This is a genomic window from Streptomyces sp. UG1 (assembly GCF_049974585.1).
In the GTDB taxonomy this organism is placed as follows: domain Bacteria; phylum Actinomycetota; class Actinomycetes; order Streptomycetales; family Streptomycetaceae; genus Streptomyces.
Genome location: NZ_JBNGGG010000009.1, coordinates 57062 through 113567, shown reverse-complemented (window position 1 = coordinate 113567; position 56506 = coordinate 57062). Strand labels below are relative to the sequence as shown.

General features: G+C 70.5%; 51 protein-coding genes, 1 tRNA gene and 1 pseudogene (1 of these 53 only partly in view). 28 read left to right on the top strand and 25 right to left on the bottom strand.

The window, feature by feature from the left end:
• Window positions 1-89: 89 nt before the first annotated feature.
• Together ACP4J3_RS12450 and ACP4J3_RS12445 are read right to left on the bottom strand one after the other, a co-directional pair.
• Entirely contained in the window at window positions 90-761 is a 672-nt protein-coding gene (locus ACP4J3_RS12450; protein WP_426533431.1) for an HAD family hydrolase, read from the bottom strand.
• Between the two features lie 204 nt (window positions 762-965).
• Window positions 966-1547: a TMEM165/GDT1 family protein gene (locus ACP4J3_RS12445; RefSeq protein ID WP_426533429.1), complete on the bottom strand. Its 582-nt coding sequence runs from the start codon at window positions 1545-1547 to the stop codon at window positions 966-968.
• A gap of 353 nt (window positions 1548-1900) precedes the next feature.
• Between ACP4J3_RS12445 and ACP4J3_RS12440 the strand changes: the two genes are divergently transcribed.
• From ACP4J3_RS12440 to ACP4J3_RS12420, 5 genes are all read left to right on the top strand, one after another.
• Window positions 1901-2554 (top strand): HNH endonuclease family protein, encoded by a 654-nt coding sequence (locus ACP4J3_RS12440; RefSeq protein ID WP_426533427.1) that lies wholly within the window; start codon window positions 1901-1903, stop codon window positions 2552-2554.
• A gap of 88 nt (window positions 2555-2642) precedes the next feature.
• Window positions 2643-4271, top strand: coding sequence for an alkaline phosphatase D family protein (locus ACP4J3_RS12435; protein WP_426533425.1), 1629 nt, complete (start codon window positions 2643-2645; stop codon window positions 4269-4271).
• 384 nt (window positions 4272-4655) lie between these two features.
• Window positions 4656-6566: an FAD/NAD(P)-binding protein gene (locus ACP4J3_RS12430; RefSeq protein WP_426533423.1), complete on the top strand. Its 1911-nt coding sequence runs from the start codon at window positions 4656-4658 to the stop codon at window positions 6564-6566.
• Window positions 6567-6658: 92 nt separating this feature from the next.
• Window positions 6659-7096: a DoxX family protein gene (locus ACP4J3_RS12425; protein ID WP_426533421.1), complete on the top strand. Its 438-nt coding sequence runs from the start codon at window positions 6659-6661 to the stop codon at window positions 7094-7096.
• Window positions 7097-7312: 216 nt separating this feature from the next.
• Entirely contained in the window at window positions 7313-7939 is a 627-nt protein-coding gene (locus ACP4J3_RS12420; protein WP_426533419.1) for a DedA family protein, read from the top strand.
• A 446-nt stretch (window positions 7940-8385) separates the two neighbouring features.
• On the opposite strand, the gene ACP4J3_RS12415 is transcribed toward ACP4J3_RS12420, so the two are convergent.
• Window positions 8386-8619, bottom strand: coding sequence for a DUF2277 domain-containing protein (locus tag ACP4J3_RS12415; RefSeq protein WP_426533417.1), 234 nt, complete (start codon window positions 8617-8619; stop codon window positions 8386-8388).
• 96 nt (window positions 8620-8715) lie between these two features.
• On the opposite strand from ACP4J3_RS12415, the gene ACP4J3_RS12410 reads away from it, so the two are divergent.
• The gene (locus ACP4J3_RS12410) at window positions 8716-9621 is read left to right on the top strand and encodes a ketopantoate reductase family protein (protein ID WP_426533639.1); all 906 of its coding nucleotides are present in this window, start codon (window positions 8716-8718) and stop codon (window positions 9619-9621) included.
• A gap of 214 nt (window positions 9622-9835) precedes the next feature.
• Here the strand turns inward: ACP4J3_RS12410 and ACP4J3_RS12405 are convergent, their stop codons facing one another.
• Both ACP4J3_RS12405 and ACP4J3_RS12400 read right to left on the bottom strand, forming a co-directional pair.
• Window positions 9836-10921, bottom strand: coding sequence for a barstar family protein (locus ACP4J3_RS12405; RefSeq protein WP_426533415.1), 1086 nt, complete (start codon window positions 10919-10921; stop codon window positions 9836-9838).
• A 9-nt stretch (window positions 10922-10930) separates the two neighbouring features.
• Complete coding sequence (locus tag ACP4J3_RS12400; RefSeq protein ID WP_426533413.1) at window positions 10931-11524, bottom strand: TetR family transcriptional regulator; 594 nt, start codon at window positions 11522-11524, stop codon at window positions 10931-10933.
• 132 nt (window positions 11525-11656) lie between these two features.
• Here ACP4J3_RS12400 and ACP4J3_RS12395 point away from each other — a divergent pair, with 132 nt between their 5' ends.
• On the top strand, window positions 11657-12730 hold the full coding sequence (locus ACP4J3_RS12395; RefSeq protein WP_426533411.1) for an NAD(P)-dependent alcohol dehydrogenase: 1074 nt from the start codon (window positions 11657-11659) through the stop codon (window positions 12728-12730).
• Between the two features lie 24 nt (window positions 12731-12754).
• Here the strand turns inward: ACP4J3_RS12395 and ACP4J3_RS12390 are convergent, their stop codons facing one another.
• Window positions 12755-13297 (bottom strand): MOSC domain-containing protein, encoded by a 543-nt coding sequence (locus ACP4J3_RS12390; RefSeq protein ID WP_426533410.1) that lies wholly within the window; start codon window positions 13295-13297, stop codon window positions 12755-12757.
• A gap of 332 nt (window positions 13298-13629) precedes the next feature.
• Between ACP4J3_RS12390 and ACP4J3_RS12385 the strand changes: the two genes are divergently transcribed.
• Together ACP4J3_RS12385 and ACP4J3_RS12380 are read left to right on the top strand one after the other, a co-directional pair.
• Window positions 13630-14526 carry an alpha/beta hydrolase gene (locus ACP4J3_RS12385; protein WP_426533408.1) on the top strand — a complete coding sequence of 299 codons (897 nt, stop codon included), beginning with the start codon at window positions 13630-13632 and terminating at the stop codon, window positions 14524-14526.
• Window positions 14527-14616: 90 nt separating this feature from the next.
• Complete coding sequence (locus ACP4J3_RS12380; RefSeq protein WP_426533406.1) at window positions 14617-14955, top strand: hypothetical protein; 339 nt, start codon at window positions 14617-14619, stop codon at window positions 14953-14955.
• A 46-nt stretch (window positions 14956-15001) separates the two neighbouring features.
• On the opposite strand, the gene ACP4J3_RS12375 is transcribed toward ACP4J3_RS12380, so the two are convergent.
• Window positions 15002-15073 (bottom strand) — tRNA-Val (locus tag ACP4J3_RS12375).
• A gap of 205 nt (window positions 15074-15278) precedes the next feature.
• Between ACP4J3_RS12375 and ACP4J3_RS12370 the strand changes: the two genes are divergently transcribed.
• Together ACP4J3_RS12370 and ACP4J3_RS12365 are read left to right on the top strand one after the other, a co-directional pair.
• A complete protein-coding gene (locus ACP4J3_RS12370; RefSeq protein ID WP_426533405.1) occupies window positions 15279-16058 on the top strand; it encodes a DUF4097 family beta strand repeat-containing protein in 780 nt (259 codons plus the stop codon).
• Window positions 16059-16132: 74 nt separating this feature from the next.
• A complete protein-coding gene (locus tag ACP4J3_RS12365; RefSeq protein WP_426533403.1) occupies window positions 16133-17572 on the top strand; it encodes a hypothetical protein in 1440 nt (479 codons plus the stop codon).
• 27 nt (window positions 17573-17599) lie between these two features.
• Here ACP4J3_RS12365 and ACP4J3_RS12360 read toward each other — a convergent pair whose 3' ends face one another.
• From ACP4J3_RS12360 to ACP4J3_RS12350, 3 genes are read right to left on the bottom strand one after another with little or no spacing between them, the layout of a single operon-like run.
• A complete protein-coding gene (locus ACP4J3_RS12360; RefSeq protein ID WP_426533401.1) occupies window positions 17600-18778 on the bottom strand; it encodes an amidase domain-containing protein in 1179 nt (392 codons plus the stop codon).
• 42 nt (window positions 18779-18820) lie between these two features.
• On the bottom strand, window positions 18821-20134 hold the full coding sequence (locus ACP4J3_RS12355; protein WP_426533399.1) for a hypothetical protein: 1314 nt from the start codon (window positions 20132-20134) through the stop codon (window positions 18821-18823).
• 53 nt (window positions 20135-20187) lie between these two features.
• The gene (locus ACP4J3_RS12350; protein WP_426533637.1) at window positions 20188-22278 is read right to left on the bottom strand and encodes a transglycosylase domain-containing protein; all 2091 of its coding nucleotides are present in this window, start codon (window positions 22276-22278) and stop codon (window positions 20188-20190) included.
• Between the two features lie 252 nt (window positions 22279-22530).
• On the opposite strand from ACP4J3_RS12350, the gene ACP4J3_RS12345 reads away from it, so the two are divergent.
• The gene (locus tag ACP4J3_RS12345) at window positions 22531-22746 is read left to right on the top strand and encodes an FmdB family zinc ribbon protein (protein ID WP_426533397.1); all 216 of its coding nucleotides are present in this window, start codon (window positions 22531-22533) and stop codon (window positions 22744-22746) included.
• A gap of 14 nt (window positions 22747-22760) precedes the next feature.
• On the opposite strand, the gene ACP4J3_RS12340 is transcribed toward ACP4J3_RS12345, so the two are convergent.
• The 3 genes from ACP4J3_RS12340 to ACP4J3_RS12330 are packed head-to-tail and all read right to left on the bottom strand — an operon-like array spanning window position 22761 to window position 27352.
• Entirely contained in the window at window positions 22761-23576 is an 816-nt protein-coding gene (locus tag ACP4J3_RS12340) for an HAD family hydrolase (protein ID WP_426533395.1), read from the bottom strand.
• On the bottom strand, window positions 23576-26143 hold the full coding sequence (locus ACP4J3_RS12335) for a phosphoribosyltransferase (protein WP_426533393.1): 2568 nt from the start codon (window positions 26141-26143) through the stop codon (window positions 23576-23578). The genes ACP4J3_RS12340 and ACP4J3_RS12335 overlap by 1 nt, the downstream gene beginning before the upstream one ends.
• Window positions 26144-26185: 42 nt before the next feature.
• Entirely contained in the window at window positions 26186-27352 is a 1167-nt protein-coding gene (locus tag ACP4J3_RS12330; RefSeq protein ID WP_426533391.1) for an HpcH/HpaI aldolase/citrate lyase family protein, read from the bottom strand.
• 186 nt (window positions 27353-27538) lie between these two features.
• Here ACP4J3_RS12330 and ACP4J3_RS12325 point away from each other — a divergent pair, with 186 nt between their 5' ends.
• Window positions 27539-28345, top strand: a complete 807-nt coding sequence (locus ACP4J3_RS12325) for a TerD family protein (RefSeq protein WP_426533389.1) — start codon at window positions 27539-27541, stop codon at window positions 28343-28345.
• Window positions 28346-28464: 119 nt separating this feature from the next.
• Here the strand turns inward: ACP4J3_RS12325 and ACP4J3_RS12320 are convergent, their stop codons facing one another.
• From ACP4J3_RS12320 to ACP4J3_RS12295, 6 genes are all read right to left on the bottom strand, one after another.
• Window positions 28465-29202 carry a TerD family protein gene (locus tag ACP4J3_RS12320; protein WP_426533387.1) on the bottom strand — a complete coding sequence of 246 codons (738 nt, stop codon included), beginning with the start codon at window positions 29200-29202 and terminating at the stop codon, window positions 28465-28467.
• Between the two features lie 102 nt (window positions 29203-29304).
• Complete coding sequence (locus ACP4J3_RS12315) at window positions 29305-30453, bottom strand: DUF475 domain-containing protein (protein ID WP_426533385.1); 1149 nt, start codon at window positions 30451-30453, stop codon at window positions 29305-29307.
• A gap of 127 nt (window positions 30454-30580) precedes the next feature.
• Window positions 30581-31156: a TerD family protein gene (locus ACP4J3_RS12310; RefSeq protein WP_426533383.1), complete on the bottom strand. Its 576-nt coding sequence runs from the start codon at window positions 31154-31156 to the stop codon at window positions 30581-30583.
• A 123-nt stretch (window positions 31157-31279) separates the two neighbouring features.
• The gene (locus ACP4J3_RS12305; protein WP_426533381.1) at window positions 31280-31855 is read right to left on the bottom strand and encodes a TerD family protein; all 576 of its coding nucleotides are present in this window, start codon (window positions 31853-31855) and stop codon (window positions 31280-31282) included.
• A 138-nt stretch (window positions 31856-31993) separates the two neighbouring features.
• Window positions 31994-32452, bottom strand: coding sequence for a peroxiredoxin (locus ACP4J3_RS12300; RefSeq protein ID WP_110627941.1), 459 nt, complete (start codon window positions 32450-32452; stop codon window positions 31994-31996).
• A 118-nt stretch (window positions 32453-32570) separates the two neighbouring features.
• Window positions 32571-33008, bottom strand: a complete 438-nt coding sequence (locus tag ACP4J3_RS12295; RefSeq protein ID WP_194046586.1) for a DUF3052 domain-containing protein — start codon at window positions 33006-33008, stop codon at window positions 32571-32573.
• Window positions 33009-33362: 354 nt separating this feature from the next.
• Here ACP4J3_RS12295 and aceE point away from each other — a divergent pair, with 354 nt between their 5' ends.
• Together aceE and ACP4J3_RS12285 are read left to right on the top strand one after the other, a co-directional pair.
• The gene (gene aceE / locus ACP4J3_RS12290) at window positions 33363-36110 is read left to right on the top strand and encodes a pyruvate dehydrogenase (acetyl-transferring), homodimeric type (protein WP_426533378.1); all 2748 of its coding nucleotides are present in this window, start codon (window positions 33363-33365) and stop codon (window positions 36108-36110) included.
• A gap of 81 nt (window positions 36111-36191) precedes the next feature.
• Window positions 36192-36959, top strand: coding sequence for a potassium channel family protein (locus ACP4J3_RS12285; RefSeq protein ID WP_426533635.1), 768 nt, complete (start codon window positions 36192-36194; stop codon window positions 36957-36959).
• Between the two features lie 216 nt (window positions 36960-37175).
• Here ACP4J3_RS12285 and ACP4J3_RS12280 read toward each other — a convergent pair whose 3' ends face one another.
• Window positions 37176-38795, bottom strand: coding sequence for an MFS transporter (locus ACP4J3_RS12280; protein ID WP_426533376.1), 1620 nt, complete (start codon window positions 38793-38795; stop codon window positions 37176-37178).
• 66 nt (window positions 38796-38861) lie between these two features.
• On the opposite strand from ACP4J3_RS12280, the gene ACP4J3_RS12275 reads away from it, so the two are divergent.
• The 3 genes from ACP4J3_RS12275 to ACP4J3_RS12265 all read left to right on the top strand — a co-directional run bounded on the left by ACP4J3_RS12275 (window position 38862) and on the right by ACP4J3_RS12265 (window position 41724).
• Window positions 38862-39488: a TetR family transcriptional regulator gene (locus tag ACP4J3_RS12275; RefSeq protein WP_426533374.1), complete on the top strand. Its 627-nt coding sequence runs from the start codon at window positions 38862-38864 to the stop codon at window positions 39486-39488.
• A gap of 93 nt (window positions 39489-39581) precedes the next feature.
• Window positions 39582-40799 carry an alpha/beta hydrolase gene (locus ACP4J3_RS12270; RefSeq protein ID WP_426533372.1) on the top strand — a complete coding sequence of 406 codons (1218 nt, stop codon included), beginning with the start codon at window positions 39582-39584 and terminating at the stop codon, window positions 40797-40799.
• 58 nt (window positions 40800-40857) lie between these two features.
• Window positions 40858-41724, top strand: coding sequence for a DUF4429 domain-containing protein (locus tag ACP4J3_RS12265; protein ID WP_426533370.1), 867 nt, complete (start codon window positions 40858-40860; stop codon window positions 41722-41724).
• A gap of 78 nt (window positions 41725-41802) precedes the next feature.
• On the opposite strand, the gene ACP4J3_RS12260 is transcribed toward ACP4J3_RS12265, so the two are convergent.
• Both ACP4J3_RS12260 and ACP4J3_RS12255 read right to left on the bottom strand, forming a co-directional pair.
• A complete protein-coding gene (locus tag ACP4J3_RS12260) occupies window positions 41803-42819 on the bottom strand; it encodes an aldo/keto reductase (protein ID WP_426533369.1) in 1017 nt (338 codons plus the stop codon).
• Entirely contained in the window at window positions 42816-43289 is a 474-nt protein-coding gene (locus tag ACP4J3_RS12255; RefSeq protein WP_426533368.1) for a MerR family transcriptional regulator, read from the bottom strand. Before ACP4J3_RS12255 ends, ACP4J3_RS12260 begins: the two co-directional genes overlap by 4 nt.
• Before the next feature lie 97 nt (window positions 43290-43386).
• On the opposite strand from ACP4J3_RS12255, the gene ACP4J3_RS12250 reads away from it, so the two are divergent.
• Entirely contained in the window at window positions 43387-43770 is a 384-nt protein-coding gene (locus ACP4J3_RS12250) for a GNAT family N-acetyltransferase (RefSeq protein WP_426533366.1), read from the top strand.
• Between the two features lie 19 nt (window positions 43771-43789).
• On the top strand, window positions 43790-44605 hold the full coding sequence (locus ACP4J3_RS12245) for a serine hydrolase domain-containing protein (RefSeq protein WP_426533364.1): 816 nt from the start codon (window positions 43790-43792) through the stop codon (window positions 44603-44605).
• A 13-nt stretch (window positions 44606-44618) separates the two neighbouring features.
• Here ACP4J3_RS12245 and ACP4J3_RS12240 read toward each other — a convergent pair whose 3' ends face one another.
• Window positions 44619-45281 carry a pirin family protein gene (locus ACP4J3_RS12240; RefSeq protein WP_426533633.1) on the bottom strand — a complete coding sequence of 221 codons (663 nt, stop codon included), beginning with the start codon at window positions 45279-45281 and terminating at the stop codon, window positions 44619-44621.
• 87 nt (window positions 45282-45368) lie between these two features.
• On the opposite strand from ACP4J3_RS12240, the gene fasR reads away from it, so the two are divergent.
• The 5 genes from fasR (at window position 45369) to ACP4J3_RS12215 (ending at window position 50305) form a co-directional block, all read left to right on the top strand.
• On the top strand, window positions 45369-46574 hold the full coding sequence (gene fasR, locus ACP4J3_RS12235) for a fatty acid biosynthesis transcriptional regulator FasR (protein WP_426533362.1): 1206 nt from the start codon (window positions 45369-45371) through the stop codon (window positions 46572-46574).
• An 89-nt stretch (window positions 46575-46663) separates the two neighbouring features.
• Window positions 46664-47581 carry an ACP S-malonyltransferase gene (locus ACP4J3_RS12230; RefSeq protein WP_426533631.1) on the top strand — a complete coding sequence of 306 codons (918 nt, stop codon included), beginning with the start codon at window positions 46664-46666 and terminating at the stop codon, window positions 47579-47581.
• A 15-nt stretch (window positions 47582-47596) separates the two neighbouring features.
• Complete coding sequence (locus ACP4J3_RS12225; protein WP_426533360.1) at window positions 47597-48595, top strand: ketoacyl-ACP synthase III; 999 nt, start codon at window positions 47597-47599, stop codon at window positions 48593-48595.
• Window positions 48596-48676: 81 nt separating this feature from the next.
• Entirely contained in the window at window positions 48677-48925 is a 249-nt protein-coding gene (locus ACP4J3_RS12220; RefSeq protein WP_004001566.1) for an acyl carrier protein, read from the top strand.
• An 84-nt stretch (window positions 48926-49009) separates the two neighbouring features.
• Window positions 49010-50305 (top strand): beta-ketoacyl-[acyl-carrier-protein] synthase family protein, encoded by a 1296-nt coding sequence (locus ACP4J3_RS12215; protein ID WP_426533358.1) that lies wholly within the window; start codon window positions 49010-49012, stop codon window positions 50303-50305.
• 90 nt (window positions 50306-50395) lie between these two features.
• Here ACP4J3_RS12215 and ACP4J3_RS12210 read toward each other — a convergent pair whose 3' ends face one another.
• Window positions 50396-50890 carry a DUF3145 domain-containing protein gene (locus ACP4J3_RS12210; protein WP_194046559.1) on the bottom strand — a complete coding sequence of 165 codons (495 nt, stop codon included), beginning with the start codon at window positions 50888-50890 and terminating at the stop codon, window positions 50396-50398.
• Window positions 50891-51145: 255 nt separating this feature from the next.
• Between ACP4J3_RS12210 and ACP4J3_RS12205 the strand changes: the two genes are divergently transcribed.
• Entirely contained in the window at window positions 51146-52036 is an 891-nt protein-coding gene (locus tag ACP4J3_RS12205) for an SGNH/GDSL hydrolase family protein (RefSeq protein ID WP_426533357.1), read from the top strand.
• Window positions 52037-52046: 10 nt separating this feature from the next.
• Window positions 52047-52418 (top strand): annotated as a pseudogene (locus ACP4J3_RS12200) (galactose-1-epimerase); the annotation flags it as partial.
• A gap of 517 nt (window positions 52419-52935) precedes the next feature.
• Here ACP4J3_RS12200 and ACP4J3_RS12195 read toward each other — a convergent pair.
• The gene (locus tag ACP4J3_RS12195; protein WP_426533355.1) at window positions 52936-55371 is read right to left on the bottom strand and encodes a glycoside hydrolase family 3 protein; all 2436 of its coding nucleotides are present in this window, start codon (window positions 55369-55371) and stop codon (window positions 52936-52938) included.
• A gap of 153 nt (window positions 55372-55524) precedes the next feature.
• Here ACP4J3_RS12195 and ACP4J3_RS12190 point away from each other — a divergent pair, with 153 nt between their 5' ends.
• On the top strand, window positions 55525-56506 hold the 5' portion of the coding sequence (locus tag ACP4J3_RS12190) for a pyroglutamyl peptidase (RefSeq protein WP_426533353.1). Its footprint extends 275 nt past the window's final position; 982 of the gene's 1257 nt are visible here — the first part of the coding sequence; the start codon lies at window positions 55525-55527; its stop codon lies off the right edge, out of view.

The window sequence follows — 56506 nt, the reverse complement described above, 5'->3', positions numbered from 1 at the left end:
CCTCGCGGCCGCCAACCCAGGGGCGCGGGGAACTGCGCGAGCAACCACGACCGACCCGCAGCCGCCAAACGACGAGACGACCCGAGCTCTCAGGCGATAACCACCCGCATCCCGCCATCCACCCCATCCCCAACCTCAACCCGAACCCGCCGCAAATCAGCCACCACCACATCCGGCTCATGCAACCGGGCCCGAGGCCCAACCCCCACCACCCGCATCCCCGCGGAGCGCCCCGCCTGAATTCCCGCCCCGGAGTCCTCGAACACCACACACTCCTCCGGCGCGATCCCCAGCTCGGCCGCCCCCTTCAGGAACCCCTCGGGGTCGGGCTTGCTCGCCCCGACCGACTCCGCGGTCACCCGCACACCCGGCATCCTCAGCCCGGCCGCCTGCATCCGAGCCGTGGCGAGGGCGACATCCGCCGACGTCACCAGCGCATGCGGCAACCCCCGCAGCGCGGCCAGAAACTCCGGCGCCCCCGGAATCGGCACGACGCCCTCCACGTCCGCCGTCTCCTCGGCGAGCATGCGCGCGTTGTCCGCGTGGTTCTGCTCCATCGGCCGCTCGGGCAGCAGCAGCGCCATCGAGGCGTACCCCTGCCGTCCGTGCACGACCTTCATCACCTCGTCCGCGTCCAGTCCGTGCCGCTCGGCCCAGCGACGCCAGATCCGTTCCACGACGGCGTCGGAGTTGACGAGCGTGCCGTCCATGTCGAGGAGAAGGGCACGAGCGGTGAGGACGGTGGTCGCGGTGGCCGGCATCGGCAGCTCCAAGGCGAGGGACACGGGGGTGCAGAGGTCGCCCCCCGGACGGGACAAGGTGGTCCCGCCCGCCGGTCAGGGAAAACGGGCGGGAGCCACTTTGTTCCCCCACGGTACAAAACCGATCCCCGATCGCGCCACCGCCTCCGGAAATCGTTCACCGACCGTTCAGCTCGAACCGGCTCGGGCCCGGCCCAACTCGGCTCAGCCGGAGATCGCCTCCCACAGGCTCCACACGCCCAGCGCCAGCATCACCAGCGCCGCCACCTTGGTGATCAGCCGCAGCGGCACCCGCCGCATCAGCGCCTTCCCGCCGAGGATCCCGATCGCCGCCACGCTCCACAGCGCCAGCACCGCGCCGATGCCGACCGACAGCGGATCGTCGTAGCGCGCCGCGAGATTCGCGGTCATGATCTGCGTCAGGTCCCCGAACTCGGCGACCAGGATGAGCATGAATCCGGCCCCGGACACCTTCCAGAAGGACTGGTTCTCCGGCTTGCGGATCTCCTCCTCGTCCTCGTCCTTCTTCATGAGCAGTACGGCGGCGCCACCCAGGAAGAGCACGCCCGTCAGCGCCTGCACGATCTGCTGCGGCAGCAGCGTCAGCACGCTGCCGGCCGCCACGGCCAGGGCGACATGCAGCGCGAACGCGGCGGCGACACCGGCGAAGACGTAGGAGGCGCGATAGCGCGTACCGAGGACGAGCCCGGCGAGCGCGGTCTTGTCGGGCAGTTCGGCGAGGAAGACGACGCCGAAGGCGACCGCCGTCACGGTGAAGCTGATCAAGGTTCCTCAATCGGTCGGGGCTGCCCCACCGAGAGTGCTGTACATCCTGCGAAGACACCTCGGCACGGCAGCACACGGTCAGTGCACTGCTTGCCGAAGGTCTCGCTGGCCGACCTCGTGAACGAGGTCCGCCTCCGGGCGCCGGCTCAGACGGGCTGAGCAGTATGTCGACGGTCCGGCGAAGAGCTACTCCCCTTCTGCGCCGTCCATCGTACGTGATCGTTTCGCGGTAAACCTTGTCGCGTCATGTACGCGTCATTAGCTTCTTACCCGACGCACACCTCCCCGCAACGCCGCGTCGCGAGCATTCCCTCGCTCGCACGCCAACATCCCCACCTCCCAAGGGAGTCAGCATGTCGAAGCTCTACGCGCGTCGACGGGCCAGCCGGGTCGGCATACTCGCGGCCCTCAGCGGCCTCATAGCCTCCGTCGCACTGTTCAACGCCCCGACCGCCTCCGCCGCGCTCCCCACCCCCGTCAGCGCCGCCACCGCCCGCGGCTACCTCGCCCAGCTCACCGTGGCCTCCGAGAACCGCACCGGCTACAGCCGCGACCTCTTCCCGCACTGGATCACCATCAGCGGCTCCTGCAACACTCGTGAGACCGTCCTCAAGCGGGACGGCGAGAACGTCGTCACCAGCTCCACCTGCGCCGCCACCAGCGGCAGCTGGTACTCCCCGTTCGACGGCGCCACCTGGTACGCCGCCTCCGACGTCGACATCGACCACCTCGTGCCGCTGGCCGAGGCCTGGGACTCCGGCGCCGGCGACTGGACCACCTCGCGGCGCCAGTCCTTCGCCAACGACCTCACCCGCCCGCAGCTCCTCGCGGTCACGGACAACGTGAACCAGGCCAAGGGCGACAAGGACCCGGCCGAGTGGATGCCCTCGCGCACCGCCTACCGCTGCACCTACGTCCGCGCCTGGGTCCAGGTGAAGTACTACTACGACCTCTCGGTCGACTCGGCGGAGAAGTCCGCGCTGACGAACTACCTGAACGCCTGCTGAATCGTTCCGGCGATCAGGCAGGGCCCGGAACCTCCCCGTTCTCCTCCGTCGTTCCGTACCGTACGGGGCGACGGAGGAGGGCGATGACGTGGGCGAGCTGCGCCTGGGACCACTGCTGAGGTACGTCGACGGATCGTCCGCGACCGTCTGGGTCGAGGCGAGCCGCCCGTGCACCGCCGAGGTGCGCGGCGCCGGAGGCGCCCGCGGCGAGTCCCGCACCTTCCAGATCGCGGGCCACCACTATGCCCTGATCCCGGTGACCGGCCTCACCCCGGGCACGGCGCAGCCGTACGAGGTCTTCCTCGACGGCACGCGCGTGTGGCCGCTCGCCGGCTCCCCGTTCCCGCCCTCGCTCATCCGCACCCCGTCCGCCGACGACCCCGTCCGCCTCACCTTCGGCTCCTGCCGCTGGGCCGCGCCGCCCGCCGACGAGAAGGACCCCGTCGGCCCGGACGCCCTGGACACGCTGGCCGGCCGGATCGCGGCCGACCCGGACGGTGAGCGCCCGGACGTACTGGTGCTGCTGGGCGATCAGGTGTACGCCGACAACACCTCCCGGGCGACCCGGCGCTGGCTCGCCGCCCGCCGCGACCTGAGCGACCCGCCGGGTTACGAGGTCGCGGACTACGAGGAGTACACCCGGCTCTACTACGAGTCCTGGCTCGACCCCGAGGTGCGCTGGCTGCTGTCCACCGTGCCGAGCTGCATGATCTTCGACGACCACGACGTCATCGACGACTGGAACACCTCCGCCGCCTGGCTCGCCGACATGCGGGCCACCCCGTGGTGGCGCGAGCGGCTGCTGAGCGGCCTGATGTCGTACTGGGTGCACCAGCACCTCGGCAACCTCTCCCCGGCCGAGCTGGCCACCGACCCGCTCTACGCCGCCGTACGCGAAACCCCCGACGGCACCGACGCGTTGCGCTCCTTCGCGAGCAGGGCGGACGCCGACCCGGAGTCGGTCCGCTGGAGCTATCGGCGCGACTTCGGGCGGGTGCGGCTGCTGATGGTGGACACGCGGGCGGCCCGGGTCCTCGACGAGGGCGGGCGCTCGATGCTCGACCCGGGCGAGGAGCGATGGCTGCGCGAGCAGGCGCTCGACGCCCCCGGTTCCTGCGACCACCTCCTCATCGGTACGTCCCTGCCCTGGCTGCTGCCGCACCTGGTGCACGACGCCGAGGGCTGGAACGCGGCGCTGTGCCGGGGTGAGCGCGGGGAGCGCTGGGCGCGGTTCGGGGAGGATCTGCGGCGGCGGGCCGATCTGGAGCACTGGGCGGCGTTCCCGCCGTCCTTCGACGCGCTGGCGGCGCTGATCGCCGAGGCCGGATCGGGGCCCGGGGCACCGGCGACGGTGTGCGTGCTGTCCGGCGACGTGCACCACGCGTACGTGGCCGAGCCGGCCTGGCCGAAGGGCGAGGGCCCCGACGCCCGCGTCTTCCAACTCACCTGTTCCCCCGTCCACAACGCCATCCACCTGGCGGTCCGCCTCGGCTTCCGCTTCGGCTGGAGCGGGGTGGCGCGCCGGCTGGGCCGCCGGTTCGCCGGGCACGGGGGGTGTCCGAAGCCGCCGATCGACTGGCGTCGGACGGGTGGGCCGTGGTTCGGCAACCAGTTGATGACGCTGACGTTGAGGGGGCGTTCGGCGCGGTTGCGGTTGGAGCAGGCGCGGGGCGCTGCGCGGCTTCGGGTGGTGGCGGAGTCGGAGCTTGTGCCGTGAGGGTGGGGCGGGGCGCCTGAGAGCTCGGGGTGTTCGGTGCGTTGGCGGCCGCGGGTTGTCGTGGGTTGCTCGCGCAGTTCCCCGCGCCCCTGGGTTGGCAGCGGTGCAGCCAACCTCAAGGGGCGCGGGGAACTGCGCGACCAGCCACACACAACCCGCATCCGCCGACGAACCCGAAGCCCCCCGAACCCACCGCGAAGTCCGAACTCACCCCACATTCACCCCGTTCCGACCGCTTGCCACCGGCGTGGCACGGGATGCTCGTGAGGCATCCCACACTCGCCCACCCCGACGCCCGGTCAACGTCACTCCCGACGGCATGATGAGCCGGACCGTCCGCTTCCGCGGAGCGCTCCGCGCCCCACACGCCCGGGAGTCACCCCTTTGACCGCACCGACCTCCGCACCGACCCCGGCCTCCCCCACGGTCTCCGTCGCCCTGGTCGGCGCCGGGCCCCGCGGCACGAGTGTTCTGGAACGGCTGTGCGCCTCCGCCCGCGAGCTTCTGCCGCCCGGGGCACGCCTCACCGTCCATGTGGTCGATCCGGCGCCGCCCGGGGCCGGGCAGGTGTGGCGGACCGGGCAGTCGTCCGAGCTGCTGATGAACACGGTGTCCTCGCAGGTCACCCTGTTCACCGACGACAGCGTGGACTGCTCGGGCCCGATCCGCCCCGGCCCCAGCCTGTACGACTGGGCGGCGGGCGAGCTGGGCCCGGACGAGTACCCGACCCGCGCCCACTACGGCCGTTACCTGGAGTGGGTGTTCGCGAAGACCGTGCGCGAGGCGCCTCCCGCCGTGCGCGTCGAGACGTACCGGGCCCGTGCCGTACGGCTCGACGACGCGCCCGACGGCCGCCAGGTGCTCGCCCTCGACGACGGCCGCGTCCTGCCCGCACTGTCCGCCGTGGTGCTGGCGCAGGGCCATCTGCCGACCTCCGCCGGCCCGACCGAGCGCCGGCACACCGCGTACGCCGAGCGCCATGGCCTGCGGTACGTCCCGCCCGCCAATCCGGCCGACGTCGACCTGTCCGCCGTAGGCCCCGGCGAGCCGGTGCTGTTGCGCGGTCTGGGCCTCAACTTCTTCGACCACATGGCCCTGTTGACGACCGGCCGCGGCGGCCGCTTCGCCCGGGACGCCGAGGGCCTGCGCTACCTCCCCTCCGGCAACGAGCCGCGCCTGTACGCCGGTTCGCGGCGCGGCATCCCGTACCAGGCGCGCGGCGACAACGCGAAGGGGCCGTACGGCCGCCATCTCCCACTCGTGCTGACCCCGGAGGTGATCGCGGGCTTTCGCAAGCGCGCGGACTCGGGCGAGGCACCCGACTTCCTCGCGGAGATATGGCCGTTGGTGGCGAAGGAGGTGGAGACGGTGTACTACGCGGCGCTGATACCGGGGGATCGGCGACCGGAGTTCACCGAGCGCTTCCTCGCCGTGCCCCATCGGGACGCCCAGGAGGTGCGGCTGCTCGACGAGTTCGGGGTCCCCGGGCACGAGCGCTGGAGCTGGGACCGGGTCTCGCGCCCGTACACGGAGTGCGACTTCTCCACTCCCCGGCAGTGGCGCGACTGGCTGCTGGCGTATCTGCGCGAGGACGCCGCGCAGGCCGCCCGGGGCAATGTGCACGGCCCGCTGAAGTCGGCCCTGGACGTGCTGCGCGACCTGCGCAACGAGCTGCGGCTGATCGTCGACCACGGCGGCCTGAGCGGCGACTCGCGCCGGGACCACCTGGACCGCTGGTACACGCCGCTCAACGCGTTCCTGTCCATCGGCCCGCCCCGGCGGCGCGTGGAGGAGCTGGCGGCCCTGATGGAGGCGGGTGTGGCGGAAGTGCTCGGGCCCCGTCTTGAGGTGCGGGAGGAGGCGGGGGCCTGGGTGGCGCACTCCCCCGAGGTGCCGGGCTCGGCGGTGCGGGCGACGACGCTCGTAGAGGCGCGGCTACCCGAACCCGACCTGCGCCGCACGGCGGACGAGCTGCTGGCCGGGCTGCTGAAGAAGGGGCAGTGCCGGCCGCACCTCGTCGACGGCTACGAGACCGGCGGGCTGGACGTGACGGCGCGGCCGTATCGGCTCATCGACCGCCGGGGGCGGGCGCACCCGCGGCGGTTCGCGTTCGGGGTGCCCACGGAGGGGGTGCACTGGGTGACGGCGGCAGGGGCGCGACCCGGTGTGGATTCGGTCACACTTTCGGACGCTGATGGGGTGGCGAGGGCGGTGCTACGTGCGGCTACTCCCGGGACCGAGGAGGTTTCCGGCGCTCAAACCTGGCCGAATGTTGAACTTGCAAGCATCGACTAGGACTGCCTAGCGTGTGGTTACCGCTCAGTATCCGTCCACACCATTCCCTCACAGGGAATCGGTTGACCTTTCAGCCGAGGGAGTCCCCCCACATGACCGGTCGCCTTAACAGCGCCCAGCCGTATGCCATCGGCCTGTTCCGCATCGTCGTCGGCCTGCTCTTCGCCTGCCACGGCGCCAACACGCTCTTCGGCACGTTCGGAGGCCAGACCCCGCCGGCCGGCACCTGGCCCTACTGGTACTCCGCCGTGATCGAACTCGTCGGCGGCAGCCTGGTCCTGCTCGGCCTCGGCACCCGCGCCGCGGCGTTCATAGCCTCCGGCGCGATGGCGTACGCGTACTTCAAGGTCCACCAGCCGCAGGCCCTGTGGCCCATCGAGAACAAGGGCGAAGGTGCCGCCATGTACTGCTGGGCCATGTTCCTGCTGATCTTCACCGGCTCCGGCGCGTTCGGCGTCGACCGGCTGTTCGCCAAGCGCTCCGGCGCACCGGGCAGGACGACGGCCGAGCAGCGGCCGGTCGCGGCCTGACGGCGGCTCACCCGCGAGATCACGCTGCCGCCTGGCGCCGTTTGTCGTCGTCCGGGGGCAGCAGGGTGAACATGCTGTGCCGAACACACGAGCCCCCGATGAATCTCCTGTCACACCACCGGCGTACGCTGTATGGCTGTCATAGGCCGCCCCTGCCGCTCCCCCGCGACGTCGCGGCACGGTCTGGCCACGGGGGTGAAGACGGGGAGTTTTGCGGTGCTCGAGGGGCTCGAGGACGTGGGTTCGCTGACGGCGGTCCCATGGATCTATGTGGTGGTCGCACTGTCGGTGCTGCTGGACGTGTTCGTACCGGTCCTGCCCAGCGGCGTCCTGGTGATCACGGCGGCCACGGCCGCGGCGGCCGGCTCGGGCGCGGCGACCGGACAGGTCCCCGGTGAAGTCCCCGACCTGCTGGCCCTGACGCTCTGCGCCGCGACCGCCTCCGTCCTGGGTGACCTGGTCGCCTACCGCCTCGCCTGGCGCGGCGGCGCCCGACTGGACCGCGCGATCGCCCGCTCCCGCCGTCTGTCCTCCGCGCAGGAACGTCTCGGCGCGGCCCTGGCACGAGGCGGCGGCGCCCTGGTCGTCCTCGCCCGCTTCGCCCCCGCGGGCCGCTCGGTGGTCTCCCTGAGCGCCGGCGCCACCCACCGCAGCGCCCGCGACTTCCTCCCCTGGTCCGCCCTGGCCGGCCTGGCCTGGGCCGCCTACAGCGTGGCCCTCGGCTATTTCGGCGCCCAGTGGCTGGGGGCGACGTGGCTGGCGACCGGGGTGTCGGTGGCGGCGCTGTTCGCGGCGGGGGCGGGGGCTACGTATTTGGTGCGGCGGGGGCCTGCGGAGGCGTAGGCGTACGGTACGGGTCCTCTACGGCTACGCGTGCCTCTGCAGCTACGGGTACCTCTACAACTACGGGTACCTGCACGGCTGTGGGGACGTGCACGGCTGTGGGGCCCTCCACGGCTGTGGCGCCCTCCACGGCTGTGGCGCCCTCCACGGCTGTGGCGCCCTCCACGGCTGTGGGGACGTGCACGGCTGTGGGTACCTGCACGGTCCTGGCCCGCGCCCCTCGGTCGGCTCCGACCGCCCAGGTGGAGCTGCCGCTAGCCGGCCGGCTCGGATGTCGCCGTCTCCATCTGCTCGGCGGGCTCGCGGTCCTGGCGGGCTCCGGATCGCGGGCGCGCCCGGCCGGTGATCGGCTACGCGCCCGCTCCTGCTGCTCGGGCCGTTCCACCGCCACCGGCTGGGCGGGCCGGCCGACCTCCGGTCTCCCGGCCGGCTCAGCCGGCCCCGGGCTACCCGGCCGCCCTACGCGCCGGCGCCCCTCGTACCTCCAGCCCGCCGAGTAGCTGGGCCGTGGCCTCGGCGATGGTGTCCACGGCCTGGTCGAAGACCTCTCGGTTGTGGGCGGCCGGGGCCCGGAAGCCGGAGACCTTGCGCACGTACTGGAGGGCCGCAGCCCGGATCTCCTCCCGCGTGGCCTCCTCGGGCAACGCGGGCGGACGGAGTGTCTTGATGCTGCGGCACATGCAGAACAGTCTCCCTCGGGGAGGGCCCCGCATGCCATGATCGAGTCCAAGGCGGCCACCGCACGGCACGCGGGGCCGACCGACGAGAGGATGCGCATGACGGCGAACGACGAACTCACCGTGGCGGTACTCGGCCCCGGCGGCATAGGCGGCCTGCTCGCCGCTCTCCTGTCCAGGTCCGGCCACCGCGTCATCTGCCTGGCCGGCGACGACACGGCGAAGGCCCTGCGTACGACCGGTATCCACGTCCGCAGCGAGGTGTTCGGCGACTTCCGGGCCGACGTCGAGGCGGACACCGAGCTCCGTGAACCGGTGGACGCCTGCCTGATCGCGGTCAAGGCGACCACCCTCGAGGCGGCCCTGACCCGCGTCCCGCCCACAGCCCTGGGCGACGCCTTGGTCATACCGTTCCTGAACGGCGTGGAGCACCCCGCCTCCCTCCGCACCCGGTACCGCCCGGACCGCGTGGCCCCCGCCACCATCCGCGCCGAGTCGACCCGCGTCGCCCCGGGGGAGATCGAGCACGGCACCCCCTTCGCCGAGATCGACCTCACCGGTGATCCGGTCCCCGCCGACCGCCTGGAAGCCCTGGCACGGGTCCTCGACGCGGCCGGCCCCACGACCCGGGTCCACGCCGACGAGTCGGCAACCCTGTGGGCCAAGATGTCCTTGCTGGCGCCCTTCGCCTTGCTCACCACCCGCTACGCCCTCCCCATCGGCGACGTACTCACCCACCACCGCGAGGAGTTGACGTCCCTCGTCGAGGAGGTGACAGCCGTCAGCGGCGCCTGTGGCGGACCCACCGACCCGGCCGGGACCTTCGCCCGCTACGAGGCCTTCCCGCACGGCACGAAGTCCTCGATGCAACGCGACGCCGAGTCCGGCCGCCCCCTCGAACTGGACGCCATCGGCGGCGCGTTGCTGCGCGCGGCGGAGCGGCACGGGGTGCCGGTGCCGGTGGCGGCCCGCGTGGTGGGCGAGTTGAGGGCCGCGGGCCACTGACCCTTGCCCCGTGACCAGGCGGCCTCCTCGGCGTCGTACGCAACGAGATCGGCGTCGTCACCTGCCCGGACGGCCGCACGTACGCCGCCGCCGTCTTTCACCAGAGCCCGACCGGAAGCGGACGAGACCGCGATCAACACGGCCATCGGAACCGCGACCGCCCGCGTCATCACCGCAGTGCGCGGCCCGGACACACCCGGTGGCGGACGCCGATTCACGCGAAGGTGACGCGCATCCGGCCCTCGGTCAGGACTTCGAGCACCAGGGCGAGTAGGTCGTACGGTTCGCCCTGCGGGGTCAGGACCTGGGACAGGTGCTCGCGCGCGGGCGCGGCGTCCCGCCAGAGCAGGGTCGCCGGCGCGGTGTGGCCGAAGTCGCCGCGCAGACAGTCCACGAGGGCGTCGACGCAGCCGCCGAAGTAGCCGCCCGGCCCGTTGACGGCCTCGCCGAGTGCCAGGAAGAGGCCCGGCTCGTCGGTGATGTGCCGGCCGTCCAGCTCGTACACCTGCCCGGCCGGTCGGCTCCGGTGCTCGAGCCGGCAGCCCCGCTCGCGGACGAGCCCGAGCCAGGCCTCCCGCTGCCGGGTGTCCAGGCCGGCCCAGAGGCCGGGGGTCTGTGGCGGGCCGGCGAGCCAACGGTCCCAGAGGGGACGGGCATGTGCGGGTACGGGACTGTCGATCTCTCCGTCGAGTTCAAGGTCCATCAGATCCGGCCCGTGGGAGGACGGGCGCCAAGAACGGACCCTGGGCCGCAGCAGCCGGTCGGTGAGCGGATCGCCGCTGTCGTCCCGTATCTCCAGCCAGGCCTCGTCCAGGTCCAGCGCGCGCCGCGCGCCCGTGACCATCGCCCGCCGCAGTCGCTCGCCCGGTGCGAGGCCCCGCAGGACGAGCTGGGGCGCGGCCTGCTCGTCGGGCAGGACGCGCGCGAACTCCCGGCACGAGCCCAGCCACCGGTACCCGTCGTGCAGCCGGACCGGACCCCGGTGTCCCTCCGGCGGGCCCAGGTAGTCGTCGATGCCAGTGAGCACGAGAGCATCCGTGCGCGGGTGCGGTCCGAGGCTCTCCGCGTCCTCCAGCAGCCATGCGTCCAGCGCGCCGTCCTCCGGCACCAGCCACACCCGGCACCCGACCCAGCCGCGCACCTCACCGCCGTCCGGCACCCAGCCGAAGAGTTCGTACGTCCCGCGCCCGGGTTCCCGGAAAAGCCCCTCCACCTCGGCACAGACACCCCAGATGTGGCCGTGCTCCGACTCCGTCAGGGCGTAACGCCCCTGCCCGCGACGGCCGTTGCTCTCATGCACGGTGGGAATCTAGCGCTGCTCGGGCGTCATGGCGCGGCGGACGCTCTCCCGGAGCATCAGCCGACGCTGCTCGTGCAGTTCGGGGGGCTCCTGCGCGGTCGCGGCGTAGACATTGCTGACCGGAGACCACGCCATCGACATGGCGATCACCATGGCCATCACGTCGAACGGGTCTCCCTGGCGCACCAGACCGGCGGCCTGGGCCTCGGCGATGGCGCGCAGCTTGGGGTCGTCGAGGCGGTCGGGGTCGTCGACCAGATGGCCGGCCGGGCGGCGCTCCAGGCGTGCCCAGGTGGCCAGTCGGATGAGGTCGGGGCGGCGGAGATACTCGTCGTAGAGGCGTACGGCCCAGTCCGCGAGGTCGGTGGCGTCGATCGGGACGACATTCATGATCCGCTCGAGCGAGCCGAAGAAGATGGCGTCGAAGAGCCCTTCCTTGCTGCCGAAGTAGCCGTAGAGCTGCGCCTTGTTGGTGCGCGCCCCGGCCACGATCCGCTCGACGCGCGCACCGGCGATCCCGTGCTCGGCGAACTCCTGGGTCGCCACATCGAGGATGCGCCGGTACGTCGCGGCTCCACGCGTGCTCAGGGGCTGATCAGCCATGCCTGGAGATTAACAGACAGAACAGTTGGTTTGCCTACGGGCTCGGATGCACCTACGTTGATAGACCGAACAGTCTGTCTGATCTGTCTGATCTTCTTAGCGTTCTTTTCTCAGTGTCTTGATGGAGGCGTCATGAGGAGCACCGTCGGCTGGCAGGTGCAGGAGCAGGAGCACGCGGAAGACCCGTCGCCGCCCCTGCGGCGGGCACCGCTGGAACGGCGCGACCTGCGCCCCGACGACCTCGCCGTCCGGGTCGACTACTGCGGTGTCTGCCACACCGATGTGCACGCCATCGACAGCGCCCGGTCCGGTGAAGGGGGCCGGCCGCTGGTGCCGGGGCACGAGTTCACGGGCGTGGTGACCGAGACCGGACCCGCGGTCACCCGGTTCACCGTCGGCGACCCGGTCGCAGTGGGCAACATCGTCGACTCGTGCGGCGAGTGCGCCATGTGCCGGGCCGGACAGGAGAACTTCTGCCACGCCTTCCCGACCCTGACCTACGGCGGCGTCGACCGGCACGACAGATCGACGACCCTGGGGGCCTACTCCCGCGAGTACGTCGTCCGCGACCGCTTCGCCTACCCGCTCCCCGCCGCGCTGGACCCGGCCGCCGCCGCGCCTCTGCTCTGCGCCGGGATCACCGTCTGGGAACCACTGCACGCCCTCGACGCCGGGCCCGGGACCCACGTCGCCGTGGCGGGGCTGGGCGGCCTGGGCCATCTCGCAGTCAGGATCGCCGTGGCGCTCGGCGCCGACACCTCGGTCGTCAGCCGCTCACCGGACAAGGCCGACGACGCCCGCCGCCTCGGCGCCACCGGTCTCATCGTCTCCTCCGACCCGGGACAGATGGCTGCCGCCCGCGACCGGTTCGACATCGTCATCGACACCATCTCCGCCCCGCACGACCTCGGTCCCTACCTGCGCCTGGTCGCCATGGACGGGACGCTCAGCCACCTCGGACACCTCGGCCCCGTCACCGTGGAGACCACCGACCTGCTGGTGGGACGCAAGAAGCTCAGCTCCGCGGGCAGCGGCGGCAGGCACGCGACCGCCGCCATGCTCGACTTCTGCGCCGCGCACGGCATCACCGCCGACGTCGAGGTGCTCCCCTCATCGCGCGTGCACGAGGCCCTCGACCGCCTCCGCCACAACGATGTCCGCTACCGCTTCGTTCTCGACATGTCCGACCTTGACTGGCCTGCGTAGCGAACTCCCGTAGCGGGCCAGGGCTCAGACGCGGTCCAGCGGCCGGTGCGGCCCATCCGGAAGCTCCACCTTGATCACGTCACCGGGGCGCACCACACCGCCCTCCTTCACGATGCCCATGATCCCGGCCTTCCGTACGACGTTCCCGTCCTCGTCCCGGCCGACGACCTGCTTCAGCAGCCCTTCCTGGAAGGCGTCGATCTGCAGGCACGGATTGCGCAGGCCGGTCACCTCCACCACCGCCTCGCCACCGATGCGCAGGACCGTGCCGACGGGCAGGCCGAGCAGGTCGATGCCGCGCGTGGTGATGTTCTCGCCGAGTTCACCGGGCGCCACCCGGAATCCCGTCGTGCCGACCTCGGCGAACAACTCCTCGTGGATGAGGTGCACCTGACGCAGGTTCGGCTGTGTGGGATCCTGCGCGACGCGCGAGCGGTGCTTGACCGTCACACCGGCGTGGACGTCGCCCTCCACGCCCAGCCCGGCGAGCAGGGTGATGCTCTCCCGGTTCGGCTTGGTGAACGAGTACTCACCGTTGCTGCTGACCGCCGTCACCGTTCCGCTCATCGTCCAGAACCTCCTTCTCGGCAGCGGTGATCGCCGACAGCGGGATCACCCAGGACCGAATTGTCGCTTCCTCAGGGCATGTTCAGGTAGGAGAGGACCCCGCGCGCGAGATCCCCGGGGCAAAGCACAGGCTGAGCGGGCCGAAGCCATCTGAACGGCGCCACGCGCTCCAGCCTGCGCCGGTGGCTCTCGCACGATGTCGGCACGCGGCGTCACCTCTCGTCGTTCCTCCGGCCACCACAGGACGTGACCGATCGCGTCAAGTTCCAGCGTCGCGATCGTGCGCACCAAACCCTTTGAGACGGCTCGTGATCTCTCCTAGGTTGGCCCACGTGACGATCGAGGTGCCCTACCAGTCGCTTCCGGTTGACCAGTCGGACGTTCGCTATGCCCACGGCCCCGACTCGGCTGTCCAGCCCGGCGTGCCTGTCGGCGAGACGATCGAGTTCGGCTGGAAGGACAGCGCGATCTACCCGGGCACGTCCCGGAAGTTCTGGGTTCACGTGCCCGCCCGGTACGACCCCGCACAGCCGGCGTCACTGATGGTGTTCCAGGACGGATGGTGGTACCTGGATCCCGAAGGAGAGGTCCGCGGCGCGATCGTCCTGGACAACCTCGTCCACCGCGGCGACATCCCGGTGACCATCGGCGTGTTCGTCGATCCCGGCGTCTTCCCCGACGCCGGGGACCCGAAGAACCGCAACGCCGAGTACGACGCGTTCGACGACCGGTACGTCAGTTTTCTCCTGGCCGAGATCATCCCCGAGGTCGCGCAGCGGTACACGATCGCCGAGGACCCCGACCGGTGGGGCATCTGTGGTGGCAGCAGCGGCGGCAACTGCGCCTTCACCGCGGCGTGGCTGCGCCCGGACAAGTTCCGCCGCGTCATCGGGTACCTGTCCAGCTTCACGCAGATGCCAGGCGGCAACCCCTACCCCGAACTGATCCCCGGCGTTCCCCGCAAGCCGCTGCGCGTCTTCCTGCAAGCGGGCCATCGCGACCTGCGCTGGAACGAGCCCGAAGCGAACTGGCTCGCCAACAACCTGCGCGTCGCGGCCGCCCTTGCGGAAGCCGGATACGACTTCCGCCTCGTCCTGGGCGACGGCGGGCACAGCCCCAACCACGGTGGAGTCCTGCTCCCCGATGCCTTGCGCTGGTTGTGGCGGTCGGATGATCGCCTGGAGGGGCCGGTCGGCGAAGGGCTCGACCACCCCGTCCCTGGAACGTGAGGCCAACTCTGAAGCACTCGGTCGCACCCGTTCGCATGAACCGCCCAAAGGCACTCGCAACCCAAAATCGAACAGGCGTAGCATTGCGCCGTGGCTACGCCCTATGACTTTCCGAGTGACCTCCTCGCCGGTCAGGAGGAGTTGCATCAGGTCCGGGCCGAGCTGTCGGCCCTACTGAAGCGTCTCCCCTGGTCGGTCGCACCCCTGGACGGCTTCAGCGACGACAACGGCTGGCGCAAGGTCGAGCGCCCCGCCTCCCCCGGCTGGACGCAGGACGAGCAGGCCGAGGTGGAAAAGCTCCGGCGCCGCGAGCACGAACTCGCGGTGTTCGTCAGCGGCCACCGCTTCTGGTCGGAGATCGCCGCAGCGGAACGAATGGACGCCCGCACCAGGCTGAAGCACGCCCATGAGGCGCCCGAGGAGGGCTGAAACGCCGGAGGACCCCGGCCGCGAACGGCGGGGTCCTCTGTCAGTGTGGGCGCGGACGGTTTCGAACCGCCGACATCCTGCTTGTAAGGCAGGCGCTCTACCCCTGAGCTACGCACCCGAGAACGATTCGACAGCCTACCCTGCCGGGGGCCGTGTCCCGCAAACCCGTATCGCGGAAGATCCGGGGAGACCTGGGGTTATCCCCACCCCGGATCCGGGAGCGGACCGGATCCCGGGACGAGGCCGGGCTCCGTACGGTCGAAGCACTGTCGAAGTCCCGGGCCGCGAGGGTGGGTCCGGGAGAGTCTGTGGGGGAGATCGTCATGGCCCGTACCGTTCCCGTCCGCGTCGTCGCCGTCTTTGGGGTGGTCGTGGCGCTTGTCGCGGGGCTCGCCGCGTGTGGGGCGGCCGCCGCCGGGGACGACAAGGAGCCCGAGCACCGGTCGTTCGCCCTGCAGGGGCGGACGCTGACCGTCGACTCCGACGACTCGGCGCTGGAGATCGTCGCCGCCGAGGGGAACAAGGCCGGGACCGTGGAGGTCACCCGGTGGTTCCAGGGGACCGTCGCGATCGGGTCCGATCCGAAGGTGACCTGGTCGATGGAGGACGACGACCGGCTGGTGCTGCGGCAGAAGTGCAGCGGCATCGTCGTCGACTGTGCGAGCAAGCATCGGATCGAGGTGCCACGCGGAGTCGCCGTGAAGGTCAAGGACGGGGACGGGGGTGTGCGGGCGCGGGGGTTCGAGGACGCGTTGAGCGTGCGGACGGGGGACGGGTCCGTGCAGGTCAGCGACTCCAGTGGGCCGCTGGATCTGAAGACGGGGGATGGTTCGGTGCGGGTTTCCGACGTCTCGTCGCGGCGGGTGAAGGCGCAGACCGGGGACGGGTCCATCCGGCTCGAACTGGGTGCCGTGCCGGACCGGGTGGAGACCCGCAGCGGCGACGGTTCGGTGACGATCGAGCTGCCGCGGTCGACGTACGACGTACGGACTCGGACCGGCGACGGCTCGGAGGATGTGACCGTGCCCCGGGACAACACCAGCTCGCATCTGGTCTCCGCCCGGACCGGCGATGGAAATGTCACGGTCCGAATCGCGAACTAACCGGCCCGTGTGTTCGTCCTATACCGGTGGGAGAATGACACCGGGCAGGGTGAATGACAGCACGGGAGAGGGATGTGACGGCGACACCTCCGCAGCCGAACTCGCCGTCAGTGCCGCGTGCGCGGGAGGTCCCGCCGTCCGGGCCCGAGATCTCGTACGGCTCGCGGATCTCGCGGGCCTCGCGCCGGGCCCTTCGTGGCACCCTCGACACCCTCACGCTCGCCGCGCTCCCCCTCGTCGTCGCCCTCGCCCTGCCCGCCGCCTTCGCCGGCGGCGGCACCCGGCGCTGGTTCGGCGGGCGGGCCGAGAGCCAGCGCGCCGAGGCGCAGGCCGCGAAGGACGCCGCGGCGGCCGCGTTCTACGAGCTGGACACGGCCCAGCGGGACCTGCGGATCTCGATCGAGACGATCACGGCGGTGGACGACTCCCCCGCCGCCCGCCGGACGATCACCGACTTCGAGGCGCTGGGGCGGCGCATCGACGAGGTCAGTCACCAGTACATCAACGCCGTCGACGCCCATGATCTCGATCGCGACGACCTGGAGGCCGCCACCGCCGCCCGGGCCCGTGCCGAGCTGACCAACGCCAAGGACGACCTGGAGAACGTCAAGCGGGAGCTGGAGCGGTTCGCCGACGGGCTCGGGCCGCTGCTGGGCAAGGCGGAGACCCAGCTCGCCCGGCTCGCCCCGGCCGTGGAGCGTGCCCGGCAGGGCCTGCTCGCCGCGTCGAACGCGCTGGACGCCGTACGCGGCTCGGGGCTGAAGGCGGACGACCTCGCGGCGCGGCTCGCGACGCTCGGGCCGGAGCTGACCAGGCTGAACCAGGGCGCCGGGCAGCATGGCGTGCCGCAGACGCTGGAGCGCGCCGAGCGGGTGGCGCGGGAGGCCGCGGCGGTCCGGGTGGAGGCGGAGCGGCTGCCGGAGCGGGCCGCCGAGATCGACCGCCGGCTGGTTTCGCTGCGTACGCGCGCGCAGGCGCTGACGACCCGTGCCGGGCAGGTGGAGCCGGTGCTGAGCGAGCTGCGGCGGCGGTTCACGGCGGCCTGCTGGCAGGACCTGCAGAGTGTGCCGGAGCGGGCCGGGGAGAACGTACGGCAGGCCGAGCTGAAGCTGAGGGAGGCGCAGACCGCGCGGGACGAGCAGCGCTGGCCGGACGCCACCGCGCTGCTGTCGACGGTGCGGGCGCTGCTGAACAGCACGGACGAGTCGGTGTCGGCGGCCGGTGACCGGCTGCGGCGGTTGAACGCCGTACAGAAGGATCCGCAGCAGGAGATCGACCGGACGAGGTTCGCGATCCGGGATGCCCAGCGGCTGGCCATGGCGGGGCGGAACACGCCCGATCCGCGGCATGCGCGGCCGCTGGACGACTCGGTGGGCCGGCTGGAGCGGGCGATCGGCACGCTGGAGGGGCGGCACCCGGACTACTGGCACTTCCTGACCGAGACGGAGGCGGTACGGCGGACGGTGGCCCGGGTCGTCGCGCAGATCCGTGAGGAGCGCGGGGGCGGGCACTGAGCCGTACCGGCTCAGTGCCCAGGACGCTCAGGTGCGGTAGGCGTAGTACGCGGAGGTCCGGTACGACGCGATGATGCTCGACAGGGAACGCCGGTAGGTGTCGTTCGAGTGGTACGTCAGATACGGCACGCCCTGGGGGCTGCGGTAGGTGACGATCATCGTGTGGTCCTTGGACCCGTCCTTGTCGAAGTCGATCTGGAGCACGTCACCGACGTCCATCTGGTAGACGTTGGCGAGGCTGGTGGCCCGCCTGGAGTTCTGGGCGAACCAGGACCACTCGTTGACGCCGATGAACGAGTGCGACTGGATCTCGGCGTTGCCGAACCACCGGGTGTAGTCGTACACATAGCCGGGGACGTGCTTCCAGCCGCCGGCCTTGAGGGCTTGGCTGACGAAGTTGGTGCAGTCGCCGCCCGCGCCGTGGCCTGAGAAGTCGGGGTAGTCCTTGTTGTAGTCGCGCCAGTGCTTCTCGGCGTAGGTGGCCATGGCCCGGTAGTTCAGGGCGGTGCCGGTGAGGGTCTTGGGCTTGGCCGGGGCGGGGTACGTGGTGGCGGCGCGCGGGGCGGACGGCATGGTGTCGTCCACGGTGGGCGCCTTCACGGACGGCTTGGCGAGGGTGTTGACCGCGATGCCGGGGCCGGTGTCGCGGATGGCGGTGAGCTGCCAGTCGCCGTGCCGGTCGGCGGTGAAGGTGAGTTCGTGGCGGGCCTGGAAGCCGGTGGTCCGCGGTTCGCCGCCGCGGACCTTGTCGTAGGTGAGGGTCGTGGTCTCGGTGACGGTCGCCTTGGCCGTACGGCCCGTCACGCGGGTGGCGTCCAGGGTGACGGCGGTGTCGGCCGCGCGGTACTTCTCGCCGAGCCGGGCGAGAAGGTCCTTGCGCCGGTCCAGCGCGGCCAGGGCGGCGTCCTCGTCGCGGGCCGTGCCGGCGGACAGCCGTACGTCGCCCGTGAAGCCGTCGGTCAGCGGCTTGGCACTGCGCTCACCGGTGACGAGGGCGTTGGTGCGGTCGGTGAGGACCGCGTCCGCCAGCTGCTGGAAGGTGGCCCTGGTCCTGGCGTCCACCGTCGGGTCGTCGGCGACGTCGGCGACGGCTGCGCCGGCGCTCCAGGTGGGCAGCAGCGCCGCGACGGCCGCCCCGACTATGGTGGCGCGGCCGCGGGTGCGGGTGCGGCTCAGTTCTCTTGATCTCACGTTTGTTGATCTCATACGGATTCTCCTATCCGGGGGGTTGGTTGAACGGCCGGCCGGCTACTTCACGACCGTCGACCAGTCCGGTGACTGCGCCGGGTCCAGGCCGCGCAGCCGCTGCAGCGTCTCGGGCCGCTGTAGGTCCATCCAGTCGGCGAGCTCCTTGAAGGACACGCACTTGACGTCCTTCTTCTTGCACACGTTCTTGATGACCTGGTCGACGGCCTTCATGTAGATGCCGCCGTTCCACTGCTCGAAGTGGTTGCCGATGAACATCGGGGCGCGGCTGCCGTAGTAGACGCGGTTGAAGCCGGCCATGTAGGTGGCGAGGGTCTCCTGCTCCCACCGGGGGTAGTTGGCCGGGTCGCCCTCGGTCTCGCCTTCGGACTGGTTGTAGAGGAAGTTGAAGTCCATGGACAGGCCCTGGAAGTCGCCGCCCTCGTAGGGGAGCATCTGCAGCGGGAAGTCCCAGACGCCGTTCTTCTTCTTGGGCCATATCTGGAAGTCGCCGGCGGAGCTGGCGTCGTAGCGCCACTTGTAGGTCTTGAGGGCCTCCAGCAGGTTCTCCTGGCCCTCCAGGCAGGGTGCGCGGCCGCCGGTGACCTCCTTTCTGAAGTCGAACGGCAGCGGGTCGAGGTCGGTGTAGCCGGTGTTGGTCTTCCAGTTCTCCACGAGGTCGTAGAACTGGTCGATCTCGCTGCGCCACTCGTCGACGCTCCAGTGGGCGCCGCCGCGGACTCCGCAGAAGTGGCCGTTGAAGTGCGAGCCGATCTCGTGCCCCTCCTGCCACGCCTTGCCGAGCTGTTCCAGCGTGGTGCGGATGTGCTCGTCGGTGGGATAGCTGATGGCCGCGGATCCCTTGTCGTGCTGTGGCGGGGCGTAGAGCTTCGCCTTGTTCTTGGGCAGCAGGTAGATGCCGGTGAGGAAGAACGTCATGTGGGCGTCGTACTGCTCGGCCAGCTTCCGGTAGTGCGCGAAGAGCAGGTCGTCGCCCGCCAGGGCGCCGTCCCAGGAGAAGACGACGAACTGGGGCGGCTTCTCGCCCGGTTTGAGCCGCTGCGGCTTCAACCTGCCCTTCTGCGGCCCGGTGTACGACGTCGAGCCGTCGCCGAGCACCTTCGTCCTCCCGTCCCACTCGGGTTCCTCGGTCGGCGTGGCGGGGGCTTCCCGTGTGGCCGGTCCGCCCGGGTCGCCGGCGGAGGCGATCGGTGTGGTGGTGTCCGAGCGGGTCAGGTTCGTGTAGGCCGCGGGTACCACGAGGGCGAAGAGGAGGGTTGCCACGGCCAGCGCTCCCAGGCGGGCGTAGTGCTCGGGTGCGCGTGGCCGGCGGCGGGATGCGCGGGCTCGGCGGTGGTGGCCGGATGTCGGCGGCATGGGCGGCTCATTCTGCGAGGGGGGTGGGGGGTTGTGGTGTGGCCGGTCGCCGGTCAGCCGAGACCCAGGGCGCCGGACCAGATGGCGTACGGGACGCTGTCGGCGGGGGTGCCGGCGATGCCCTTCAGCGGCAGGGGTTCGAGGCTCTTGGTGAGGTCGATGCGGTAGGCCACGACGGCCGTGGAGACGTCGGCGGCGGTGCCGACGTACCAGGCCGCGGTGTCGTCCTGGGTGGTGCCGGCCTTGCCTGTGGTCCGCGTCGCGGCGGACGCGGTGGCCGGGTGGGCGAGGCTGAAGGCGGATCTGAGCGCGGACTGGACCTGCTCGGCCACCTTCGCCGCCACCGCACGCCGCGAGACGGGTTTGGCCAGCCCCACCTTGGAACCGTTGCGGGTGATCCGCGTCACCGAGTACGGCTCGACGTGGGTGCCCTGGGCGGCGAACGTGGCGTATCCGCTGGCCATGCGGATCGCGCTGGGTCTGGCGCTGCCCAGGGACATCGCCGGCACCTGCGGGCCGAAGCTGGAGGCGAGCAGTCCGGCGGCCTGCGCGGTGCGGCGCACCCTGTCCAGGCCGGTGTCCATGCCCAGTTGCATGAACGGCGTGTTCACCGACAGCGCGAGCGCCTTGTGCAGGCTGATCCGCCCGTAGTCCTTGCCGCCGTCGTTGCGGGCGGCGACCCGCTTGCCGCTGCGGTCCCAGTAGGGCCCCTCGGGCGTCATGACGGGGATGCCGTCGTCGCCGTCGTACAGCGTCTCGGGGGTGACCTCGGACGGGCCGCCGTCGCGGGTCTTGCGGACGCCGTGCTCGAGCGCGGCGGCGTAGACGAAGGGCAGGAAGGCCGAACCGGCGGGCACGGTGGTCGCGTTGGACTCGTTGTAGCCCTGCTTACGGTGGTCGGGGCCGCCGTAGACGGCGAGGATCCGTCCGTCGGTGGCGACCGAGGCGGCGCCGTAGTGCGCGGTCCGCGCCATGGCCGGGTGGTCCTTCGAGGCCTTCTTGCGGGCCTTGGTGACGGCGTCGGTCAGCGCGGTCTCCCGGCGCCGGTCGAAGGTGGTGTAGATCTGGTAGCCGCCGAGGTCGAACTCCTTGTCCGTCAGACGCGCGGCCTTCTTGGCGTACTGGGCGGCCAGTTCGACCAGGTAGTCGCTCTGCTTGCCGGTGTCGTAGCCCCGGGCCCGGCTCAACGGCTCTGGGAACTGGCGGTACTTGGCCCGCTGGCCGGGCGACAGCCTGCCGAGGCCGACCATGCGGTCCAGGATCCAGGACCAGCGCTCCACCGCCCGCGCGTGGTTGGCCTTGCTCAGCGCGGGGTCGTAGAGGGCGGCGCCCTTGAGGAGGCAGGCGAGAAACGCGGCCTCGCTGACGTTCAGGTCGCCGACGTCCTTGCCGTAGTAGGCCTGGGCGGCGCGCTGCATGCCGTAGGTGCCGCGGCCGAACCAGCTCGTGTTGAGGTAGCCCTCCAGGATGTCGTCCTTGCTCATCCGGTTGTCGAGCTTGAGGGCGAGCATGGCCTCGGTGAACTTGCGGCGGACCGAGCGGTCCTGGTTGAGGTAGACGTTCTTGACGTACTGCTGGGTGATCGTGGAGCCGCCCTGGGTGTCACCCTCGCCCAGGGTGCGCCACAGGGCGCGGGTGACGCCGCTGAGGGAGATGCCGGGGTCGCTGTAGAAGCCGGCGTTCTCGGCGGCGAGCACCGCCCAGCGGACGTCCTCGGGGATGTCCTTCAGGGGCATGTCCTGCCGGCGCACCCAGCCGGTGCGGGCCATGGGTGTCCCGTCGGACCAGAAATAGACGTTGTCCTGCTGGGTGGCGTACGAGTTGAGGTTCTTCGGGATGTCGGTGGTGGCGTAGGCCACGCCCAGGGCGGCGGTGCTCAGGCCGAGGAACGTCAGCGCGGTGCCGAGCCACTGCCGCCAGGAGGGCATCCAGCGGCGCCAGCCGGTGTGACCGGGGCGGGGGTAGCGCGGGCGCAGCCGGCGCAGGCCGGGCGCGAGGCGGGACAGGGCCGAAGGGGCCGCGGTCCTGCGGCGGTGCCCCGGTGGGCGGGATTCGCTCGCGTCGGATAAATGGGATAAGCCCGATTCCGCCACCCGCAATTGCATGGTCTCGTCCGGCGGGAGCGCGGGGACCTTTAACTGCATGGTCTCGTCCGGCTCTCGCCCAGCCCTGGTCACGGCTGCGCCCCTCCCCGCATTTCGGTCATGCGCGCGCGGAAGGGCATGGCCGCCGCGGTCAACGGCAGCGAGCCCCCACTTCCCCCGGCCTCATGGCTCCTCGCGGCGATCGAAAAATACCAGTCTCCTTTTCAATTTCTCCACACCCGTATCGGACAGGGTTGATCGCCGGCGGTTGTACGGGGGTGTATTTCCGGTCACGCCGACTAATCTGTGGGCATGCCTCGCTACGAATACCGCTGCCGAAGCTGCGGCGACACCTTCGAACTGAGCCGCCCCATGGCGGAGTCCGCCGCGCCCGCGAACTGCCCGGCCGGTCATGAAGACACTGTGAAGCTTTTGTCGACGGTGGCCGTCGGCGGCACGGCATCGGCTCCCGCCCCCGCGCCGAAGTCGGGCGGGGGCGGGTGCTGTGGCGGAGGGTGCTGCGGCTAGGGCGCCGGCGTCCTCTACGAGTGTGGAGAAGAAGTCGCCTTCAGGAACTCCCTGAGGATCCGCTCCCCCGCCAGCACGCCCCGCTCCGGCAGCGCGCTGATCGCCGGGGCCGTCCAGTCGGCGTCCGCGAGCTCGCCGTGGCCCGGACGCCAGCCCCGGTCGGCGGCCAGCAGCAGGTCGGCGTCCAGCAGGGAGTCACCGGCGGCCAGCGTCAGGTCCGCGCCCGTGCGCCGGGCGACCTCGCGTACGGCGGCGCTCTTGGTGAGGGGCTTGGGGACGGCGTAGATCTTGCGGCCCTGCAGCGACACCGTCCAGCCGCGGTTCTCCGCCCACACCGCGAGCTCCTTCACCCACTCCTCGGGCAGCAGCTCGCGCTCGACGACCAGGTAGGCGAAGAGGTCCTCGGCGACGCGGTGCTTGCGCACCCAGGCCGGGGAGGCCGTGGCCATCAGGTGGTCCTGGATCTGAGCGAGGGGCGCGCACTGCTCGGCGAGCCGGGCCTGGACCTGTGCGTGCCAGTCGCGGTCGGTGACGCCGTCGACCAGCAGGTGGCCGCCGTTGGCACAGATCGCGTACTTGGGCGCCGGGCCGGGCAGGTTGATGCGCTGGTACTGCTTACGGGTCCGGGTCGTCGTCGGCACGAAGACCGCCGCGTCGCCGAGGTCGGTCAGCAACTGGGCCGCCGTCTCGGTCAGGTACGACAGCGGCTTGCTCTCGTGCACCTCCACGCACAGCAGCCTCGGCGCCCGCGCGTCCGGCATGGTCAGCGCGAGGGCCGCCGCGGAGTAGATCAGCGTACGGTCGAGGTCGCTCGCCACCAGCACCCGCATCAGACGTTCACCGCCCTGCCGTCGGCGCCCGTCGCACCCCGCGTGTACTTGGGGTGGATCAACCCCACGCAGGTGTACGGCAGCTCGGCCACTTCCTCCACCGGCACCCCTCGCTGCTCGGCCAGCAGCCGTACGTGGTCCAGGTCGGCGCCCGCCCCGGCCCGCGCCAGGATCTTCCAGGGCACCCGGCGCAGCAGCACGCGCGTGGTCTCGCCGACGCCCGGCTTGACGAGGTTCACGTCGTGGATGCCGTACTCCTCGCTGATGCGCTCGACGGCGGCCCAGCCCTCCCAGGTCGGCGCGCGGTCGGCGGACAGCAGCTCCTTGGCCGCCGCCGCCACGGCGTCCACGACCTCCGGGAAGCGGGCGGCGACCGCGTCCAGGAAGGCCACGGAGACATCGGCGCCGGCGAGTTCGCGGTAGAACTTCGCGCCGTGGTAGTCGTACGGCCCGACCAGGTCGGCCCGCAGAACGGTGCGCGAGATCAGGCCGGAGACGGTCGAGTTCAGGCACGCGGACGGGATGAGGTAGTCCTCGCGAGTGCCGTACGTCCGCACGCACGAGCCCGGGTCGGCGAGTACGGCGATCTCCGGGTCGAAGCCGGTGATGCCGTCGGACGCCTCGAACTGTCGTATCGCCGCGGTCAGTTCGCGGGTGATGGCACCCTTGCCGGTCCAGCCGTCGACGAAGACGACGTCCCGCGGGTCGTGGTGGGCGGCCAGCCAGCGCAGGGCGTTGGCGTCGATGCCGCGGCCGCGCACGATGGACACGGCGTAGTGCGGGAGTTCGAGCCCGTGCCGGAATTGCGCCCAGCGGCGCATGAGGATGCCGACGGGAGTGCCGGCGCGGGCGAGGGAGACGAGCACCGGACGGGGCGACCGCTCGGCGAGCACGATCTCCGTCACCGCGCCGGCCGCCTGCGCCAGCCGCGCCGCCGTCTCTTCCAGCGCCGCGTGGAACAGCGCCTGGTACTGCTCGCTCGGCTGGTACTCCACCGGCAGCGACTCGGCGTAGTGCGCGCCCCCGCTCTGGATGGCCTCTTCCCGCTCCTCGGTCGGCGCCTCCAGCGTCACGTCCGAGAGGTCCTGAAGCAGCCAGCCGACCTCCTCGGGGGCGTACGAGGAGAAGGCGGGGCCGCGCAAGGGCTCGGGCAGCATGGGGGGCCTTTCAGGGGCGTACGAGGGGACGACCGCGAGGGTGACGTGCGGGGTGTGTACGGCCAACTGGGCCAGCAGGCCGTCGGGCGCGTGCAGTTCGGGAGTGTCGGCCACCGAGTCGACCACCGCGACGACGGCGTCGAACCCGGCGCCGGCGACGTTGTAGGCGTACCGCTCACCGGGGCCGTCGGCCGGGTCGTCGTGGGCCGGGAAGACGAGGCGGGTGCGTATCGCGTACCCGGGATCGTCGACCGCGAGGACGGGTGAGCGGGTGGTGGTCGAGTACCGGACCTCGACGCCGTCCGCGATCTGCTCCAGCTCGCGGGCGAGCCTGAGCGGGGCGTACATCAGCTCTTCGAACCCGAGGACGAGCACGCGGCGCGCGTCCGCGGGGAGCGCCTCTGCGAGGCGGGCTGCCATGTCGGGGAGGGCGGCCTCGAGGCGGGTGCGGTGGGCGGGGGTGAAGCCGTGGCGGCCGCCGTCGGGGAGGCCGGGCGGCCAGTGCAGGTCGATTCGGGGGACATCGCCGTGGGGCCTGCTGTTGTCGTCCGAGTGCGGGCCGTCTTGGGCTGGTCGCGCAGTTCCCCGCGCCCCTAGCGGCGTGGCTGCAACGCCCTTAAGGGGCGCGGGGAACTGCGCGACCGGCCACGACGCTGCCGCAGACGACGTACGACCCTCCGCGGCACTACCACTCTCGTACCGCGCCACCAACGCCTGCCCCTTCTCCAACACCCCCTCCGGCAACCCCACCGTCCCCGAAGCCGCCGCCACCAGATCCACCCGCGCGCCGATCTCCCGCGCGAACTCCTCCAACCGCCCGGCATCGGCAGCCGACCGCATGTCCACCAGCGCAACCACGACATACCGCCGCCGCGGGTACCGCCCATGAAGATCCCGGACGGTGTTCAGCACCGTGTTCCCCGTCGAGAACTCGTCGTCGACCAGCACCAGCGGCCCGTCCCCCACCAGCAGCTCCGGATCCTCCGGCAGCAGCAGATGGGACGTGGCGTGCGAGTGGGACTCCTCGAAGCCGCCCGCGCGGGCCACGCCGGCGACCGGGCGGCGCGTGGAGTGCAGATACGTCGCGGATCCGAGGCCGTCGGCGACGGAGTGGCCAAGACCGGTCGCCGTCTCCGCGTAACCGAGGACGACCGCCCTGGCGGACTCCCCGGCGCCCAGAAGATCCCGTACCCGGCGGCCGAGGGCGAAGCCGGCGCCGTACACCACGGACGGTGACTGCGGTACGTGCTTGCCGAGCACGTTGGAGACCAGCAGATGCGCCCGCTTGGGGTTGCGCCGCAGGGCGAGCCCCAGCAGCTCCGTGAGGTCGTCGTCGCCCGTGAGCTGGACCCCGAGCCGCTCGGCGACCCAGCTTCCGGACCAGACCCCGTTGTTCACTGCGTTGTTCATGCGTCCCTTGGATATCTTCGATATCAGCGGATGGAGGTGGGTTCAGCCCGGAATTCCGGCGGCCAGCAGATCCACGAAGCTGACGTCCTCGCGTGCGACGCCGAAGACCTCCGCGCGCAGCATGGTCCGCTCGGCCCAGGCCCGGTGCGGCTTCACCTCGTTCATCTTGTTCGTGTACGCCGACCGCAGCACGCCCCCGCCGTCGCGCCCCGGCCGCAGGATGTCGACGGCGTCGCCGTACTCCTCGTGACTGACCACGGACAGCGCGTGGACCGCCGGCACATGGGAGGGGTGGATGCAGGTCTTGCCCAGCAGGCCGTTGGCGTGGTCGAGAGAGATCTCCCGCAGCAGCCCGTCCATCGCGTGCTCGATCAGTCTCTCGCGCAGTTCGACGGCCTGCCCCTGGAGGAACGGGCTGGTCCGCAGCATCGGCTTGAACATGCGCTGGGGGACGCGGAAGTACTCCCACACCGGTCCGGTCACCGTGTACCCGGAGCCGTCGGCCCGCCCCAGCAGGTTCACGACGTCGGCGATCACGGAGGCGACGATCTGGACGTCGTAGGCGGTCATGTCGGGTGCGCGCCGCAGGCCGTACGAGGAGCAGAAGTCGGTGACGCCGAGTCGCAGGGCGAGCACCCGGTCCCGGTACTTGTCGATGGCGCGGGCGATGCCCTCCAGGGCGGCCACGCGGGACTCCCGGTACATCAGCTCGGGCGTCTCCAGCACGGGCATGCCGAACAGCCGCCGCCCGGCCGCGGTCTCGGCGGCGGTCAGGGCCTCCAGGAAGGGGATGCCGCGTTCCTCGGTGAACTTGGGGAACACGAAACCGGACAGCAGCCGCACGGCCGGGCCCAGGCGCCGGACGAGGTCGGGAATCTGCTCGGGGGTGCGCACCCGGACGAAGAGCAGGGGCAGTGCGGGGTCCGCCCGCCCCGCGAGATCCGCGAACTGCCGGACGAGGTTCTCCTCACCCGCCACGACGTCCTCGTCACCGATGGAGTCCTCCAGGCACAGCACCATCGACACCACGCCGTTGCCCGCCTGCTTGACGATGTCGTCGGCGAGCCGGGTCCGGGTGGCCGGACTGTAGAGCGTGGCGCCCAGGGCCACGGACAGCAGCCGGGCCGGGGAGTCGGCGGTGAAATCGCACGGCTCCTGGTGGAAGAGGCGCTGCCGCACCTCCGGGGCGATGTGCCCGAAATGACGCATAGAACTCCCCCGTGGTGACCTTGTGCCTCCCGTGACCTGTTCACAGGTGGCCGGTAATAGTACGTAGATACCCATGTCAGGGGTTCCCGACGGGCATGAATTTCTGGTAACGCGGACGAACACGAGCGCGCACATCGTGTGTACCCCGCGTTGTCGTGACCAGGACGGAGAGGGCAGGATGACCGCATGACGCACGCGATGTTGAAGGGGTCGAACGTCCCGCTCGAAGCCACGACGGTACGCGCCGTGCTGCGCTGGACGCCCGGGCAGGGGGTCCCGGATGTCGACGCCTCGGCTCTGCTCCTCGGCCCCGACGGTCGTGTGCGCTCCGACGAGGACTTCGTCTTCTACAACCAGCCCCGGCACCCCTCCGGGCAGGTCTGGCGGCTCGGCAAGAAGCGACTCGCCGAGGGCCTCACCGACACGATCCAGACAGATCTCACCGGTGTCGAGTCCGCCGTCGGTCAGATTCTGCTGGTCGCCTCGGCGGACGGCGTCACCTTCGACCGCGTACGGGACCTGCGCATCCTGCTGTACGACGCCACGGCCGCGGACGGCGATCCGCTGGCGTACTTCGACATCAAGCCGGAGACGGGCCAGGAGACGGCCCTGATCTGCGGCGAGCTGTACCGCCGGGGCGAGGGCTGGAAGTTCCGCGCCCTTGGCGAGGGCTACTCGGACGGCCTCAAGGGCCTGGCCACGGACTTCGGCATCTCGGTGGACGAGTCGGAGACCATGGACGACCACCGGCAGACCCCCGAGATCTCCCAGCCCCTGCCCCCCGAGCAGCCGACGACGGTGGTACCGACCCAGCCGGCCTACGGCTACCCCCAGCAGCCCCCGGCGACCCAGCCGGCCTACGGCTACCCCCAGCCCACCAGCCAGCCGGCCACGGCCCAGTCGGGCTACGGCTACCCGCCCCCGGTGACAGCACCACCCCCGGCCCAGGAGTTCCGCCTGCCACCACAAGGGCCACAATTCATCGGCCGGTGACGGAAGCGCCCCTTCAGGGGCGCGGGGCTGTATCAATGTGCGGCTCCGCCGCGTGGGCGCGACAAGCCACGACGGACCAGCAGCCGCGAACGGCACAAGGCCCCCGAGCTCCTAGGCGACTACCTCTCCGCCTTCGACTTGTATCCGCGCCCCCACTGCAACCCCCACCCGAACAACCGATCCAACTCCGCCTGGAACCCGTACACGAACTTCACCTCACGCCGCACCCAGAGCTCCCCCTTCACGTTCTCGATCATCACCACCGCACACGACCGAGCCTGCGGATGCCGCTCATCGAGGCCGATCTCGATCCGCGGCCCATTGCTCGGGTACAGCGTGACGATCGCGTGCGTACGGTCGAACGCCGGCGTCTGGTCGTAGATGTACACGAACACCAGCAGCCGCTTGATGTTCTCCCGATGGTCGAGGTTGACGTAGATCGTCTCTCCGGACGCCGACCCGAACCGGTCGTCCCCGCTGAGCTTCACATACGGCGGTGAGTTGACGTCCCCGAGGAACCCGCCCAGCGGCTGGACGACTCCCTTCGTCCCGTCGGTCAGCTCGTACAGGCACCCGAGGTCGAGGTCGACATTGACCATGCTCTGGCTGTGCCCGAGCACCTCCGGCGGCTTGAGCGCCTTGAACGGATGCCGCAGCAGGCTCTCCCGCTGCGACCCGCCGATGTCGGACGTCCGCATCCGCCACGTCAGATTGATCCGCAGATGCCCGGTCGCAGCGCCCTGTTTGGTCAGGGAAACCCGGTCATGCCGTTTCGTCAGCTCGATCGAGTTCGACGACGCGCTGCCCGAGTCGAACTCGGCCGCCCGGCCGCCCCAGAGTCCGTCCAAGAAGCCCATTCCGCCCCCACGTCCCACGAAGACCCGCGTTCACCCGGAAAAACCGGCGGGGCGGCCGGAGCCCGGCCGCCCCGCACAGAGCGTTCCTCACCCGCAGGGGTGTCACACCCCGGACGAGACCTCAGTCTTCTCGTCCGAGGCCTCCGCTTTTCCCTCCGCTGCCGCCAGCGCGCGGTTGCGGCGCACCGAGGACCAGAAGGACCAGCCGATCAGGATCACACCGATCGAGCCGGTGATCAGCTCGTGGATCTCGTACTGGATGGTGACCAGCAGGATCATGGCCAGCGCCCCGATCGCGTAGTGCGCGCCGTGCTCCAGGTAGACGTACTCGTCGAGGGTGCCCTGACGCACGAGGTACACGGTCAGCGAACGGACGTACATCGCGCCGATACCGAGACCCAGCGCCATGAGGACGATGTCGTTGGTGATGGCGAAGGCGCCGATCACACCGTCGAAGGAGAAGGAGGCGTCCAGGACCTCGAGGTAGAGGAACATGAAGAACGCGGCCTTTCCGGCCAGAGCGACCGCGGAGACCGGCTTGCCCTCTGCCCTGGCCTTCTCCTCCTCCTCGTGCTCGTGTTCCTCCTCCTCTTCGAGCTTGTCCTCGAAGTAGCCGGAGAGACCACCCACGATCATGTACGTGATCAGGCCGGCGATACCGGAGAGCAGAACCGTCTCCGCCTTGTCGACGTGTGCGCCGCCGTGCTGGTGGGCGTTGGTCGCGAAGGTCAGCGCCGAGATCAGCAGGACGACCAGCGCGATGCAGACCGACAGCATGTCGATCTTGCCGAGCTTGGCCAGCGGGCGCTCCAGCCAGCCGAGCCACTTGATGTCCCGGTCCTCGAAGATGAAGTCGAGGAAGATCATCAGCAGGAACATGCCACCGAAGGCGGCGATGGCCGGGTGGGCGTCCGTCACCAGCTCCTGGTAACGGTCCTTGTCGCTCAGGGCGAGATCGACGGCCTCGATCGGGCCCATCGAAGCGCTGACGGCGACGATGACGACGGGGAAGACCAGCCGCATGCCGAACACGGCGATCAGGATGCCGATGGTGAGGAAGATCTTCTGCCAGAAGGCGTTCATCTTCTTCAGGATTCCGGCGTTGACCACCGCGTTGTCGAACGACAGCGAGATCTCGAGGACGGAGAGGATCGCCACGATGCCGAAGGCGGTCCACCCCCCGAAGAGGACCGCTGCCACCAGGCCGAGCGCGGTGACCGCGAACGACCAGCCGAAGGTTTTCAGAACCACTGGCTACCCAATCCGTACGTGTACGGGACTCCCCCGTGCCGCACTCGGCTTTACGAAACTTTTGAAGCCGAAGTCTAGTCGGCCCCTGTTCGTAGCCCACCGGGCCCCGGCTTTTGCTCATATCGCGTTATGAGACGTTGACCCCGAAGTCGAGAGCGATGCCACGGAGGCCGGACGCGTACCCCTGCCCCACGGCCCGGAACTTCCACTCCCCCTGGTAGCGGTAGACCTCGCCGAAGATCATGGCGGTCTCGGTGGAGGCGTCCTCGCTCAGGTCGTAGCGGGCGAGTTCCTGGCCGTCGGCCTGGTTCACGACCCGGATGAAGGCGTTGCTGACCTGGCCGAAGGTCTGTCCCCGTTCGTCGGCCATATGGATGGAGACCGGAAAGACGATCTTGTCGCACTGGGCCGGCACCTTGGACAGGTCGATCAGGATCGACTCGTCGTCGCCGTCGCCCTCGCCGGTGAGGTTGTCGCCGGTGTGCTCCACCGAGCCGTCCGGGCTCTTGAGCTGGTTGTAGAAGACGAACCACTCATCGCCCAGTACCCGACCCGCGTTGCACACCAGGGCGCTGGCGTCGAGGTCGAAGGGGGCTCCGGTGGTGGAGCGCGCGTCCCAGCCGAGCCCGACCATCACCTGGGTGAGGTTGGGTGCGGCCTTGGACAGGGAGACGTTTCCTCCCTTGGCGAGCGTGACGCCCATGATGCTGGTCCTCCCCGCGTGTTGCTTCTTTGGTTGTCCTGCGCGTCCGGCGCCGCACCCAAACGGTGCGGCGCCGGACTTCGGCCAGTGGTGTTCTGGACTCTCACGCCCCGGATGGTGAACTCAGACGTTCACACCGAAGTCCTGCGCGATGCCGCGCAGGCCGGACGCGTAGCCCTGGCCGATGGCGCGGAACTTCCACTCCGCACCGTGCCGGTACAGCTCGCCGAAGACCATCGCGGTCTCGGTGGACGCGTCCTCCGAGAGGTCGTAGCGCGCGATCTCGGCGCCGCCGGCCTGGTTCACGACGCGGATGAAGGCGTTGCGGACCTGGCCGAAGGACTGCTGACGGTTCTCGGCGTCGTAGATCGAGACCGGGAAGACGATCTTCTCGACGTCCGCCGGGACGCCCGCGAGGTTGACCTTGATCTGCTCGTCGTCGCCTTCGCCCTCACCGGTGAGGTTGTCGCCGGTGTGCTCCACCGAGCCGTCCGGGCTCTTGAGGTTGTTGAAGAAGACGAAGTTCGCGTCGCTGCCGACCTTGCCCTCCGCGTTCGTCAGCAGTGCGCTGGCGTCGAGGTCGAAGTCGGTGCCGGTCGTGGTGCGGACGTCCCACCCCAGACCGACGATGACCGCGGTCAGACCGGGCGCTTCCTTGCTCAGTGATACGTTGCCGCCCTTGCTGAGGCTGACTCCCACGAGTCCTCCATTGGTGTCCAGGGGCGGGGAGCCCCGCCGTGCGTTTGATATCGGATCAACGAGTCGATCCTAGTGACGGGTTCCCGTGACTCGCAGGCCTTGGTGGCGAAGAATCACAGGTGTCGGCCACCAGCGGGATCAGAGGGTGTCGAGTGCCTTGACGTACTCGTTCAGGTCGCGCGCGTCGGGCAGGGCGTTGACGACGGTCCAGCGCACGACGCCCTCCTTGTCGATGACGAAGGTGCCGCGCACCGCGCAGCCCTTGTCCTCGGCGAAGACGCCGTAGGCGCGGCTGACCTCGCCGTGCGGCCAGAAGTCGCTGAGCAGCGGGTACTCCAGGCCCTCCTGCTCGGCGAAGACGCGCAGGGTGTGGATGGAGTCGTTGGAGACGGCGAGCACCTGCGTGTCGCGGTCGGAGAACTTCGGCAGGTTGTCGCGCACCTCGCACAGCTCGCCGGTGCACACGCCGGTGAAGGCGAACGGGTAGAAGAGCAGGACGACGTTCTTGGAGCCGCGGAAGTCGGAGAGCTTCACGGTGGCGCCGTGGTTGTCCTTGAGCTCGAAGTCGGGGGCCTTGTCGCCGACCTGGATCGCCATCGCGTGGATGTCCCTTCGGTGGGTCTGTTCGGGTGGGAACCACCCTATGCAGCGACCACCGGGGCCCGTGCAGGAGGCCGGGCCGCGCCTTCTCGGCCCGGCCCGGCTTCGCCACCGGTTACTTCTTGGACTTGGCGGCCTTGGGCGTCACCAGACGGCTGCCGCTCCAGTCCTTGCCGACGCTGACACTCTTCGACGCCGACAGACCCGCCGTGGTCGCGGCTTCAGAGATGTCGCTGGGCTCCACATAGCCGTCACGGCCGGTCTTCGGCGTGAGGAGCAGGATCGAGCCGCCCTCTTCGATGTACGTGGTGGCGTCCACCAGCGCATCCGTCAGGTCGCCGTCCTCGTCGCGGAACCACAGCACCACGGCATCCGCTACGTCGTCGTAGTCCTCGTCCACGAGCTCGTTGCCTACGACTTCCTCAATGGCCTCGCGGAGTTCCTGGTCTACGTCGTCGTCGTAGCCGATCTCCTGGACCACCTGCTCGGGCTGGAACCCCAGCCTTGCGGCAGGGTTCGTCCGCTCCTCCGCGTGGTCCGCGGTCGCGCTCACGGGTTGCCTCCTGATCATGTCTTGGGAATAACTCAGCCACGCGCGTGCGCGAAGCATTGGCCGTAGTCCACACGGGCGGGGCGGATCGCGCAAGTACCCGGCCGTTCAGACCGCCGAAACGGTGACGATCCTGAACGTGTCACCGCAACTCCAGGCACACCCTCATGGTCTCAAGGTGACGCGCACCACACCAATCTGCCCCCTTTGTGCGTTTGGGAACCATCTGCGGGCCCTCCACCGTTGATCGGAGCAGCGGTTACCTCGCAGTAGAGATGACGTTTGGCCCCCTGAGGTACACGATGGGGAGCGGTGCAGACCCTCAGAAACACGGCCCTCTGACAGGTAAGGAACAGCGTGGCTTCCGGATCCGATCGCAACCCGATCATCATTGGCGGCCTTCCGAGTCAGGTTCCTGACTTCGATCCCGAGGAAACCCAGGAGTGGCTCGACTCCCTCGACGCCGCCGTCGACGAGCGTGGCCGGGAGCGGGCCCGCTATCTGATGCTGCGGCTGATCGAGCGGGCCCGCGAGAAGCGCGTGGCCGTGCCCGAGATGCGCAGCACGGACTACGTCAACACGATCGCCACCAAGGACGAGCCGTTCTTCCCGGGCAACGAGGAGATCGAGCGCAAGATCCTGAACGCGACCCGGTGGAACGCCGCGGTCATGGTGTCCCGGGCCCAGCGCCCCGGCATCGGCGTCGGCGGTCACATCGCCACGTTCGCCTCCTCCGCCTCCCTCTACGACGTGGGCTTCAACCACTTCTTCCGGGGCAAGGACGAGGGCGACGGCGGCGACCAGGTCTTCTTCCAGGGCCACGCCTCCCCGGGCATCTACGCGCGCGCGTTCCTGCTGGACCGCCTCAGCGAGCAGAACCTGGACGCGTTCCGCCAGGAGAAGTCGAAGGCGCCGTACGGCCTGTCGTCCTATCCGCACCCGCGGCTGATGCCGGACTTCTGGGAGTTCCCGACCGTGTCGATGGGCCTCGGCCCGATCGGCGCGATCTACCAGGCGCGGATGAACCGCTACATGGAGGCGCGCGGTATCGCGGACACCTCCAGGTCGCATGTGTGGGCGTTCCTCGGCGACGGCGAGATGGACGAGCCGGAGTCGCTCGGCCAGCTCTCCATCGCCGCGCGCGAGGGCCTGGACAACCTCACCTTCGTGGTCAACTGCAACCTGCAGCGCCTGGACGGCCCGGTGCGGGGCAACGGCAAGGTCATCCAGGAGCTGGAGTCGATCTTCCGGGGCGCCGGCTGGAACGTCATCAAGCTGGTGTGGGACCGCACCTGGGACCCGCTGCTCGCACAGGACCGCGACGGCGTGCTGGTCAACCGGATGAACACCACGCCGGACGGCCAGTTCCAGACGTACGCCACCGAGACCGGCGCCTACATCCGCGACCACTTCTTCGGTGACGACCAGCGGCTGCGCGCGATGGTCGAGGGCATGACCGACGACCAGATCCTGCACCTGGGCCGCGGCGGTCACGACCACCGGAAGATCTACGCGGCGTACTCGGCGGCCCGCGCCCACAAGGGCCAGCCGACGGTGATCCTCGCCAAGACGATCAAGGGCTGGACGCTCGGCCCCAACTTCGAGGGCCGCAACGCCACGCACCAGATGAAGAAGCTGACGGTCGACGACCTCAAGGGCTTCCGCGACCGGCTGCACCTGCCGATCGCCGACAAGGAGCTGGAGAGCGGACTCCCGCCGTACTACCACCCTGGGCGGGACTCCGAGGAGCTCCAGTACATGCACGACCGCCGCAAGGGGCTCGGCGGCTACGTCCCGACCCGCGTCGTGCGCTCCAAGCCGCTGGCGCTGCCGGCGGACAAGACGTACGCGACCGTGAAGAAGGGCACGGGGCAGCAGTCCATCGCGACGACCATGGCCTTTGTGCGGCTCCTGAAGGACCTCATGCGGGACAAGGAGATCGGCAGGCGGTTCGTGCTGATCGCGCCGGACGAGTACCGCACGTTCGGCATGGACTCGTTCTTCCCGAGCGCGAAGATCTACAACCCGCTCGGCCAGCAGTACGAGTCGGTCGACCGCGATCTGCTGCTCGCCTACAAGGAGTCCCCGCAGGGGCAGATGCTGCACGACGGCATCTCGGAGGCCGGCTGCACGGCGTCCCTCATCGCGGCGGGCTCGGCGTACGCCACCCACGGCGAGCCGCTGATCCCGGTGTACGTCTTCTACTCGATGTTCGGTTTCCAGCGCACCGGCGACCAGTTCTGGCAGATGTCGGACCAGCTCGCACGCGGTTTCGTACTGGGCGCGACCGCCGGCCGCACGACGCTGACCGGTGAGGGTCTGCAGCACGCGGACGGCCACTCGCAGTTGCTCGCCTCGACCAACCCGGGCTGTGTCGCCTACGACCCGGCGTACGGGTACGAGATCGCGCACATCGTGCAGGACGGCCTGCGCCGGATGTACGGCGGCGACGCGGAGCACCCGCACGGCGAGGACGTCTTCTACTACCTCACCGTCTACAACGAGCCGATCCAGCACCCCGCCGAGCCGGAGAACGTCGACGTCGAGGGCATCCTCAAGGGCGTCTACCGGCTCAGCGAGGGCTCCTCGGGGTCGATCCCGGCGCAGATCGTGGCGTCCGGTGTGGCCGTCCCCTGGGCGGTCGAGGCGCAGAAGATCCTCGCCGAGGAGTGGAACGTCAAGGCGGACGTCTGGTCGGCGACCTCCTGGAACGAGCTGCGGCGCGAGGCCGTTCAGTGCGAGGAGCACAACCTGCTGCATCCGGAGGAGGAGCAGCGGGTGCCGTATGTCACACGGAAGCTCGGCGGCGCCGAGGGGCCGTTCGTGGCCGTCTCCGACTGGATGCGATCGGTTCCGGACCAGATCGCGCGCTGGGTGCCGGGGACGTACCAGTCGCTGGGTGCGGACGGCTTCGGCTTCGCGGACACCCGTGGCGCGGCCCGGCGCTTCTTCCACATCGACGCGCAGTCGATCGTGCTGGCGGTGCTGACCGAGCTGGCCAAGGAGGGCAAGGTGGACCGGTCGGCGCTGAAGCAGGCGATCGACCGTTACCGGTTGCTCGATGTGTCGGCGGCGGATCCGGGTGCGGCCGGGGGCGACGCGTAGCCCTTGACGGGTCAGGCGGGGCGGCACCTCGGCGGTGCCGCCCCGCTGTTGTTTCCTACGATGCTCCCCATGACGCGCCCGATGACCGAACCGACCGCTCTGGACCGTTGGGAGCGGCGTACCCAAGGCCCGCTGCTGGCGCTCGCCGTTCTCTTCGCGATCGCCTATGCCTTCCCGATCGTGGATCCTGACGCACCGCAGGCCCTGCTCGACGCGTGCCACCTCGTGAACTGGGCGGTGTGGGGCACCTTCGCCGTCGACTATGTGATCCGCCTCTGGCTGAGCGAGGACCGGCTGCGGTTCGTGCGGGGCAATCCGCTGGCGCTGCTCGCGGTGGCGCTGCCGCTGGTCCAGCCGCTGCGGCTGCTGAAGCTGGTGTCGATGCTGTTCCTCGCGGGGCAGCGGGCGCGGATGGCGTCCCAGGTGCGGGTCACCACGTATGTCGCGGGTTCCTGTCTGGGGCTGCTGGTCTTCGGTGCGCTGGCCGTGCTGGAGGTGGAGCGCGGCAAGCCCGGGGCCTCCATTCACACCCTCGAGGACGCGATCTGGTGGGCGTTCACGACGATGACGACCGTGGGGTACGGCGACATGGCGCCGACCACGGGGCTCGGGCGGGCGCTGGCGATCGGGCTGATGCTGTCGGGTATCGCGTTGCTGGGTGTGGTCACCGCGAATATCGCCGCCTGGTTCATCGCGCGGTTCGAGAGCGAGAACGAGGAGGAGCGGCGGCAGACGGAAGCGATCCGGGTGCTGACGGAGGAGGTTCGGGCGCTGCGGGCGCAGGTCGCTGCGTTGTCCGGGGTGTCCGGTGTGTCCGGAGACAGGGTGGGTGACGAGAAGGTGAGTTAGGTGGTTGCCCGGGGTGGGGGCTGGGCGGGGGGTGGGTGCGCAGCCCGGCGCGACGGGGTGCCGCCTGCGCCCACCCGTGCCGCCCCAGCGGCACGACTGCCCGCAGCTTTGCGAGCTGCAACGCCCCAAGGGGCGCGGGGAACTGCGCGACCAGCCACAACGTAGCCGCAGCCCGCATACAACCCGCACCCCTACGGCGAACCCGTTGCAATCCCGTCAGATGTGCGCGGCACCCGCGCCGGCCTCCGCGTTCTCGCCCCGCTTGGTGAGGAACGCGATCCCGACGGCCACGACCGCCACCGCCGCCGCGACCAGGGACGCCGCGCTCATGCCGGAGATGAACGTGTCGTGCGCCACGCCGGTGATCTTCGCGGCGATGGCGTCCGGGGTACCCGGCGCCACCGGGGGCACGCCGACCTGGACCGCTTCGGAAGCCTGGGCCTCCTGCGCCGCCGTCAGCGGCGGAAGCCCCGCGGACGTCCAGTTCCCGGCGAGGTCGCTGTCGACCTTGGAGGCCATGACGGCGCCCAGGACGGCCGTACCGAGGCTGCCGCCGATCTGCATCGCGGCCTGCTGGAGACCGCCGGCCACGCCGGACAGCTCCAGCGGCGCGTTGCCGACGATGACCTCCGTGGCGCCGACCATGACCGGCGCGAGGCCGAGGCCCAGCATGGCGAACCAGAGCGACATGACGCCGCTGGCGGTGTCCGTCTGAAGCGTGGACATGCCGTACATGGCGATCGCGGTGAACGCCATGCCGCCGGCCAGCGGGATGCGCGGGCCCACCTTGGTGATCATCGCGCCCGCGAGCGGGGAGCCGACGATCATCATCCCGGTGAGCGGGAGCAGGTGCAGACCGGCGTCGATCGGGCTCATACCGTGGACGTTCTGGAGGTAGAAGGTCACGAAGAACAGGCCGCCCATGAAGGCGATCGCCATCAGGACCATCAGGACCACGCCCGCCGACAGCGGGACGGAGCGGAACAGCCCCAGCGGGATCAGCGGCTCCTTCACCTTCGTCTCCCACAGGGCGAAGACCGTGAAGCCCACCACCGACGCGGCTATGAACAGCCATGTCCTGCCGTCGCCCCAGCCCCACTCCGGAGCCTTGATCAGGGCCCAGACCAGGGAGAACATCGCGGCCGACAGCAGGGCTATGCCGAGGATGTCGAAGGAGCGCGGCGCGTTCTCGGCGCGGTGGTCGAGCAGGATCATGACGCCGAGGACGACGGCGAGGATGCCGACCGGCACGTTGATGAAGAACACCGACTGCCAGTTGACGTGCTCGACGAGGACACCGCCGAGGATCGGGCCGCCGGCGGTCGAGGCGCCGATGACCATGCCCCAGATGCCGATGGCCATGTTGAGCTTCTCGGCCGGGAAGGTCGCCCGCAGCAGGCCGAGCGCGGCCGGCATCAGCAGCGCGCCGAACAGGCCCTGGAAGACACGGAAGGTGACGACCAGCGCGATGCTGTCGGACAGGCCGATCGCACCGGAGGCGGCGGCGAAGCCGACCACGCCGATCAGGAAGGTCTGGCGGTGCCCGAAGCGGTCGCCGAGCTTGCCGGCGGTGATCAGGGAGACCGCGAGAGCGAGGAAGTAACCGTTGGTGATCCACTGGACCTGGGCGAAGGTGGCGCCCAGGTCCTTCTGGATGGCCGGGTTGGCGATGGCCACGATGGTGCCGTCGAGGGCCACCATCATGACCCCCACTGCGACGGTGATGAGCGTGAGCCAGGGGTGGCCGCGCAGCCCCTTGCCCGGTGTCGCGTCCGACGGGACTACTGGCGCGTCGCCCCCCGACCCCGTCTTGTCGATGGTGGTCTGACTAGTCATGCGTTCGAGGCTAATGACAGCCTCTGACAATTGACAAACCAATTCACAAGTCGGTAACTGACACGTATGGAAACACTGCGCGAACGCAAGAAACAGCGCACCCGGGAAGCGTTGCTGCGCACCGCGCTGGAGCTGTTCACCACCCAGGGTTACGAGACCACCACCGTCGATGACATCGCCGCGGCCGTCGACGTCTCGCAGCGCACCTTTTTCCGCTACTTCGCCGGCAAGGAGGAGGCGGCGCTCGCGATCCAGGACATGACGGTGGCGCACTTCGTGGAGACGGTGCGCGGGCGCCCGCCGCACGAGGCCCCGATGGAGGCCCTGCGGCAGTCCGTGCTGGAGGGCTGGGACACGCTCAACGACGTGATCGAGTCCGTCGTACCGGTCGAGCTGTATCTGCGCATGTACCGGGTGGTCGAGTCGACGCCCGTGCTGCTCGCCGCCCATCTGCGCAGGTCCGCGGAGATCGAGGAGGCGATCGCGCACATCCTCGCCGAGCGCGAGGGAGTCGACGTGGACACCGATCCCCGGCCTCGGCTGGCGGTGGCCGTGTTCGGCGGGGTGATGCGGCTGACGGAGCGTCAGTGGAGCGGCGGCGAGGACTTCAGCCTGGACGCCATGCGGGCGCTGACCGTCTCATATCTCGAACAGGTGGGCTCCGCACTCAGCGAGAGCTGGCGAACACGCTGAGGTCATGGGCGGGTTCACACGGGCGTGACCGAAACGTGATACCTGTCACTTGGTTAACGCGAGACCCTCTCGTTCTCCTAGTGTGTCCTCCCAGTGACTTCCTTCGACACCTCCCCGCAACTGAACGTCTGGCGTGCTCTGCTGGCGCTGGCCGTGGTGTTCGTGATGCTGGCGACCACCGGTTGGACCGCCCTGCGTCAGCACCGCGACGGCACCGAGCTGCAGGTCTCGATCAGCGCCTGGGAGAAGGGCAGCATCGCCGGGCGCCGACTGCCGGCCATGGACTCCACCCCCGCCAGGCTCGCCCGGTTCTTCGCCTCGCTCGACAAGGCACAGCGCAGCAGCCTCGCGCACCGCTACGCGCTCGCGGTCGGCAACATGAACGGCGCCCCTGTCGAGCTGCGCTACCGGGCCAACCGCGTCGCCCTCGACGAGGCGCGCGAGGTCGAGCGAAAACGCATGCACGACCAGCGGCTCACGCCCGACGGGCAGCGCGAGGCGGGCCGCCGTATGCACCGCTTCGAGGACATGATGCGGCCGGAGAGGCACATCCTCGCCTTCGACCCGGAGGGCTCCGGGCGGGTGGCCGAGGTGTTCGGTGATCTGACCAGAGCCGAGCGGATCTCGGTCGTCGTCCCCGGCGTCGACACCGACCTGCTCACCTTCCAGCGCACCGACCGCAAGTACTCGGCACCGGTCGGCATGGCCCAGTCCCTGTACGCGGCCGAGCGCGCGGCCAGTCCCTCGACGCGTACGGCCGTGATCGCCTGGGCCGACTACACCGCACCGGCCGGGCTCGGCATCGACTCGGCGACCGCGATGCGGGCCGCGGACGGCGCCGTACGGTTGAACGCGCTGCTGCGGGGGCTGCCCGGCGGCGCACCGGTCTCGCTGTTCTGCCACAGCTACGGCTCGGTGCTGTGCGGCCTGGCCGCGTCCGGGCTGCCGGACCGGGTGGCCGACATAGCGGTGGCCGGCAGCCCCGGAATGCGGGTCGCGAAGGCCTCCCAGCTCGGGACGTCCGCGCAGGTGTGGGCGATGCGGGACGCGGACGACTGGGTGCAGGACGTGCCGTATCTCGAGGTCGGCGGGCTGGGGCACGGCGAGGACCCGGTGTCGTCGGTGTTCGGGGCGCGGGTGCTGTCGGCGCGGGACGCGAAGGGACACAGCGGCTATTTCGAGCCGGGTACGGAGAGTGTGGCGAATTTCGCCGAAATCGGGGTTGGCGCATACCAGGCGGTTCGCTGCGCGGACGAGGTCGGAGCCTGTCGGGCGGGTTTGTCCGACGCGGCGGCGGCCGGACGCGCGTAGAGGCGCGGGAATTTGCGGTGTGCGCGGGGTGGCGACGGAGGAGGACGTGCCGCATACGATGAGCCGCATGGGTGACGTACTGGCCGGATTTCATGCCGCCTGGGAGTTCGAGTCCGACTCCGTGCTCATCCGTTACGAACGGGGGATTCGAACACCTAGGCTCTTCCAGGCGCTCGGAGAGCGCCGCGTGCCGCTCGAGGCGATCGGCGGGGTGACGCTGACGCCGGGCAGGCGCGGGACGGTCGTGCTGCGCATCGAGCCGCGGCCCGGCGCGGATCCGCTCCTCGAGGCGGCGGCCGGGCAGCTCAAGGAGAGCGGCGATCCGTACCGGCTGGTGCTGCCGGCGGAGCGCGAGACGCTGGCCGAGTACTACGCCGACGAGCTGCGCGCGCGACTGACCGGGGCCGGGCCCGTGGACGAGTTCCTCGTGGGGGCGCCGGATGTGCCGCTGCAGTTCAAGGCGTACGACGCGAAGGCGTCCTTCGACGGGAGTGTCGTCCGGTTCCGGTGGTTCTGGACCGGGGCGTCCTCGACGAAGTGGAAGGCCGGGGACCAGAGCTTCCCGGTGGCCGAGCTGAGTGGGGTCGAGTGGCGGTCGCCGGAGGTGTTCGAGGGGCATCTACGGCTGCTGCGGCGGGACTTCGCGGATGCGGATGCGCAGCCGGCGCAGGCGGATCTGGATCCGGCGGCCGTGGTGTTCGGGCTTGGGTACGGGCCGGTGCACGAGTCTTTGCCGTTCGCGGCGGCGGTGCTCTCTGCGGTGCGCTCCGCGGGGGTGGCGGCTGTCCCGGCTGCGGCTGCGCCGCGCCGGGATCCCGCCGACATCGCTGAGCGGATTCGTCACTTGGGGGAGCTGCATGAGGCCGGACTCGTGACGGATGAGGAGTTCTCCAGCAAGAAAGCGGAGTTGTTGGCGGAGCTTTAGCGCCTGCCGGGTTCTGTTCGTCGGCGGCTGCGGGTTGTGGTGGGTTGTTCGCGCAGTTCCCCGCGCCCCTGAGGGCGTCTACTCCCGGCCGGCGGAAGCGAACCGCATGTCTGCGTACCTGTCGCCTGCCACCTTCGATGCGATCGGCTCCAGCAGTGCCAACTCATCCTCGGTCAGCATGATTCGGGTAGCCGCCGTGTTCTCCTCCACCCTGCCCGGCCTGCGGGTGCCCGGAATCGGGATCACCGGAAGGCGGCGCAGCGCAGTCTGTTGCTGTACCCACGCCAGGGCGATCTGGCCCAGGGAGGCCCCGTGGGACTCGGCAACCGTGCGGATGGGGTCCAGGAGGGTGGCGTTGGCCGCCGCGTTCTCGCCGGTGAAGCGGGGCTGCTGGCGGCGGAAGTCGTCGGTGGTCAGGTCCTCGGCCTTGGCGAAGGAGCCCGTGAGGAAGCCGCGGCCCAGCGGCGAGTACGGGACCAGGGTCACGCCCAGGTCGCGGGCGGCCGGTACCACGTTCGCCTCGATGTCCCGGCTGAACAGGGACCACTCGGACTGCACGGCCGCGATGGGGTGCACGGTGTGCGCGGCGCGCAGCTCGTCCGCCGTCACCTCGCTCAGGCCGAGCTGCTTGACCTTGCCCTCGCGGACCAGGTCGGCCATCGTGGCGACGGTCTCCTCGATGGGGACGTTCACATCCCGGCGGTGCATGTAGTAGAGGTCGATCACATCGACGTCCAGGCGGCGCAGGCTCGCCTCGACGGCCTGGCGTATGTACGGCGCGTCGTTGCGGATGATCCGGCGCGTCGGGTCGTCCGGCGGGATCGCCAGGGCGAACTTGGTGGCGATGACGACCTCGTCGCGGTGCGCCTTGAAGAACGGGGAGAGGAACTTCTCGTTCTCGCCCGCGCCGTACGCGTCCGCCGTGTCGTACAGCGTGACGCCCAGCTCCAGTGCCCGTTCCAGGGTCGCCCTGGACGCGTCCGCGTCCGAGGGGCCGTAGGCGAAGCTCATGCCCATGCAGCCGAGGCCCTGGACGCCGACCTCGGGGCCGCCGGCGCCGAGTCGTGCGGTCGCGATCCTGCTGCTGTCCGTCATCCGGCCCTCTCCGTCTTCTCCTGCTCGTACAGACGCCCGGCGTCCGCGTAGAAACTGATCTTCCGGTCGAGTACGGCCAGCGTGTCCTGCAGCTCGGCGATCCGGGCGACGACGTCGCGGCGGGTCTCCTCCAGCAGTTCGAAACGCTCGCCGAAGGTGTGGTCGCCCTCGCGCACCAGCTCGGCGTACCGGACCATGTCGGCGACCGGCATGCCGGTCAGCCGCAGCTTGCCGACGAGGTCGAGCCAGTCCAGGTCCCGGTTGCTGTAGCGGCGCTGGCCGGTGTGCGAGCGGCCGATGTGCGGCATGAGGCCGATCCGCTCGTACCAGCGCAGGGTGTGGGCCGTCAGCCCGGTGAAGGCGACGACCTCGCTGATCGTGTAGCTGTCCTGGCCTTCCGGCCGCCGGTGCGGGTGGGGCGGGGCGGCACAACTGTCGGTCCTGGTACTCGTGCTCTCCATCACCGTCATGCCCTCCACGCTATGACCTTGGAGTGCGCTCCAAGCAAGCCGAAACGGTAAGAAAACCACGGGACATGACGTGATCGCCGTGATTAGCGTGCGGGACATGAGCCTCGTACGCCGTGCCGTGCCCGAGGACGCGGAGGAAGTGCTGCGTCTGCGCCAGGTGATGATCGACGCGCTGCCCGGTGGGGACAGCTCCACGGACCGGCCCGGGGCACTGGCGGCGCTGGTGGTCGGGACCGTCGACTACCGGATCGGGAAGGCGGGCAATCCGCGCGGGCTGGCCGGATACGTCTTCAGCGTCGCCACCGACCCGCAGGCCCGGCGACGCGGGTACGCTCGCGCGTGCATGGACGAGCTGCTGGCGTGGTTCCGCGAGCGGGGCGCCGGACAGGTCATGCTCACCGCGTCCCCGGAGGCCGAGCCGCTCTACGCCTCCCTCGGCTTCGTCCACAAGCCGGACCCCACGATGATGCTGAAGCTGTGAGCGGCTTAGGCTCACAGACATGTCCTTGCAGAGTCTCGCACTGATCGAGAACTGGCCGGTTCCCACCGCCGCGGCGGGTGTCGTACGGGCCGACGGCACGGTCCTGGGTACGCACGGCCCGGTCGGGCAGCGGTTTGCGCTGGCCTCGGTCACCAAGCCGCTGGCCGCCTACGCGGTGCTCGTCGCCTACGAGGAGGGCGCGGTCGAGCTGGACGAGCCGGCCGGGCCGCAGGGGGCGACCGTGCGGCATCTGCTCGCGCACACCTCGGGGCTGGCCTTCGACGAGCACCGGGTGACGGCCCCGCCCGGGGAGCGGCGGCTGTACTCCAACGCCGGGTTCGAGCAGCTCGGGGACCACATCGCCAAGGCGACGGACATCCCGTTCGCGGAGTATCTGCGGCAGGCGGTGCTGGAGCCGCTGGGCATGACGTCCACCGCGCTGGAGGGCTCGCCGGCCAAGGACGGTGTGTCGAGCGTCGAGGATCTGCTGCGGTTCGCGGCGGAGGTGCAGGCGCCGCGGCTGCTGGACCCGCGCACGGTGGCCGAGGCGATGACCGTGCAGTACCCGGGGACGAAGGGCGTGCTGCCCGGGTACGGGCATCAGAACCCGAACGGCTGGGGGCTCGGCTTCGAGATCCGGGACTCCAAGTCGCCGCACTGGACGGGGTCTTCGTCCTCGCCGCGCACCTTCGGGCACTTCGGGCAGTCGGGTACGTTCCTGTGGATCGACCCCGACGCGGGGGCGGCCTGCGTGGCGCTGACCGATCGCGCCTTCGGGCCCTGGGCGGTCGAGGCGTGGCCGGCGTTCACGGACGCGGTGCTCGCCGAGCTGTAGCCCGCCCCGCCCCTCACCGCTGCCCGGCGGCCATCTCCCAGATCAGCAGCTCCGCCGCGCTCGCGCCCACCGCCTCGACGTCCTTGGCGTCCGTGATGCGCGCCGCGTCCCCCGCGCCCAGCTCCTCGCCGTCCAGGCGTACCTCGCCGCGCACGACATGCACGTACAGGTACGCCCCGTCCGGCACCGCCGTCCGCTCCCCCGCCCCCAGCCGCCGTACGTGCAGCATCGCGCCCGCCTCCGGGACGGCGTACGGCGTGGAGTCCGCGATGCCGTGGACGATCTCGTACGCGGGGTCGCCGCCCGGCGTCAGCGGGGCCAGCCAGGTCTGGATGAAGGTCAGCGGCGTGTCGGCGTCGTTGCGCTCCACGTGCCGTACGCCGCCGGCCGAGCTCAGCCGCTGTACGTCTCCGGGGCCGACCCGGGTCTCGTGGCCGGTGGAGTCGCGGTGGGTCAGCTCGCCCTCGACCACCCAGGTCACGATCTCGGTGTGGCTGTGCGGGTGCTCGTCGAAGCCGGCGCCGGGCGCGAGCCGCTCCTCGTTGCAGGCGATCATCGCGCCGAAGCGGAGGTTGTCGGGGTCGTAGTGCGGACCGAAGGAGAAGGCGTGGCGGGAGGCGATGCCCATCGCCGGCTCCCCTCCCGGATAGCGCTCCGCGGCGCGCCGTACGTCCATCACGAGCACCACCGTAGCCCCACCTGGGAGAGCGCACCCGCGACCCTCCGGCACGCGTACCCGTCCCGATAAGGCAGTCTTGTCCACGTGCCCGAACCCGAAGCCCGTAAGTCCCCCGCCGCCGCGCACGACGTCCATCCCCACTCCGCGACCCTGAGGCGACTGGAGAAGTCCTCCGGTTCACTCGCCGCGCAGGCCATCGCGCGGATGGACGAGACGCTGCCGTGGTACCGGGCGATGCCCCCGGAGAACCGTTCCTGGATCGGTCTCGTCGCCCAGGCCGGTATCGCCGCGTTCACCGAGTGGTTCCGGCATCCCGACGCGCCCCAGGCCATCTCCACCGATGTGTTCGGGACGGCGCCGCGTGAGCTGACCCGCGCCATCACGCTGCGTCAGACCGTGGAGATGGTGCGCACGACCATCGAGGTCATGGAGTCCGCCATCGACGAGGTCGCGGCGCCCGGTGACGAGGGGGTGCTGCGCGAGGCGCTGCTGGTGTACGCCCGCGAGATCGCCTTCGCCACCGCCCAGGTCTACGCCCAGGCCGCCGAGGCACGCGGTGCCTGGGACGCGCGCCTGGAGTCGCTCGTCGTCAACGCCGTGCTCAGCGGCGAGGCCGACGAGGGGGCCGTCAGCCGTGCCGCCGCGCTCGGGTGGAACTCCCCGGAGCATGTGTGCGTCGTCCTCGGGACCGCGCCCGACGGGGACTCCGAGCTGACCGTCGAGGCCATCCGGCGGGCCGCCCGGCATGCGAAGTTGCAGGTGCTGACCGGGGTGCTCGGGGACCGGCTGGTCGTGATCGCGGGCGGCAGCGACAACCCGCTCGCCGTCGCCAAGTCGCTGATCGGACCCTTCGCCGCGGGTCCGGTCGTCGCGGGGCCGGTCGTACCGGATCTGCTGGCCGCCACCCGGTCCGCGCAGGCCGCGGCCGCCGGGCTGAAGGCGTGTTCCGCCTGGCAGGACGCGCCCCGGCCGGTGCTCGCGGACGATCTGCTGCCGGAGCGCGCCATCGCGGGGGATCCGAGTGCGCGCGAGCAGTTGGTGGAGGAGATCTACAGACCGCTGGAGGAGGCCGGGTCGGCTCTGCTGGAGACGCTGTCGGTCTATCTCGAGCAGGCGAGCAGTCTGGAGGGCGCGGCGCGGATGCTGTTCGTGCATCCCAACACCGTGCGCTACCGGCTTCGACGTGTGACTGACGTCACCGGCTGGTCGCCGTCCGATGTACGCTCCGCGTTCACTTTGCGCATCGCGCTGATCCTGGGGCGTCTGGTCGACGGCGATCTCCAGCTCTAGGCTTTTGTCGGGGGCCCACAAAACCCCCTCGTGTTCTTCGTCCTTGTCCCCACGGGCGGCGTCGGCCGTCCCCAAGAGAGAGTGTGAGAGTGCTCGTACTCGTCGCTCCCGGCCAGGGCGCCCAGACGCCCGGCTTCCTGACCCCCTGGCTCGAACTGCCCGGTGCCGCCGACCGCCTCGGTGCCTGGTCGGACGCCATCGGACTGGACCTCGCCCACTACGGCACGCAGGCCGACGCGGACGCCATCCGGGACACCGCCGTGGCCCAGCCGCTGCTCGTGGCGGCCGGGATCCTGTCCGCCGCGGCACTGGGTGACACCTTCCTGCCGGGCGCCGTCGCCGGTCACTCCGTCGGCGAGATCACCGCCGCCGCCTACGCGGGCGTCCTGGACGACACCGCCGCGCTGACCCTCGTACGCAAGCGGGGGCTCGCCATGGCCGAGGCCGCCGCGATCACCGAGACCGGCATGTCGGCGCTGCTCGGCGGGGACCCGGAGACCTCGGTCGCGCACCTGGAGAAGCTGGGCCTGACGCCGGCGAACATCAACGGCGCCGGCCAGATCGTCGCCGCGGGCACCATGGAGCAGCTCGCCGCGCTGGAGCAGGACAAGCCCGAGGGCGTGCGCAAGGTCGTCGCGCTGAAGGTCGCCGGCGCCTTCCACACCCACCACATGGGCCCCGCCGTCGAGACGCTGGCCGAGGCCGCCAAGGAGCTCGTCCCCGCCGACCCGAAGCTCACCTATGTCTCCAACAAGGACGGCAAGGCGGTCGCCACCGGCGCCGAGGTGCTTCAGCGCCTCGTCGGGCAGGTCGCCAACCCGGTCCGCTGGGACCTGTGCATGGAGACCTTCAAGGAGCTTGGTGTCACGGCCTTGATCGAGGCGTGCCCGGGCGGCACCCTGACGGGTCTGGCCAAGCGCGCACTGCCGGGTGTGAAGACCCTGGCGCTGAAGACCCCCGACGACCTGGACGCTGCTCGCGAGCTCATCGCCGAGCACAGCGCCTGACAAGGAGCCCGGAGCATGGCGAAGCTGAAGCCCAGCAAGGGCGCCCCGTACGCGCGCATCCTCGGTGTGGGCGGCTACCGCCCGACCCGTGTGGTGCCCAACGAGGTGATCCTGGAGAAGATCGACTCGTCCGACGAGTGGATCCGTTCGCGCTCCGGCATCGAGACACGGCACTGGGCGAACAACGAGGAGACCGTCGCCGCGATGTCGATCGAGGCGTCCGGCAAGGCGATCGCCGACGCCGGGATCTCCGCCGAGCAGATCGGCGGCGTGATCGTCTCGACCGTCTCGCACTTCAAGCAGACCCCGGCCGTCGCCACCGAGATCGCCGACAAGCTCGGCACGAACAAGGCCGCCGCCTTCGACATCTCGGCCGGCTGCGCGGGCTTCGGCTACGGCCTCACCCTCGCCAAGGGCATGATCACCGAGGGCTCCGCGGAGTACGTCCTGGTCATCGGCGTCGAGCGGCTGAGCGACCTGACCGACCTGGAGGACCGGGCCACGGCCTTCCTGTTCGGCGACGGCGCGGGCGCTGTCGTCGTGGGCCCCGCCAAGGAGCCGGGCATCGGCCCGACCATCTGGGGTTCCGAGGGCGACAAGTCCGAGACGATCAAGCAGACCGTGGCGTGGAACGAGTACGACAGCTCCACGGACAAGTTCCCTGCGATCACGCAGGAGGGCCAGGCGGTGTTCCGCTGGGCCGTGTTCGAGATGGCGAAGGTCGCCCAGCAGGCGCTGGACGCGGCCGGGATCACCCCGGACGACCTGGACGTCTTCATTCCGCACCAGGCCAACGAGCGGATCATCGACTCGATGGTGAAGACGCTGAAACTGCCGGAGCATGTCACGGTCGCCCGCGACGTGCGCACCACCGGCAACACCTCGGCCGCCTCGATTCCGCTCGCGATGGAGCGGCTGCTGGCGACCGGTGAGGCGAAGAGCGGCGACACCGCGCTCGTCATCGGCTTCGGGGCGGGTCTCGTGTACGCCGCGACGGTCGTTACCCTCCCCTAGGCACTCCGTGCCGGATCATCATCGGGTCCGGTACGGGACACACCGCCAAACCCTCTGGATCAACAACGAAGGAGCGCCAAGATGGCCGCCACTCAGGAAGAGATCGTCGCCGGTCTCGCCGACATCGTGAACGAGATCGCCGGCATCCCGGTTGAGGACGTCCAGCTGGACAAGTCCTTCACCGACGACCTGGACGTCGACTCGCTGTCCATGGTCGAGGTCGTCGTCGCCGCCGAGGAGCGCTTCGACGTCAAGATCCCCGACGAGGACGTCAAGAACCTCAAGACCGTGGGCGACGCGACCGACTACATCCTCAAGCACCAGGGCTGATCACCGATCAGGCCTCTGGGCTGACTGCCCCGCCACCCGGCGGTGGCGCCGCTGAATCCCCATTCCGTTGGAGAAAGAATTCCCGTGAGCTCGACCAATCGCACCGTGGTCGTCACCGGTATCGGCGCAACCACACCGCTGGGTGGCGACGCAGCCTCTACCTGGGAGGGCCTGGTCGCCGGACGTTCCGGCGTCAAGCCCCTGGAGCAGGACTGGGCCGCCGACCAGGCGGTCCGGATCGCCGCGCCGGTCGCCGTGGAGCCGACCGAGATCATCCCGCGGCCGCAGGCCCGCCGACTGGACCGCTCGGCGCAGTTCGCGCTGATCGCCGCTCAGGAGGCCTGGAAGGACGCCGGGTTCGAGGCCAAGGCCGGTGCTGTGACATCAGGCGCTTCCGCGCCGGGCACAAGCGTCGACCCGGACCGCCTCGGTGCCGTCATCGCCTCCGGCATCGGTGGTGTGACGACCCTGCTCGACCAGTACGACGTGCTCAAGGAGAAGGGCGTCCGCCGCGTCTCCCCGCACACCGTGCCCATGCTGATGCCGAACAGCCCCTCCGCCAACGTGGGCCTGCTGGTGGGCGCCCGTGCGGGCGTGCACACGCCGGTCTCCGCGTGCGCGTCGGGCGCCGAGGCCATCGGCTACGCCATCGAGATGATCCGCACCGGCCGCGCCGACATCGTCGTCGCGGGTGGCACGGAGGCGGCGATCCATCCGCTGCCGATCGCCGCGTTCGGCAACATGATGGCGATGTCCAAGAACAACGACGACCCGCAGGGCGCGTCGCGTCCCTACGACGTCGCGCGCGACGGCTTCGTCCTCGGCGAGGGCGCGGGCGTGATCGTCCTGGAGTCCGCCGAGCACGCCGCGGCGCGCGGGGCGCGGGTGTACGCCGAGGCGGTCGGTCAGGGCATCTCCGCCGACGCCCACGACATCGTGCAGCCGGAGCCGGAGGGGCGCGGCATCTCGCACGCCCTGCAGAACCTGCTGGAGCGCACCGACCTGGACCCGGCGGAGATCGTGCACGTCAACGCGCACGCGACGTCGACGCCGGCCGGTGACATCGCCGAGCTCAAGGCGCTGCGGAAGGTGTTCGGCGACGACGCCGACCACATGGCCGTGTCGGCGACGAAGTCCATGACCGGGCATCTGCTCGGTGGCGCCGGTGGCGTCGAGACGGTCGCGACCGTGCTCGCGCTGTACCACCGGGTGGCCCCGCCGACGATCAACATCGAGAACCTGGACCCGGAGGCCGAGGCCACCGCCGACGTCGTCCGCGGCGAGGCGCGCAAGCTGCCGGTCGAGGGCCGGATCGCCGCGCTGAACGATTCGTTCGGGTTCGGCGGGCACAATGTGGTGCTGGCGTTCAGGACGGTCTGAGCAGTAGCCATACGTAGGTGACCATACGTAGGTGAAGGGCCCCCACCTCGAAAGGTGGGGGCCCTTCAGCATGTCCTGGGGTCCTGGGCGTCAGACCACTTGGTGCAGCCAGCGCACCGGCGCTCCCTCACCCGCGTACCGGAACGGCTCCAACTCGTCGTCCCAGGGCTTGCCCAGCAGCTTGGCGATCTCGGCCTCGAGGTCCGTCTCGCCGCGCTGGGAGCGGGCGAGGGCCGCCCTCAGCCGGTCCTCGGGGATCAGGATGTCGCCGTGGATACCGGTCACCGCGTGGAAGATGCCCAGGTCGGGGGTGCAGCTGTAGCGCTCGCCCTCGGCCGTGGGGCAGGGCTCGGCCGTGACCTCGAAGCGCAGCAGGTGCCAGCCGCGCAGGGCGGAGGCCAGCTTGGAGGCCGTGCCCGCCTCGCCCTGCCAGGAGAACTCCGAGCGCCAGGTGCCGGGCGCGGCCGGCTGCCGGATCCAGTCGAGGTTGACGCGTGTGCCGAGCACCCCGGCGACGGCCCACTCGACGTGCGGGCACAGCGCGCGCGGCGCGGAGTGCACGTACAGAACTCCACGTGTCGTCACCGGTACCTCCGGGCAGAGCGGACATCTTGCGAACTGGCGGACGATCGTGGCCGGGCGGCCACGTTGATGGCGAGGCTACCGTGCGGCGGCGCAAGGAGTGTGACGTACGGTCGGTCCCGGTGCCGTGAAACCCCCGCCATTCACCCGGCAGGACGCTTGTACGGGTGTGAGCCGTTGCATGAGTCGGCCGGGAACCCTCGTGCGTTGTTATGGGTTGGAAGCCATGACGGGGCCTAGCGAGGGGATGGACCAGGCATGCGGAAACGACGGCACGTCGCGCGCGCTGTCTTCGCCGCCGTGACCGCGGCCGTCCTCGGCGTCGCCGGCTGTGACGCCGTCGGCGGCAACTCCCCGGCCCCGTCCGGCACCGAGGCGCACAGCGCGCGGCCGTCGCCGAAGCCGACCCCCACCTGGGACCGCAGCCCCGCCTCGGTCGCGGCCGTGGGCGACTCCATCACGACCGGCTTCGACGCCTGTGCGGTCCTGTCGGACTGCCCCGAGGTGTCCTGGGCGACCGGCAGCAGCCCCGAGGTAGACAGCCTGGCCGTACGCCTGCTGGGGAGGGCGAAGGCGGCCCAGCGGAGCTGGAACTACGCGGTGACCGGGGCGCGGATGGCGGACCTCCCCGGGCAGATGGCCCAGGCGGCGACGCGCAGGCCGGAGTTGGTGGCGGTGATGGCGGGGGCGAACGACGCCTGTCGTGACACGACCGACGCGATGACCTCGGTGGCCGACTTCCGCGCGCAGTTCGAGGACGCGATGAGCACGCTGCGCGAGGCCCTGCCGAAGACCCAGGTGTATGTCGCGAGCGTGCCGAATCTGATGCGGCTGTGGGAGCAGGGCCGTACCAGTCCGATGAGCAAGCAGGTGTGGGCGCTGGGGATCTGCCCGTCGATGCTGAGCGACCCCGACTCCCTCACCGCACTGGCCAACCAGCGGCGCGAGACGGTGCGAGAGCGCGTCGAGGCGTACAACGAGGTGCTTCAGGAGGTCTGCGCCAAGGACCGCAGGTGCCGCTTCGACGACGGTGCGGTGTACGACTTCCGGTTCGGCACCCGGCAGCTCAGCCGGTGGGACTGGTTCCATCCGAGTGTCGACGGTCAGGCGAGGCTGGCCGAGATCGCCTACCGGACGGTCACGAATTAGTGTTCCGCTCATGAGCGAACACTTCGGCACACTTTCCGACGGCACCGAGGTCCGGCGCTGGACCCTGGAGCGCGCGGGCGTACGGGTGCGGGTGCTGTCGTACGGCGGGATCGTGCAGTCGCTCCAGGTCCCGGACCGGGACGGGCATCCGGCGGACGTGGTGCTGGGGTTCGCCGATCTGGACGGCTATCTGACCCACCCCGGGCCCTATCTCGGTGCCCTCATCGGCCGGTACGCCAACCGGATCGCGGGCGGTCGCTTCCCGCTGGACGGTCTGACGTACGCGCTCGAACCCAACACCCCGCCCAACTCCCTGCACGGCGGCGGGCGCGGCTTCGACAAGCGGGTGTGGGAGGTGACGCCGGTCGAGCACGGTGTGCGTCGGTTCCCGATTAACGCCGGCGCACCGAACAGTCACAACCGGTAAGCGGCCACTCCCTGAGGGTGAAATCGTGGGATAGTCGGTTACAGCGAGGCGCCTGTTATCGGCGAGGTGTGACTCGAGTACGACCAGAGGATCGTGCCGAGAGAGCTACCCGTCGGGGCGCCTGCGGCCGAGGACCGCAGGGAGGACGGACCAGCCCGCCGAGGACTTCGCGCAGCCCACAGGCTGTAAGACGCGGATCGCCGAGGCGGATCAGCGCACCTTCCGACCCCGAAGACCGTTCGCGGGGCAGTCCGGGACAGCCCGGATGCGGAGTTCGCCCGATAGTGGCCAACAACGCGAGGAGCGGTACGACCACAACTTCAACTTCGTGCTCGACGAGTTGTGACGGCGGCTGGAGACCCAGCACTTCCCGCTCGGCGCGCTGAGGGGTGCTGGAGCGGCCTGACAGTACAAGCCCCGGTCCAGGTGTCAGGGTCCTGGACCGGGGCTGTTCCTGGGTACTTCTCCCGGATCAGACGTTAATCGCCGCCGCCAGCCGTCGGTCGGCGATCGAGCGACCCACCTGGATCTCGTACGAACCCTTCACAAAGGTCCACGCCTTGGTCGTCTCGTCCCACACCTCGAAGGCCCGGCGCGGCAGCTCGATCACGACCTCGCCCCGCTCCCCCGGCCCCGCCGTCACCCCCGCGAACCCGGCGAGCCACCGCGCCGGCCGGTCGGCGTCGGGCTCAACCGGTGCCAGATAGACCTGCACGACCTCACGGCCGGCGCGCTCGCCGGAGTTGCGGACGCGGACGGTGACCGTGGTGCCCGTGACCTCGGCGGACTCGTACGTCCACTCGGTGTAGCCGAGCCCGTGCCCGAAGGCGTACGACGGGACCCGGCCCGCCTTCTCCCAGGCGCGGTAGCCGATGAAGACGCCCTCGGAGTACGGGAGTTCACCGGCCGAGGGGACGACCTCGGTGACCGGGGCGTCGGTCAGGGAGCCCCAGGTGGTGGGCAGCCGGCCGCCCGGCTCGTGGGCGCCGGTGAGGACGTCGGCCAGGGCCGCGCCGCCCTCCTGCCCGGGGAACCAGCCGAGCAGCACGGCGGCGACGTCCTCGCGCCAGGGCAGCTCCACCGGGGAGCCGGAGTTGACGACCACGACGGTGTTGGGGTTGGCGGCGGCGACGGCGCGCACCAGGGCGTCCTGGCGGCCGGGCAGCGACAGGTCGGCGCGGTCGTAGCCCTCGGACTCGACGCGCTCGGTGGTGGCGACCACGACGACGGCGGTGTCGGCGCCGCGGGCGGCCTCGACGGCCTCGGCGATCAGCTCGTCGGGGTCGCGCTGCGGCTCCTGGTGGGAGAGGGTGAAGCCGACGACCTTCATCGCGGCGCCCTCGGGGAACTCGACGGCGTAGGTCAGACAGACCTCGACCGGTTCGCCGGCGGTGAGTTCGGGCCGGGCGTGCGGGACGGGGGCGCCGAAGAAGGAGACGAACGGATCGTCCTTGGCGGGCCGCTGGACGTCGTCGTAGTACGTGGTCCCGTCGATCGTGAGTCTGAAGGCGCCGACGCCCTTGATGCCGAAGGTGTGCGCGCCGCTCTCACGCGGGGTGAAGGTGCCGGTCAGCTCGACGGTGCGCAGCGCCTCGTGGGTGACGCCCTCGGGGAGGTCGGTACCCATCCACTGGATCTGCCCGTTGGGTGCGGACCCGGTGCCGATGACCTGGCCCGCCGCGTCCCGGCACACGGCCCGCAGCGCGAAGCCCTTGTCGGCGACACCGAGTTCGGTGGTCGGGTCGGCGCCTACGGCGTAGGTGAGGGTGCCCTCGGGGAGGGCGGCGGTGAGGCCGTCGAGCGGGGAGACGACGCGGGCGGGGAAGACGGTGGCGGAACCGCCGCCGAGGACGCGGGCGTCGCGGGCGGCGGCGCCGATGAGGGCGACCGTGCCGTTCGGCCGCAGCGGGAGGGCGCCCTGATTGCGGACCAGGACGAAGGAGCGGCGGGCGATCTCGCGGGCCAGCGCGCCGCCGTCGACGGTCTCGGGGGGCTCGGTGACGACCGGTTCGGCGCCCTGGAGGATCCCGACGCGCGCGGCGAGCCGCAGCACGTTACGCACGGCGGCGTCGACCGCGGCCTCCGCCACCTTCCCGTCCCGTACGGCCTGGGCGAGGGGTTCGCCGTAGACGGTCCGCGGGCCGGGCATCGCCACGTCGAGGCCGCCGGCGATCGCGCCGACGGTGTCGCGGGCGGCCATCCAGTCGGAGACGTTGCAGCCGTCGAAGCCCCACTCGCCGCGCAGGACCTCGTTGACGAGGTGGTGGTGCTCGGTCATCGTCGTGCCGTTGACCGTGTTGTACGCGGTCATGATGCCCCAGGGACGGGCGTTCTCGACGATGATCTCGAAGGGCGCCAGGTACAGCTCGCGCAGGGCGCGTTCGGAGACGAGGTTGTTGACGGTGAAGCGGTCGGTCTCGGCGTCGTTGGCGACGAAGTGCTTGACGGTGGTGCCGACGCCGCCGGACTGGACGCCGCTGACGTATCCGGCGCCGATCACGCCCGTCAGAAACGGGTCCTCGCTGTACGCCTCGAAGTGCCGCCCGCCGAGCGGCGAGCGGTGGAGGTTCACGGTCGGGGCGAGCAGCACATGGACGCCCTTGCGGCGGGCCTCCTGGGCGAGGAGGGTGCCGGCGCGGCGGGCGAGGTCCGGGTCCCAGGCGGCGGCGAGGGCGGTGGGCGAGGGCAGCGCGACGGACGGGTCGTCGGCGGTCCAGCGCACGCCCCGGACGCCGATCGGGCCGTCGGACATGACGAGGGACCGCAGTCCGATCTCGGGGAGCGCGGGCAGCGTCCACATGTCCCGACCGGACAGCAGCCGCGCCTTCGCGTCGAGATCGAGCCGGCCGAGAGCGGCCTCGACGACCGCCTCACGTGCCGCATCGGCCCGGGTACGGGTTCCCGCCATGTGGGTGCCTCCTCGTCGAAGTCCACGGACACCTCCATCCTGCCTCGATCGACTGCGCGGGAATCACGCTCTGGCGTAGACCACTTCCGTCACGCGATACTTCCGGCGTCCCACAGCACGCTCCCCCACCGTGACGAAAGGACCGGAACCCCCTTGAATTCCATACGCGTTCGGATCGGCGTCCTCGGCCTCGCCCTGCTGACCGGCCTCTCGGCCCCCACCACCGGGGCGGCCGCCGCCGAGACGGCTCCCGCGCCGACCGTCGAGGAACAGCGCCTCGACAGAGCGGTCCCCCAGGAGATCCTGCGCCGCTCCGGATTCGACGCTCCGGCGCAGAGGTTCGCCCGTGACCTCGACGCCGCGCACTCCTACGCCCAGGCCCGCCGCGTCGTCCTGCGCGAGGGACGGGCCCTGTGGCGGCGGGCCGTCGACCGGGCGCAGGGGCGCGGGCCGGCGGGCGGGGATCTCAGCCGGGACGACGACCGACCGCTGTACTGGGCGCGGTTGTCGATGACGCGGGAGGTGCATACCTGGGAGCCGGGGTTCGGGCTGAGTGAGGCCCAACGGGCCGCGCTGCTCGACCTCCTGGAGCGGACCTCGCGCGGCCAGACCGACATCCGATACCCGCACGGTGACGGGATCAGAAGGATTCTCGTGACCGGCTTCGACCCGTTCACCCTCGACCGCGACATCCGTATCTCCAACCCGTCCGGGGCGACCGCGCTCGCCCTCGACGGCACGGTGATCGAGACCGAGGACGGGCCGGCGCGGGTGGAGACCGCCGTGTTCCCGGTGCGCTGGCGGGACTTCGCGGACGGGACGGTGGAGCGGACGCTGCGGCCGTATCTGAGGCAGGTCGATCTGTTCACGACCGTGAGCCAGGGGCGCGTCGGGCGGTTCGACATCGAGCGGACCAACGGGGCCTGGCGGGGCGGGTTCGGGGACAACGAGAACATCGGCCGGACCGAGACCATCCCCGTCGCCGATCCGGCCTCGCAGCCGCAGTGGACGACCACGACACTGCCGTACGCGAAGATCGTCGCCGCGGACACCGGGCGTTTCCCCGTGTACGACAACACCAGCGTGACCGAGATCCCGGCGGGCGGCACCCAGGCCGTCGTGCGGCCGGACGGGC

Excerpts from the sequence above, each read along its gene's own strand:
- ACP4J3_RS12300 (WP_110627941.1), bottom strand. The coding sequence starts at position 32,452 with ATGGCGATCCAGGTCGGCGACAAGGCCCCCGACTTCGAGCTCAAGGAC.
- ACP4J3_RS12410 (WP_426533639.1), top strand. The coding sequence starts at position 8,716 with ATGACGGCGAACGACGAACTCACCGTGGCGGTACTCGGCCCCGGCGGC.
- ACP4J3_RS12310 (WP_426533383.1), bottom strand. The coding sequence starts at position 31,156 with ATGGGCGTCACGCTCGCCAAGGGAGGAAACGTCTCCCTGTCCAAGGCC.
- ACP4J3_RS12265 (WP_426533370.1), top strand. The coding sequence starts at position 40,858 with ATGAGCCGCATGGGTGACGTACTGGCCGGATTTCATGCCGCCTGGGAG.
- ACP4J3_RS12390 (WP_426533410.1), bottom strand. The coding sequence starts at position 13,297 with ATGAGCGGAACGGTGACGGCGGTCAGCAGCAACGGTGAGTACTCGTTC.
- ACP4J3_RS12370 (WP_426533405.1), top strand. The coding sequence starts at position 15,279 with ATGGCCCGTACCGTTCCCGTCCGCGTCGTCGCCGTCTTTGGGGTGGTC.
- ACP4J3_RS12205 (WP_426533357.1), top strand. The coding sequence starts at position 51,146 with ATGCGGAAACGACGGCACGTCGCGCGCGCTGTCTTCGCCGCCGTGACC.
- ACP4J3_RS12220 (WP_004001566.1), top strand. The coding sequence starts at position 48,677 with ATGGCCGCCACTCAGGAAGAGATCGTCGCCGGTCTCGCCGACATCGTG.
- ACP4J3_RS12340 (WP_426533395.1), bottom strand. The coding sequence starts at position 23,576 with ATGCGGGTGCTGGTGGCGAGCGACCTCGACCGTACGCTGATCTACTCC.
- ACP4J3_RS12415 (WP_426533417.1), bottom strand. The coding sequence starts at position 8,619 with ATGTGCCGCAGCATCAAGACACTCCGTCCGCCCGCGTTGCCCGAGGAG.
- ACP4J3_RS12195 (WP_426533355.1), bottom strand. The coding sequence starts at position 55,371 with ATGGCGGGAACCCGTACCCGGGCCGATGCGGCACGTGAGGCGGTCGTC.
- ACP4J3_RS12225 (WP_426533360.1), top strand. The coding sequence starts at position 47,597 with ATGGCGAAGCTGAAGCCCAGCAAGGGCGCCCCGTACGCGCGCATCCTC.
- ACP4J3_RS12245 (WP_426533364.1), top strand. The coding sequence starts at position 43,790 with ATGTCCTTGCAGAGTCTCGCACTGATCGAGAACTGGCCGGTTCCCACC.
- ACP4J3_RS12355 (WP_426533399.1), bottom strand. The coding sequence starts at position 20,134 with ATGCCGCCGACATCCGGCCACCACCGCCGAGCCCGCGCATCCCGCCGC.
- ACP4J3_RS12440 (WP_426533427.1), top strand. The coding sequence starts at position 1,901 with ATGTCGAAGCTCTACGCGCGTCGACGGGCCAGCCGGGTCGGCATACTC.
- ACP4J3_RS12350 (WP_426533637.1), bottom strand. The coding sequence starts at position 22,278 with ATGCAGTTAAAGGTCCCCGCGCTCCCGCCGGACGAGACCATGCAATTG.
- ACP4J3_RS12320 (WP_426533387.1), bottom strand. The coding sequence starts at position 29,202 with ATGGGCTTCTTGGACGGACTCTGGGGCGGCCGGGCGGCCGAGTTCGAC.
- ACP4J3_RS12450 (WP_426533431.1), bottom strand. The coding sequence starts at position 761 with ATGCCGGCCACCGCGACCACCGTCCTCACCGCTCGTGCCCTTCTCCTC.
- ACP4J3_RS12280 (WP_426533376.1), bottom strand. The coding sequence starts at position 38,795 with ATGACTAGTCAGACCACCATCGACAAGACGGGGTCGGGGGGCGACGCG.
- ACP4J3_RS12250 (WP_426533366.1), top strand. The coding sequence starts at position 43,387 with ATGAGCCTCGTACGCCGTGCCGTGCCCGAGGACGCGGAGGAAGTGCTG.
- ACP4J3_RS12325 (WP_426533389.1), top strand. The coding sequence starts at position 27,539 with ATGACGCACGCGATGTTGAAGGGGTCGAACGTCCCGCTCGAAGCCACG.
- ACP4J3_RS12240 (WP_426533633.1), bottom strand. The coding sequence starts at position 45,281 with ATGGACGTACGGCGCGCCGCGGAGCGCTATCCGGGAGGGGAGCCGGCG.
- ACP4J3_RS12335 (WP_426533393.1), bottom strand. The coding sequence starts at position 26,143 with ATGAACAACGCAGTGAACAACGGGGTCTGGTCCGGAAGCTGGGTCGCC.
- ACP4J3_RS12255 (WP_426533368.1), bottom strand. The coding sequence starts at position 43,289 with ATGACGGTGATGGAGAGCACGAGTACCAGGACCGACAGTTGTGCCGCC.
- ACP4J3_RS12425 (WP_426533421.1), top strand. The coding sequence starts at position 6,659 with ATGACCGGTCGCCTTAACAGCGCCCAGCCGTATGCCATCGGCCTGTTC.
- ACP4J3_RS12275 (WP_426533374.1), top strand. The coding sequence starts at position 38,862 with ATGGAAACACTGCGCGAACGCAAGAAACAGCGCACCCGGGAAGCGTTG.
- ACP4J3_RS12260 (WP_426533369.1), bottom strand. The coding sequence starts at position 42,819 with ATGACGGACAGCAGCAGGATCGCGACCGCACGACTCGGCGCCGGCGGC.
- ACP4J3_RS12360 (WP_426533401.1), bottom strand. The coding sequence starts at position 18,778 with ATGAGATCAACAAACGTGAGATCAAGAGAACTGAGCCGCACCCGCACC.
- ACP4J3_RS12395 (WP_426533411.1), top strand. The coding sequence starts at position 11,657 with ATGAGGAGCACCGTCGGCTGGCAGGTGCAGGAGCAGGAGCACGCGGAA.
- ACP4J3_RS12330 (WP_426533391.1), bottom strand. The coding sequence starts at position 27,352 with ATGCGTCATTTCGGGCACATCGCCCCGGAGGTGCGGCAGCGCCTCTTC.
- ACP4J3_RS12345 (WP_426533397.1), top strand. The coding sequence starts at position 22,531 with ATGCCTCGCTACGAATACCGCTGCCGAAGCTGCGGCGACACCTTCGAA.
- ACP4J3_RS12285 (WP_426533635.1), top strand. The coding sequence starts at position 36,192 with ATGACCGAACCGACCGCTCTGGACCGTTGGGAGCGGCGTACCCAAGGC.
- ACP4J3_RS12400 (WP_426533413.1), bottom strand. The coding sequence starts at position 11,524 with ATGGCTGATCAGCCCCTGAGCACGCGTGGAGCCGCGACGTACCGGCGC.